We start from the raw sequence: 49,571 nt of genomic DNA on the forward strand, positions 1-49,571 counted from the left end.
CTATTGACAATAATAAGAATATTTCGTAAGTTATAAATAAGGAATTTTTCTTTATGTGTTCCTTTGTTGTTTCTTAGAGCGAGGCTACAAAAGATTCATGATTCAAATTATTTAAAATTGGAGGTATGAACTATGGTTCTTTCCCAAAGCTTATCTGAGATTGAAAATTTAATTGAATTAGACAAACTGCATTACTTACATCCAACTACTGTTCCTAAATTGTTTATCGAAAATGGCCCTAAAATCATATTTCATGAAGGAAAAGGTATTCGTGTTACAGACATTAAAGGTGAGACGTATATTGATGGCGCTTCCATGCTTTGGAACGTCAACCTAGGCCATGGAAATAGGGAAATTGCAGAGGCAGCTTATGATCAAATGTCTACGCTTGCATATAGTTCTTCATTCTATGGATACTCTAATGAAAAAGCTGTACGCTTGGCAGAAAAAGTAGTTTCTGTGGCCCCTGGAAATCTCACTGCAATCTTCTTTACATCCGGTGGTTCAGAATCAAATGATACAGCATTTAAACTGGCACGTTTTTATTGGAATTTAAAAAATCGTCCGACAAAGAAAAAAATCGTTTCGATTAGCCGTAGTTACCATGGCGCAACAGTTTCAGCTGGAACAGCAACAGGTATTGATGCATTTCATAGTTTTGCAGGTTCAAAAGACCCCGACATGGTGAGAGCAAAATCGCATTTAACTAATTGTGAGTTAGGTGATACAAGTGATCCAAACTATGAAGGCTGTATTCGTGACGTTATTGAAAAAGAAGGGGCAGAAACGATCGCAGCTATCATCCTTGAACCAATACAAGGGGCTGGGGGAGTACATGTTTCTCCAGATGGATACTTACAAGCAGTAAAATCCCTCTGTGAGGAAAACGATATTTTAATGATTTCTGATGAAGTTATTTGCGGATTTGGACGTACTGGAAAAATGTTTGGTGTAGATAATTGGGATGTAGCGCCTGATATTATGTGTGTGGCAAAAGGAATAACAAGCGGCTATGCTCAGTTAGGTGGTGTTTTAATTAATAAAGAAATACGAGATACGATCATTCAATATGATCAAATTTTAGGTCACGGGTTTACATACAGCGGTCATCCTACCGCTTGTGCCGTCGGCTTAAAAACGCTAGAAATTCTCGAACGTGATCACATTCTTGAAAACGTTAACAACATGGAAATAGAATTGAAGAAAGGCTTTGAATATTTAACGGATAAACATCGTTACTTTACAAAATCAAGAGCAAAAGGTTTGCTTGCTGGTTTTGAACTTCAACAAGATCGCGATGCTGATATACCGTTCTCCGAAACAGTCAGACCCGCCTCTTTTGTCGTAGATCAATGCTTCAAGCGTAAATTGATCCTAAGAGCAGCCGACTTTGAAAAGGGTAAGGATATTGTTGCAATTGCTCCGCCTCTTATCATTAATAAAGAAGAAGTTCAAGAAATGATCAATATTATTGATGATGCACTAACTGCTTTTGAAAAAACAATATCGTAAATATGTGAAGCCTCTGCATGTCAGAGAACTAAATACATTCTATGTTTAATTTCTCTGACATGTTTATTATTAGCATGGGAGGGTCATTATTAATGGGAAAGCAATTACTTAAATTAAGCAATAAAGTGAGTGAGTTTTTAAAGGGGAAAAAGAAATTATATATTAATGGGAAATTTGTAGAGTCCGTTTCATCTAAAACATTTGATACATTTAATCCTGCGACTGAAGAAATATTAGCCAGTGTGTATGAAGCTGAAGAATATGATATTGATATGGCAGTTAAAGCAGCAAGAGAAGCTTTTGCCGATGGTCCGTGGGCAAAAATGAATGCAGCCGAAAGAGCAAGGTTAATATATAAATTAGCAGATCTCATAGAAGAACATAAAGAGGAACTTGCACAGTTAGATACACTAGATAATGGGAAGCCGATAAATGAAACACGGACAGTAGATTTGCCGGGTACTATTGAACAGTTCCGTTATTTTGCGGGGTGGGCGACAAAGAATATGGGACAGACCATTCCTGTTTCCGGCCCTTTCTTAAACTATACTCGTCACGAACCGGTTGGAGTAGTTGGACAAATTATCCCTTGGAATTTCCCTATTAATATGATTTCCTGGAAAATCGCTCCTGCCTTAGCAGCTGGTTGTACTGTTGTTTTAAAGCCAGCGGAGCAGACTCCTTTATCTGCTCTTTTTTTTGCAGAGCTTGTTGAACAAGCAGGCTTTCCGCCTGGTGTAGTAAATATTGTTCCTGGATTTGGTTCAAAAGCAGGTAATGCCCTGGTTGAACATCCCGGTGTTGATAAAATTTCTTTTACAGGTTCTACAGCTGTTGGGAAACAAATTATGAAAAAAGCAGCTGACACAATGAAACGTTTAACACTAGAACTTGGTGGAAAGTCTCCTAATATTATTCTCCCAGATGCTGATCTTTCAAAAGCAATTCTAGGTGTGTTTAACGGAATCATGTATAATCAAGGGGAAGTTTGCAGTGCCGGTTCGAGAGTATATGTTCATAAAGACCAATTTAAAGAATTGGTTAACGGTATGGTTTCTCTTGCTAAAAATTTGAAGGTTGGAAATGGATTAGATGAAGAAACTGAAATGGGCCCTCTTGTATCTAAAAGCCAGCAAGATCGCGTATTTGAATATATTAGAATAGGTACAGAAGAAGGTGCAAAGCTAGTAGCTGGCGGGAAGAAGTCAAATCAAGGTTTTTTTATTGAACCAACTATTTTTGTCGATGTTGAAGAACACATGACAATTGCAAGAGATGAAATATTTGGCCCGGTTGTTGTCGTAATGTCTTATGATACGATCGAGGAAGTAATTGAAAGATCGAATAATTCCCCATATGGGCTAGGTGCTGGCATTTGGACAGAGAATATAAAAATCGCACATCAAGTGGCTAATCAATTAAAGTCCGGCAGTGTATGGATTAATTGCTATGACGCGATTGACCCGGCCTCTCCTTTTGGAGGGTACAAGCAGTCTGGATTTGGTCGAGATTTAAGTGCCTATGCTTTACAAAGTTACACAGAAGTCAAAAGTGTTTGGGTCAACCTTGAATAAAGAAGTTTTTTTGAATATGACTGAGAGTTTAATTTTATAATGTTAATCCCGGGTCACACGAATTTTTCAAAACATGGAAAAAGAGTACCTGCCTAAATCGAATAGGTGAAGTGCGAGCAAAACGATCTTTATCTATGATGCGATAATGACCTGTAAGATTATGATGAATTCGAACCTATCAACTGTTTTGAAGCGGTATTTCAGGCGGTTTGACATTGCTCCGATTCTAACTGTTATAGCGAAAAAGCCCTTTACGGTTATGATGTGTTTGTATAATGTAATGAAAAACGTAGTATTGGTATTGCTAGCCTGAATAACTGATGTTGGATGAACAACGCCCCATCTCATATACATGGTTTAAGCTGAGGAGAAATGCTTATGCAGGCAAAAATATTTTTCCAATGAGTCATAAAAAGCTGGTGAATTTGATTTGGAAAGGTCCTAATTCCCAGCTCTCTATCGAAAATGTAGAATAGGTTGGACTACAATAGGACGAATCATGTGAAAAAATAATCTGTCAAAAAAAGTTCCTGCTTGCAGGAACTTTTTTTATTCGAATATAGGTTATCGTTTTTCTATAATATAATCAGAAGTTCTATATTTTTATATAAGGAGCCCGATGATGAGAAATGATCGTAGAGAGGCTTTTATTCAATACTTGGCAACTAAAAATGATTGGTGTACTGCGGCAAGTTTGGCAAGTTATTTTAAAGTGTCCACAAGAACCATTAGAAAATATGTCAATGAAATTAACCGGGATCAAATGGTTATTACGTCTTCTGCGCAAGGGTATCAGCTAATAAGCAGAGATAAAGTGAAAACGGACAATCATTACACTTCTCCAATAGACCGTATAAAAGTGATCTTGAAAGAATTAATTCTTCACACAGAAGGGCTAAATATATTTGATTTAGGTGATAAGCTTTTTTTAAGTGTTTCATCAATCGAAAATGATATGGTTCAGGCTAATAAAATGATTAAGCCGTACAGCTTAAAAATCCGTCATAAGAAAGACACGCTTATTTTATTAGGTGAAGAGACGGATAAGCGGCGATTAATGAGCTTTATTATTTCACAAGAAACTTCCGAAGAATTTTTAAGTTTAAAGGCTGTTCAAGATTCTTTTCCGAATTACGATGTTTTTTCACTAAAAAATGAAATCGCTTCCATTCTTGAGGAATTTAATTTGTATGTAAACGATTATATTATGAATAATCTTCTTCTCCACCTTGTGATTACATTGGATCGAATCAAAAACAACAACTCCGTCATTCAGTCATCTGACCTTAATAAATTAAAAAGTAATTTTGAAACCGAAGCAGCTAATAAAATTGCGGATTTATTGGAAGTGAAATATGGTATTGCCTTTAATGAATCGGAGCGATACAATTTTATATTGCTTTTATCAAGTAAAACGACATTGCTGAATTATCAGTCATTAACATCCAGCTCCTTAAATCGCTACGTCGCTGAACATTACGTAAACCTGTCAAAGAAACTGTTAGAGAAAGTACACGAATGCTACTTTATTGAAATTGTTGATGATGAGTTTTTTGTCAAATTCACGCTCCATATACGCAATCTGCTTTTCCGGGCAAAGCATGGGCAAATGGTTAAGAATCCTTTAACCTATAAATTAAAGGATTCATACCCTCTAATTTATGAACTGGCTGTCTTTATCTCGAATCAAATTCAGCTGATGGAAAACATTCATATTAATGAAGATGAGATTTCTTATATTGCTTTTCATATTGGCTCCTATTTCGAACGAAGAAAAAATTTGGAAAAGAAAATTATATGTGCAGTAATTTGTCCAAACTACTATGATATGCGATTGCAACTCATTCAAAAACTCGAAAAGAAATTTCACAATTCTTTAGAGATTATAAAAGTTTTATCTGACTCAAGTGAGATTGTTTTACTCGAAAAAATAGATTTAATCATAAGCACATTACCACTAAAGGATGAACAAACCCCATCTGTATTCGTTCATCCTTATCTGACAGAAGAGGACTATGGCTACATCCAAATTCAATTAAACAAATTAAATAAACAAAAAAAGAATCGCAAAGTTAAACAATATCTTGATTTATATTTTGATGAAGATTTGTTTATGAAAAATGTTTATCTCGACAGCGATGAATCTTATATTGCATTCATGGCAAAACTTCTGTATGAAAAAGGCTATGTCTCTATAGATTATGGAAAGTCTGTGCTTGAGAGAGAGCGCATGTCCTCAACTGCTTTTAATAACAATGTAGCTGTCCCTCATTCCATGCATATGGATGCTGCAAAAACAGGCATTTGTATTATCATCTTGGATCGCCCTGTAAATTGGGGGAAAGAGAAAGTTCAAATCATTGTTATGATTTCAATTAATAAACAGCAGCGTGAATTATTCAGTCCTTTCTTCGAAGGGGTGATTAACATTTTATCCGAATGGAGAAATGTTCATGAGCTAATAAAAGCCAAAGACTATAATGATTTTATGGAAAAGATGATGAGACTTTTAAATGAAAACTAATGCAGCAGAAGCATATGGACGGGCTAGTGATAACCTGATAAGTAACCAGCTTGTATGATGCATTCGCTTATAGTAATAAAACTGCATTTTGAGTGAAAAATCCCAAATTCTCAGTGGTTTTAATGAGAATTTGGGATTTTCTTTTTCGGACATTCCTTACAATTCATTGGGAGAATGATAGGGTTGTTAAAAACTTCTTTTTGAGCTGGAGGCCGATCATCAAATGATTGTCGGAAGCCTATTGGGTGATATATCGACATTCTCGGTTGATGCTGTAAAGGTTAGGTATAGCATCTTGCACCACTAATGCTGGGATCATTGGTGTTTGCCGGCACTAGTTAGTAACAGGATGAACGTGGCGTGTCTCCATGTTGCCATTTTGAAAATTTGGACTGATATTTCTCATGTAAAACGCTTGAATGTTCGTTTTTGGTCGCAAATCGGATTTGTGCCGGGGACCGAAGCGCAAGTAAACCGCAGACGGCGTTTTTCAATCCGGGATACGTAGCTCCGTGAAATTCCGAGCTCTTTTGCGATTTCGTGCTGCGTTTTTTCTTTCTTCAAATCAAGGCCGAACCTGACATAGGGTTAAAGACGAACTGGGCGATGGCCGAATTGAATATGTACCATCTTTAAGTAATGCCTCGCCTTGGTATAAATTGTCCAAGATTACATCAATGATACCAATACGGCGGTAAGCGATGGCACTTGAAGCCAATCATCACCATACCTGGATTTATGCCCTTTTCGAAGGAAAAAAGATCCTTCTTCCATCGGCGATAAGCAATAACTAAAAACTAAACGTCTGAAGGAAGTGCTCATACCCCGACAGACAAATTCCATATCAGTTATTCATGCTATTAGATACACTCTATCGACTGTGAAATTGCTATAATGTGGTTAATTCTCATTCGCGTTTGGTGGATTCTCTCAACATCTTCTGGCAGATACTCACCCCTTTCATCACCATTTTTAAAGCTGTGTAACAAATCATAAACCTTGTAGTGACTAAAGGATCAATTCTTTTGGGTAGACAGGAAAGATATTTTCTTGATGGATATATTTAATAAATAAGGAAAGGAAGATCGTCTTAAACAGGTTTTTCTCAAGATCGTTCAGTTGAAGGTCATAGTATAGTCGAAGAAAGAATTCTTAGAGCTAACAAAAAAGAAAGGATGAGATTGATGAAGGAATATTTTTCAATTGGGGAAACAGCCCGTCTAAATAACATTTCCATTCAAACATTGCGCTATTATGATAAGATCGGAATTTTTAAGCCTCAATGTACAGACCGGGATAATGGCTATCGATATTACCATGTTAAACAGTTCTTTTATTTAGATATTATAAAATATCTCAAATCTATTAAAACGCCTTTGGAAGAAATTAAGCGCATGATCTCACATACATGTACCCCTGAACTGATGCAAACCTTTCTTGAGGAGCAAGAAAACGTGATTGAGCGTGAAATGGAAAGACTCGAACGTGCCAGGCAATTGCTTCAAAGAAGAAAGAATCAGCTTCATGAACAATTGGAGATACGAACTAAAAAAGAAGAAGGTCTGGTTTATGTTCGGCATATAGAAGGCCAAACCATTTTAAAAGCAGCGACACCTCAAGTGAATCCTCATGACCAATCAGATTTGTATTACCGAAAATTGGCTGAAGTTCTTGAAGAAAGAGGAGATATAGTCGATAACTATTATGGACTGATTTATGATTTAAAGCCTTATAAAGATTCCGGTGACATTTATTGCAACAGTGTTTTTACGACGATTTATGATGGAGTAAAGATAGATATAGGAGAACAAAATATTGGGATAGATACGATCCCATCCGGTGAATATGTGTGTATTTCATTTGATTGCTCTGCAACAAATTATTTTTCATACTATCAAAAACTGTACCATTTTATTGAATCTCACGGCATCCAAACGGATGGAAAAGTATATCAGGTTTCTTTTCCAAACAGCTATAATTCATTAAAAGAAGAAGACTTCCTCACAGAATTTAGAGTGCGGAAAAAATAACGAACCCCTTGACCCTATAGCTGCTATAGGGTTTATCATTTATCCATCGTTCTGATGAATATTAGAAAGGAAGGATGTATAAGATGACAGAAAATAAGACGCTTCGGTCACTTATGCCGAAATGGCAAGGTGGAAATAGACTGCTGGAAGCCCATTTATTAAACTCTAATCGAATGCTCCATTTGAAGAAGTACTTGGCGATTTAGATGCGAGCTTCTTAAATTCTAATAAAAAATGAATCTAAAACAAAAGGAGCGGTGAAGATGAGAGCACCGATAGATGAACCAATTTGGTACGCCTATCCCGGCATGGTAGCTATCGTTACGGCACAATATGAAGGCGAAAAAAACGCAATGGCTTCCGGGTGGCATACCTACATTGGATCTTCTCCCGGAATGTATGGGATATCGATAAACAAAGAGACATATTCTTACAAATTGATTGAGAAAAGTGGTGTTTTCGGTGTGAATTTTCTTCCAGGGAGATGTTCGGAAATCATTCAAGCATTAGGCACCCATAGCGGCAGAGATATCAATAAGTTTGAAGCATTTCATATTCAATACGAAGAAGGACTAAAAGCTGAGATACCGATTTTAACTGATGCGTATTTTGCTTATGAGTGTAAAGTACACAGTGTTTCCACTTTAGGCGATCAAGAGTGGATTGTGGGAGAAGTTTTACAGAGATATCAAGATAAAGAGCTGTTCTTAAAAAATGGAATGCCAAATTTAGAGAAGCTGGATATTCCACTTCATATTGGAGGGTCCAGCTATCGCATATTAAATAGTAAAGCAGAGGAACATCAACACGCATTTTTTCCCGAAACTGATTGAGACATTCATGTTCCTCCACATTTATTGTTACGTGGCATCCAGGCACATAAAGCCACTATGGCTTTGGTTCATCTCACACGATGTGTAAGAAGAGGAAACCAATTAATGAATGTATGGGCAGTGGATTCCGCTGGAAATCCATTGACTTTATATTAAGCAAGAAAGAGACCCAAAGACCGCAACGCTTCTTTAAGAAAGCTTTGCGGTCTTTTTATATTCCAAATTAGGAAAAAGCTCCTTCTCCTCCCGGTAAAACTCGGGAAACACCTTCATCAGCGCCCGCTTCTCTATCCGCGACACATAGCTCCGTGAAATCCCGAGCTCCTTCGCAATTTCCCGCTGCGTTTTTTCTTTCTTCAAATCAAGGCTGAAGCGGCCGGCGATGACTTTTTTTCTCTGCCGTCCAAGATGTCGATATATTTTTTGACTTTTTCAAGCTCCGTGCCTGAGTTGGATGGTGTCAATGACGTCTTCGTTTCCGGTCCTGAGAACATCGATGAGGCTGATTTAAATGCCACTCACAGGTTATCCGTTTTAGGTATTACTTTTACTAGGTTGAGGGACTGAACTAAAAAGATACCAAACAATATCTAAATAGTTCCTGTTTGATGATAAAATAAAAAGATGCAAACTGAAGGTAATGAATGATCAATTCTGTGTATAAAAAAATATATTTTTGTTTCATTTTTGTATAAAAAATTATATAATGAATCCATGAATGAAATCACTTGAGATAATGCGGGTAAATGAAAGTTAGGTGTTAAGTTTGACTGAAGCAAAACAGATTTTAAAAAATTATATACCATTTGCAAAAACGATAGGGGAAATGTTTGGTCCAAATTGTGAGGTTGTCATTCATGATTTGACAACCCCCGAGTCTTCCGTCATTTTCACAATCAACAATCATGTAACAGGAAGAGAGGTTGGCCAATCCTTTGATCACTTGGTGAAAAAGGTTCTTTTATCCGGTGAATTTAAAGAGGATTACTTAGCTGGATATGAAATCCAAGCAGATGATGGGAGAACAATAAAATCATCGACTACCCTCATTAGAGATGGCCAACAGCAGGTGATTGGGGCTTTTTGCATCAACTATGACATGAATGTAATGATTCAAATGAAAGAAATGTTAGATGCATTTATGCCTGGCACTGAAAAGAAAAATCAAATACAAACTCCGAATACGGCGGAGCAGGAAACCTCGATTCAGAATGTAGAAGAGATCACGAATCAGTTAATTGAACAAATTGTAGTGAACCGCAAACATTCCCTGATGAAACGCCGGGAAAAAATCGAGCTGATCAGATTTATGGATGAAAAGGGGATATTCCTCATGAAAGGTGCCATTGATAAAGTAGCAGAACAATTAGGCATTTCAAAGGTAACAGTCTACAGCTACTTAGATGAAGTGAAAAAAAGACAATCGGAGTGAGCGGAGTGGAGAGTATTTTTGAGGCAGGGAATTTAAAATCGAACGGTCATTATGCGTTAGCTGTGATTCATCAAAATACGGTCTATGTATCAGGGCAATTTGCCATTGATCCAATCACGCAGGAAAAGAAATTTGGCACCATTGAAGAAGAGACTTTACAGGCATTGTCAAATATAGAGTATATCTTAAAAAAAGCCGGCAGTCATAAAGGCAAAATTGTAAAGATGACCCTATATATACACGATATCAATCTATTAGACCGTGTTGACAATGTCTGTCAGGGTTTTTTTCACGATGATCGCCCAGCACGGTCAGTTGTTCCGACGAACGAGCTGCATTACGGTTTTCAGGTTGAAATTGAAGCAATCGCCGGTCTGTAATATATTTTTTTGCCTAAATTATATAAAAAAATATATAACATATAAAAAAATATATAATAGGAGGTCTGAAAATAATGGAACAGTATCAATGTCATTCCTGCCGTGCGAAATACAATGTGTCTGAACAGGTGTGGAAATGCCAGTGTGGCGGAGTGTTAGACCTTGTAAAAGAAAAAGTAGAATGGTCCGATTCAAAAGTGCTCAAGGATATTCCTTCTATGTGGAGATATATTGATGCTATGCCATTTGATCGCGACTCCGCCATATGGAGCGGTATCACGATGGGGGAGGGGTACACACCTTTAATCGTGTTAGACAGCGGGGAGCCGAATACTTTTGTGAAAGTAGACTATATGATGCCTACTTTGTCTTTTAAAGATCGCGGTGCTGCTGTATTAATGGCTAAGGCAAAGGAGCTGGGAGTGAAGCATGTAATAGCTGACAGCAGCGGAAATGCAGGGACATCTATTGCAGCTTACGCCAAGCGGGCTGACATCGCATGTGACATCTTTCTTCGGAAGGGTACATCGCCTAAGAAAATCGCGCAGGTGAAAGCGCATGGAGCCAACGTTCGCGAAATTGAAGGAACAAGAGAAGATGTGGCTGAAGCAGCGCAAAAGGCTGTGAATATAGAGGAAAAATTCTATGCCAGTCACGTTTTTAATCCATATTTCTATGAAGGAACAAAAACGTATGCCTTTGAAATTTGGGAACAAATGAATGGAGCGCCGGATACGCTTATTATTCCAGTTGGCAATGGTACGTTATTACTTGGGATTTACTATGGATTTAAAGAATTACTAGAGAACAAATGTATAGACAAAATGCCAAGGCTTGTTGCGATACAGGCAGAGAATTGTGCGCCGTTGGCAAAGGCATTTATCAACAATCAACAAGCTGCTGAACCCGTCGAAAACAGCGGAACACTTGCAGAGGGGATCGCGATTGCCAAACCGGCAAGATCTGCTCAAATATTAGAGGCCATCCGTGCCACAAACGGTCAAATCATTACAACCAATGAGGAAGAGATTCTAAAAGCTCGTACAGCATTAGCAAGTAAAGGCTTTTATGTTGAGCCAACAACAGCGGCTAACTATGCAGGATATTTAAAATACGATCATTCTTCTGATGAAAAAATCGTGATTCCATTATGTGGGGCTGGGATTAAATCTAATTAGGAACTAAGAGAGAAACCTTTCATATGGAATTGGGGGAGTTAACATGGAAAACAAGAAAATCATTTTACTGAGTACCGGCGGTACAATTGCAAGTAAGCCTGATCCTGATACAGGTCTATTAGAAGCAGGTGCTATGACAGGTGAAGAGCTTTCTGAAATGTGCCGACTGCCTTCTCATATAGAGATTGAAATCAAGTCAGTCTTTCAAATGTCAAGCAGTCATATGACTTTTCATCACCTCGACATTCTCAAGCAAAATATAGAGAGTTTCTTCCGGAATGAGGATGTTGCCGGAATTGTGATTTCGCATGGGACAGATACCCTTGAAGAGACTTCGTATTTCCTTGATCTGGTTATTTTTGATGATCGGCCGGTCGTGTTAACAGGGTCACAAAGAGGACCGACACTTGATGGTACAGATGCATTTGTAAACCTAAGACAAGCTTTTTTATTAGCGGCACATCCTGATGCGCGAGGCTTAGGGGTAACAGTGTTGTTTAATGAGAGGGTCTTTGCTGCTCGATATGTGAAAAAACAGCATGCGTCAAATGTTGATGGTTTTGTCTCACCGGGATTCGGTTATTTGGGAACGGCCGATCAAGATGAGATCGCAATTCATCAAAGATTAATCAAGCGTGAGACGTATCAGCTGATTCAACCATTGCCAAATGTAGAACTTATTAAGTGTTCACTTGGATCTGACGGAAAGTTTATAGATTATGCAGTTAAGTGCGGAAGTGCAGGAATCATTATTGAGGCGCCGGGAAGAGGCCATACGGCTCCAGCAATATTAGAAAGTGCAAAGAAAGCCGTAGAGAAAGGGATTACTGTCGTTCTGACAACAAGTACTGACGAAGGTGAAGTCAAGGGAGTATATGGATTCAAAGGAAGTGCTTCAACATATGCAGATGCCGGAATCATACTAGGCGGCAGCTATGACAGTAAGAAAGCAAGGATCAAACTCGCTGTTTTGCTGGCTGCTGACCAGAAGATAGATGAGGCAAGCTTTAAATATTAGGAATGATAGGAGGAGATTATTTTGAAGCCTGTACACACGAAATATTCAACACGTGATGGAGGCCATTACGTGCCAGCCATGGAACACAATGGTGTTCTCTATATTTCAGGGCAGTTGTCGATGAATCCGGAAACGGGGAAAATTCCGGCTGGGGGCATAAAAGAAGAAGCAAAACAGGCATTGGTAAATTTGGAGCTGGTCCTCAAGGAACGGGGATTAGCCAAGGAAGATGTGATATTATGCCGGCTTTATACCCCAGATGTAAAGTATTGGCCGGATATCAATGAGGTCTATGCTCATTTCTTCGGCAATCATAAACCGGCAAGAGTAGTTGTTCCATCAAATCATTTATATGCCGGGTGTCTGGTGGAAGTTGAAGCCATTGCAGCGATAAAGGAGGAGGCACAATGAATAATTTACAATTAGATACACCAGCTCTTTTAATCGATAAAGACGTGATGTTAAGCAATATGAAGGATATGCAAAATTACGCTAATGAACAGAAAGTAAACTTACGACCTCATACAAAAACACATAAAATGCCTAAATTAGCTAAGCTACAAGAAGAAATGGGGGGTACAGGAATCGCTGTAGCAAAAGTAGGAGAAGCTGAAGTGATGGCGAGAAACGGTTTAAAAGATATCTTTATCGCAAATGAAATTGTTGGGAAATCAAAGCTTGAACGTATTAGAAAACTCTCTGAAACGATTGATATCTCTTTTGGAATCGATAGTGCGTATCAAGTACGTGAAATTGAAGAAGTATTTGAAGGAGCCACAAGGAAAGCCCGAGTGTTAGTGGAAATTGAAGTAGGAGAACAACGCTCCGGGATTATTGAAGAAGATGATTTTCGTACTTTATTAGAATTAATCAAAACATGTAAAAATGTCGAGCTTAAAGGAATCTTCTCACATGACGGACATTCTTATAAAGCGAAAAGTATAGCACATTGTAAAGAACTCTATAAAGAAAGTGTAGAACGAACATTACATTTTGCCCGAATTGCGGAAGAAATGGATCTAAAGCCGAAAGTGGTTAGTATTGGCTCTACTCCTCCCTTCATGTTTAAGTTTGATATTCCAGAAGGGGTGACAGAAATTAGACCTGGCACTTACATTTTTATGGACGCCTCACAAGCAAATGTAATTGGTACGTATGATCGCTGTGCTGCTTCTGTACTCACAACAGTGATTAGTAAACCAACAAAAGAACGAGTCATTACAGATGTAGGGGCTAAGGGAATTACTGCCCAAACACGAAGCGAAGGGCTTACTGCAACCAAAGGGCTTGGCCGTATCAAAGAATACGAGGACGTTTATATTCATGGCGTATTCGACGAACATGCTATTATTTATCATGAAGAATTCAACAACAAAGTAAGCATTGGAGATAAGGTGCGAATTATTCCAAATCATATCTGTCCAGTATGTAACTTGCACGATAAAGCCTATCTAGTCGATAATGGAGAGGTTGTAGAAGAATTAAATATTGAAGCTAGAGGAAGACTTCAATAATTAAGGGGAGATGGCATGAGCCCGAATCATCACAAACTTTTTTACAAAGATCCCTATCTTAAAACGTTCGAAACGAAAATTTTGAAACAACAACAGGACAAAAAAGGTGATGTTTATATTACCCTAGAGGAAACAGCCTTTTATCCAACAGGCGGGGGCCAGCCTCATGATACAGGAACATTGAACGGAGTCAAAGTTTTAAACGTTGAAGAGATAGATGGAGAAATTCGTCATTATGTAGAAAGGCCTTTGCCGCATTTAAATGATCAGGTTGTTGGGGTTATTGATTGGGAACGGCGTTTTGATCACATGCAACAGCATACCGGGCAGCATATTTTGTCGGCGGCATTCGCGCAGTTGTATGATCTACATACAGTTGGATTCCATCTTGGAAATGATACGGTTACCATTGACCTAGATGTATCAGAATTAACAGAGGAAATGGCAGACAAAGCAGAGAAGCTTGCAAACGAGATCATAACGGAAAATAGGTCCATAGTCGCGAAGTGGGTAGAATATGATGACTTAGTAAATTATCCGATTCGTAAACTCCCATCTGTAAAAGAAAATATTCGTCTTGTCATAATTGATGAATTTGATTACAACGGATGCGGCGGAACACACCCGAGCGCTACAGGGGAAGTCGGAGCAATAAAAGTATTGAATTGGGAAAGACAGAGGAAAAAAATTCGTCTGTATTTTGTATGCGGTAATCGGGTCATAACCCAATTCGATCAAAAACAAAAAGCAATCGTTGAATTGACTGGATTACTTAATCGTCCTGAAGGGGAATTAAGCGAAGCTGTCAAACGGTTGCTTGAAAATGTAAAGAAGCTAGACAAAGCGCTTCTAGAATCTAATGAAAAAAATCTTCAGTATGAAGCCAATGAATTATTAGCAAAAAGCGCAATTCAAAATGATACTGTCATGGTGATAGAAACGTTTTCAGATCGATCGATTCAAGAACTTCAAAAGCTAGCAAAAATGATTGCTGATCAAGAAAAACGGGCTCTTATTTTTTTCTTGTCAGAGAACGATCATCGCTTCCAATTGGTTTGCGGGCGAGGAGAAGCAAATAACATGGACATGAAAGTCCTCATGCAAGAAAGTCTTTCCCTTATTGATGGAAAAGGTGGAGGAAATAAAATGTTCGCCCAAGGTGGAGGGACTGCTTCATTAACAAAAGAGGAATTTATGAAAAATGTTATGAACATTATAGCAACACAAGTAAACTCGAAAGAAAATTAAAGGGTAACTTCCACAGGCTTCTGTAACTGGATAACAAGCTCCCGCTTTATTGAGGGCTAGGTAGGAATGAATGAATGGAAGTCGGATTTTTAGACCGGCTTCTATGACATTATTTCCCCTTCGCCTCCTCCGCTTCTCCTTCTCCGCCCGGTAAAACTCATGAAATATCTTCATCAGCGCCCGCTTTTCAATCCGCGACACATAGCTCCTTTACATAGCCATCGCTGATCCAACAAGACGTAAATTACTACGTTTGTTGGCAGAAGGGGGAGTATTGTCATTCAAAGAGTTGATCATTCATTTTGACATGAGTCTACTGGGGTTTCAAAGCATTTGGCAATCATTAAAGATGCAGGCCTCATAATCAGAAGAAAGGTCCGGCAGGGAAACAGGATATTGGATGAATACTGCGCTATTGAGAGAAATTAAGGATAAAGTGATCGATTTGAAGGTAATTCTTTGGTGAAAAAAGCTCCCAGATTTAGAGAAACAAGGGTTTCTCTAAATCTGAGCAACCTGCATTGCAGGTTGCTTTTTATCATAATGTAATCCTCGCTTTCTCTTCCGCGCCAACAGGGAAGAAGCAAGCTACTTCCTGTCCAGGCACCCCGCGTTCCTCTAGGACGGGGATTTTCGTCTTGCAGAATTCCGTAGCTTTCGGGCAGCGGTTATGGAATACGCAGCCAGTTGGCGGATTGGCAGGGGAAGGCAGTTCGCCTTTCAATACGATGCGTTCCCGTACCCGTTCCTTGTCGGGATCTGGCAAAGGCACAGCGGATAGCAATGCATTGGTATAAGGATGCTGCGCATGTGTCTGGAATGTTTCACGATTGGATTTTTCCATTACTTTGCCAAGGTACATGACAGCGACGCGGTCGGCAATATGATTAATGACGGATAGATCGTGTGCAATTAATACGTAGGTCAGATCCAATTTCTTCTGAAGATCCTGAAATAAGTTGATCACTTGGGCTTGGACAGATACATCCAGTGCACTGACAGGCTCGTCACAGACAATCAGCTTTGGTTCCAAGGCAATGGCGCGGGCGATTCCGATCCGTTGACGCTGACCGCCGGAGAATTCATGCGGCAACCGGTTATAATGGTCGTCGGGATTCAATCCGACAAGCTCCATCAGCTCTTTTACCCGGGATTCCAGATTTTTTGTCTTTTTGTATGCCTTCAGCGGAGCAGCAATGCTTTCACCCACTTTCATGCGCGGATTCAGACTTGTATACGGATCCTGGAAAACCATTTGCATATTGCGGCGCAGCTCGTAAAGTTCCTTGGAAGATGCATCTGTATACGGTTTTCCGTTGAAAAGGAGATCGCCGGAAGTAGGCTTATGCAATCCGACGATGGTTCTGGCAAGTGTACTTTTCCCACAGCCGGATTCCCCTACAATCCCTAAAGTCTCTCCTTTATGGACGGTCAAATCGATACCATTCAAAGCCTTCACATGACCAGTCGTTTTCTGCAACACACCATTCTTGATCAGGAAATGGACGTGTAAATCCTTGATTTCCAATAATGCGGTCAAGATAGCAGCACTCCTTTCTGCTCTGCCACAGCTTGTTTTTCTTCATCGAATTGTGCCTTGCTGAGAACACAAGCAGCCCAGTGGCTGGTGCCGCGTTCAGTAAGCGCAAGATTGGTTTGAAGACAAGCGTCCCGTGCAAATGGGCATCGGGGATGGAAATTGCAGCCTTTGGGCGGATGAATCAGATTAGGCGGATTCCCCTCGATATGCAGCAGCCGTTCGGAACCAGCTGCATCCAGTCTTGGAATCGAGCGCAGCAGCGACCATGTATACGGCATGGCCGTATCATAAAAAATATTTGCTGTACTGCCGGACTCGACAATTTTTCCGGCATACATGACGAGGATCCGATCTGCCAGATTTGCCACGACTCCGAGGTCATGCGTAATCATGATGATGGCTGTCCCATAAGTCTTTTGTATCTTTTTCAATAGTTCAATGATCTGGGCCTGGATCGTTACATCCAAAGCTGTTGTCGGCTCGTCTGCGATGAGCAGCTTCGGTCTAGCGGCAAGTGCAATGGCAATCAGGACACGCTGACGCATCCCGCCGGAGAATTGATGTGGGTAATTCTCCATCCGGCGTTCCGGATCTGGAATTCCTACATCTGCCAGCAGCTCGATTGCTTTTTGGCGAGCTTCTTTTTTGGGAAGCTTTTGATGGGTTTGGACGGCTTCCATCAGCTGTCTGCCGATTTTGAAAACAGGATTAAGGCTGGACATCGGATCCTGGAAAATCATTGCGATTTCTTTCCCGCGCAGGTTGCGCAGTCGTTTTTTATCCATTGTCAGGATGTTTTCTCCACCGAAGAGAATTTCTCCTTTTGGGTAGGTTGCTGGCGGTTCCGGGTTCAGCTTTGTCAGTGAATGAGCAAGGATGCTTTTTCCGCTGCCCGATTCCCCGACAATGCCGATGGTCTGCCCAGCTTCCAGTCGGAAGGATACACCATCAACCGCTTTGACGAGACCGGCGGGTGTATCCAGGTGGACATGCAGATCCTTTACTTCTAGCATAATGTAACCTCCTCTAGGCAGCTGGTGCTGTTTGTTTTGTTTTGCGTTTCCGCTTTCTCTTGATGCTATGCGGATCGAAGGCATCCCGAAGTCCATCGCCAAGTATGTTCAGCGATAAGACGGTAATGACGATTGCGATACCAGGGAAAATCGAGAACCAGGGAGCGCTCGTGATATAAATCTTGGATTCCTGCAGCATATTTCCCCAAGTCGGCGTGGATGGGTTGACACCGACACCGAGAAAGCTGAGTGCAGCTTCTGCGAGTATTGCTTTGGCAAAAATGAATGTACTTTGCACAATGATAGGGGAGAGTACATTCGGCAATATATATTTGAATAAAATAACGATATTGCTAGTCCCCGTTGTCCGGGCTGCTTCGATGTATTGCGCGTTATTGATTTGCAGTACTGCGGAGCGGACCACGCGCGACATGACTGGGAAGAAAGCAGTCGTAAGGGCGATGACGATATTCGTGATGCTTCCGCCAAGTGCTGCTACAAGTGCCAATGCCAAAAGCAGTGCAGGAAAAGCGAGAAAGCCGTCCACAATTCGCATCAGGATAAAATCGGTTTTCCGGAAATATCCAGATGCAAGACCGATCAATGTACCGATGACTGGCGCAATGATGGCTACAATGACGCCGACAGCTAAAGACACCCGAGCAGCAACGACGACACGGGCGAAAATGTCACGACCAAAATCATCAGTTCCGAACCAATGAGCACCAGACGGTGCCAGCAGTCGCTGGTTGGCATCCATCGTCGTAGGGGAGACTAGCAGCCACCAATTGGCAGTAATGGTTGCCAGGGCAATCAATAGGAATATAGTCAATGCAATAATGTTCCTTTTCTTGGACATCATCGTTTATGTACCTCCTTGGCTTTAGTCATAGCGGATGCTTGGATCAAGGAATGCATACAAGAGATCGACGACGAAGTTGACGAAGACGTAGATGGCAGCGATGAACAGTACGACGCCTTGAATCACCGGATAATCCCGTCGGTGAATCGAGTCAATCAGCAGCTGTCCGATTCCTGGGATGGTGAACAGCGTTTCAATGATGACCGTCCCGCCAAGCAATCCTGCCACAGTGGCGCCAAGGACAGTCGTTGTCGGAATGAGCGCATTGGCAAACACATGCTTCATCAATACATCACGTTCACGGAGACCTTTTGCTCGAGCCGTTTTTGTATAATCCTGATTCACGGAATCAAGCATGCTGTCCCTGAGCATCCTTGCGATAATACCAATCTCTACAAGTGCCAGCACAAAAGAAGGCAGAAGCAAGTGATAGAGCCAGGGTCCAAAACCCTCGGCAAGTGGCATATAACCGGCGACCGGGAATATCCGGAATGTCACACCAAATGCCAGCACGAGCAAGATGGCAAGCCAGAATTCCGGTACCGACACACCGAGAAGGGATGCGTTTGTGAATAATGGATCCAGAATTGTCTTACGTAAAGAAACAATCAGGATCGCAGTCGGAATGGAGATGATCAAAATAAAGAGCAGGGATAAGACCATCAAACTGAAAGTAGGACCAAAATTGGCAAAAATCAGTTCCTTGACCGGCTGGGCTGAATAGACACTTGTTCCTAGGTCACCAGTGGTGACTTGTTTGAGCCAGTCGAAAAATTGAATATATAGGGGCTCATTCAGGCCAAGCTGATCTTCCAGCTGTACAATCGCTTCAGGCGATGCATCTTCACCAAGGATGATGAAGGCTGGATTGCCAGGTGTCAGGTGAATAAGCAGAAACACGATGATACTGACCACGAGCATGACAGGTATGACAGACAAGAGCCTGCGGATTGTATAGTTAAGCACAAGAATCACTCCTTTATTTAGAAATGGAGGAAAATCGCCTGCGTTACCGCTGGCGATTTTCTCGGGGCATCACTGGGTTTTCCATGTATTCCAGAAACGCGGACTATACCAATCTTCATAATCCTGCAACTTGGAAGTGCGTGCATCCAAAATGGAAAGGTTGCTTACTTTTTCAAAAGGAAGTTCATCGTAGATTGTCTTATTCAACTCAGCCAGTATTTCTTTTTGGGCAGCTTCATCTTCTGCCTCACCCCACTGCGTGACAAGCTCCTGCCAGCGTTCGCTGTTATACCAGCCGCTGCTGTTGGAATTCTGACTGACCATTCCGGCTTGGTTTGGCGAGAAGAACGGGGACCAGCCAACTACGACCATATCCCAGTTAGCAGCATCGCTCCATTTTTCCAGGTAGGTAGCCCATTCATAGGACTCAAGCTCGACATTGAAGCCTGCTGCTTCCAGCTGCTGTTCTGCAATTTCGGCGATTTTCTTATACTCTGCATTGTCATTCGAGAAGATGATTTTCACCGGCTGCCCATTATAAGAGCTTTCCTCCAGCAGCTTTTTCGCCTCATCCGGATCATAAGCCTTGAAATTATCGATATTTTTATCCGAGTAAAGAGCTGTTTGATCGGGCGTGAACAAGGCTCCATCCAGATTATAGAATTCACTGTTACCATAAGTAGCCTTGGCGATAGCCTCTTTATCAAGTGCCGCGTGAAGTGCTTCACGGACTTTGATATCGTCAAACGGTGCTTCGGATTTATCCGGGGTGATGACGGAATATCCATTGCTTGAGATAGCTGGTTCGACATTAGGTGTGGTATCGACTACATCATACAAATCAAGTGGAATGGACTGTACATAATCATATAGATCTGTCTTCAATCCATTGAGCATTACTTGTGGGTCTTTTACGATCTTGAAATGAATCGTATCCAGATAAGCTGTCTTTTTCCCAGTCAGACCGCCCCAGTCTTCCTCTTCGCGAGATTGATAATCATCGAATCTGGAAAGGACGATTTCGTTGCCGCGCTTCCAGGAATCGAATTTGAATGGACCTGTACCGATCAGCTGTTTATTTGTCAGCGGCTGTTCACCCGCAGCTTCCGCGATGTCGGCAGGAATGATGACAGCAGACGCTTTCGGAGCAGCCAGATCGGTTAGCAAAGCGGTATATGGGTCTTTCAGTTTAATGACCAATGTCAAGTCATCTTTTACTTCGACAGAATTTACATGTTTTGCTGTGATCTTACCTACGGAAGAGACCTTAAGCCAGCGTTCGATCGATGCTTTGGCATCCTCGGCAGTTACGTCCTGGCCGTTGTGGAATTTCAGTCCATCACGCAGGGTGATCGTGTATGTTTTTTTGTCATCGCTGACGGTATAGTTGTCAGCTACTAAAGGACGAGCCTGGTAATCCTTATCCAGGGCGAACAAACCTTCATAGATATGCCAGCCGATTTTTCTCGCAGCACTTTCGCCGGAATACATCCAGTCCAGTGTGTCGGGATCCGCTGTCATGGCAACATTCAAGTCGCCGCCTTTAACAGGTTCTCCATCGCTTGCACCGGAGCTGCTACTGGAATTGCCGGAGCAGCCGAACAGGGCGATTGTGGCCGTTAAGCCGAATAATATAAGTGCAATTTTCTTCTTCAAGACATTTCCTCCTTAGCTTCCCAATAGCGAGAATACGATTTTCGTGAATGCTTTCTCCGTGATGAGCAATGCCCGCTCATCAATGTCGAATTGTGGATGATGATGCGGATAGTGTGTGGCTGTATCCTCATTGCGGGAGCCGACTTTAAAAAAGCTGCCGGGTTTTTCCTGCAAGTAATAAGCGAAATCCTCTGCTCCCATCCCGGTTTCAAGTTCTATTAACTGTTCTTCACCGAATTGTTCAGAGAATAGCCGCTGCAAAAAAGCAGTTTCCTTTGGATGGTTATAAAGCGCAGGATAGCCGTGCAGGTAATCGATAGAATAAGTCGCATCGAAACCGCTCGTGATTCCAGAAACGATGGCTTCTATTTGCTGTCTGACTTGCTTGCGGATGTCGGCATTGAATGTCCGGACGGTGCCTTCCAGTTTGGCGGTATCCGGTATGACATTGAATGCGTTACCTGACTGGAAGACACCCAAAGTCACCACTGCTGATTCCACCGGGCTGACTCTTCGGCTGACAATCTTCTGCAAAGCATTTACGATATCACTGCCGATGACGATTGGATCGACAGCCTCTTGTGGTGCTGCGCCATGACCGCCTTTTCCTTGGATGGTGATCGCAAATTTATCCACTGCGGCCATTTTGAATCCTTCGCCAACGCCGATCTTCCCGACAGGGGCAGCAGAGTTAAGATGAGCACCATAAACATAATCGACACCGTCAAGTGCGCCATCTTCGATCATTGCCTTGGCACCGCCGGGCGGTACTTCCTCAGCAGGCTGGAACAGGAAGACAACTTTGCCTTTCAGGCTGTCTTTATGCTTGATCAATGCTTTGGCAGTCCCCAGCAAAGCAGCAGTATGGCCGTCATGTCCGCAGGCGTGCATCACGCCCGGTGTTTTGGATCGATAGGCTGTTTCTTTCTCATCCTCTATCGGCAGGGCATCGAAATCAGCTCTGAGGGCAATCGTAGATCCTGCTTCTTTCCCTGACAGCGATGCGACGATGCCATACCCGCCGATTTCTGTCTGGATATCTTCGTAGCCGAAGCTGCGCAGCTTATCGGCGATGAAACGGGCGGTTTTCGTCTCCTGAAAACTTAATTCAGGATGTTGATGCAGATATCGCCGCCATTCGACGACTTCTGCGAAATCATTTTCCAATTCTGCATGTACCTCTGCAAGTGTCTGCTTCATGGTCTCCATCATGTAGCCTCCTGTGTAATAATTTTGACATATCCAATGCAATTAGTCGGATTTTGCCTTTAAAAAAAGACCCCTTCCGAATAGAAGAGGGCCTTTTTTTAGCTTCCGCTCTTCTTATCTTCGGTGACAAACACCTGGAATTAGCACAGTACTGCGGCTTGCAGCCTGTTGCTTTGGCTTCGCAGGGCCATTCCCTCCACCAATCTTGATAAGAAATATTAGTTGTAAGGATAGACCGAAAAGTTCTGGGTGTCAATCCTATTTTTTAACTTAGACTACCCTCAGAAACTGCTGTAGCTAAACAATTCAACAGTAATAATTGTACTTGATAGAAAATTTGAAAAAATGACTTGACCGGATTTTCCTGTATGTTAACATATAAGTTATACAAAATTTACCATTTGGGATAATGATGCAAATGAGTATTTTCTGATCAGACGGAAATCATCAAAACGATGGGAGAAAAATATAACGTGGGATGGAGCGATAAGGCATATAGCACAATCTAGATGAGAAGAAATGGCTAAATAAATTCTTGGACGTACGCTATGATGACCTGATGAATCCGGCGGATCCCGACACCCGAGATGTGTGGAGAGAATCGGTTGCCCGTGTGGATGTGTTTCGCTCTATCTCAAGTCGAACAACTACAATCTAAACGGACCGATACATGTTCAATAAAAAGAATACGGTGATTTCGCCATCAAGTAGGCAGCGAGGGGAACGAAATCGGCTGCACCCTTTGGCTCTTGCATCCAGAATACACTGCTGTCCCGTATGGCCTGACCTGTTAAAAATAACCCCCTTTTGGCGGTGGTTAAGGTACATGAACCGATCTGAGCAAGCAAGTGTTTTTTACTGCAGCCATTTATTCTTGGCGTAAAATAGCATCGTTGGTGCTTCCCCTATAAAATTAAAAAATCATTAAACCTACTTGATTAATGGGTTTAGTTGGTTTAATATCAATTATTAATAAACATTGTGAAAGTTCTAAATTAAGGGACATCTGATTGGTCAACCAAAGGATGCAGAAATGATTGATTAATTCATTCATTTCTGCATCCTTTTTTGTTTATTAAATATGGTTATAAAAGATAGGTTGGTGGAAGAGTTGGAAATTGATTTCTATAAAAGAACTTCAAAATTGTTATGAAGAAATGGTGTAATTGGCATCATTGAAAGTGTCAAGCCAGGGAAAACTATCGCATTTCGAGCAGGTTTTGATGCATTGCCGATTCAAGATGAAAAAAGTGTCCTATAAATCAACAATCGAAGGGGTAATGCACGCTTGTGGCCGTAATGGTCATAATACATCAAGCTTACTAGGAGTAGCAAAAGTATTGAGCGATGACGGAGAGGAGAATGATTATGGGATTTCGATTTGATCATCTCGTACATTTTGTAAATAGTCCATTAAAAGCGATTGAAGAATACAACAAATTGGGGCTATACGCAGTAGAAGGAGGCAAACATGAATACCTTGGCACGTTTAACTCCCTTAGTTATTTCGATTTAAGCTACATAGAATTGATTGGTGTGTATGATTCACAATTAGTAGAGTCAGCTGCTGATATTAAATACAGCTTAAGGAAGACATTTCAAAATGAAAATTTTGTGGAAGGTTTATCAAGAATAGCTCTTGGATCAACTGATTTAGAGGCCGAGGCAGAGCGTTTTCGAAGTTTAGGCTTAGAAGTATATGGTCCTTCCCCATTCAGTAGAAGAAGACCTGATGGCAGCCTTGTTAGTTGGGAGCTGCTACATGTTGGGAAACCCGGTGAAAAGCTTGAATTACCATTTTTTATAGAATGGGGCGAAAAAGATGATGAGCGTAAACAAAATTTAATAAATCGATCTGTTATCGCTGAGCATCCAAAAGGGAACATTTCGTTATCATCAGTTGCATTTGCAGTCCCAGATTTCAAGGGTGCAATTGAAAAGTGGTCCAACTATTTAAACTTAAAAACTGAAGAACCATTTGTTGATGAATCGTTAAACGCCAACGGTCAACGATTAAAACTAGACGGTGGGGATATAGTATTTTACAGTCCAATTGGAGACGGGATAGTTTCACAAACTTTAAAAAATCGAGGAGAAAAGCCATTTTTAGTTGAATTTACAGATTCAGATCATGAAGGAGATTTTCAAGTAATGGGTTCTATATATAGATTTTCAAAAAAATAAGTAAAAAGGGGAATGCATATCAATGATTATAAAAAAAACAAAATTAGTCCTGGGATTTGTTCTATTAATGTCAGCATTACTTATATTCACGGGTTGCGGATCATCAAAAACAAGTTCAGATAGTAAAGACACAAAAGTCATAAAAATTGGTTATCAAAAAGGAAATACATTAAATATCCTAAAGGAAAGTGGATTTTTAGAAGAAGCGTTAGAGAAAGACGGTTACAAAGTAGAATGGAAACTATTCACACACGGGGGCACATTATTAGAAGGAATCTATTCTAAGTCTATTGATTTTGGTCACGCTGCTGATGGATCAGGGATTTTTGCTCAAGCATCTGGTAAACCTCTTGTTTATGCTGGGGCAGATGCTCCAAATCCTGAAGGTGTTGGTTTAATGGTTTTGAAAGACTCAGGGATTACATCCATTGAACAATTAAAGGGAAAGAAAATAGGCGTTTTAAAAGGGGGAAACCATCATTACTTAACAGTTCTTGCACTTGAATCAGTTGGTTTATCAGCTGATGATGTTCAATGGGTATTTCCAGAAGATGCTGCACAAGGCCGTTCTCTTTTTGAAACAAAAGAAGTAGATGCTCTTGCTTCCTATGATCCTTTCTTTGCTGGTATAGAAACAGAACTTGACACCATTACATTTACAGAGAATAAGGATTATGGCTATCCAAACCGTACATTCTATTATGCTACCCCCGATTTCTCAAAAAATCACCCGGATCTTGTTAAAACGATAATAGATGCGATAGATAAATCTGATCAATGGGCAAATGAAAATAAGGATGAAGTTACAACATTGTTATCCAAAGCATTAGGCATTAATGAGAAGATTATTGCCAAAGCGGTTGAACGTCGTACTTATGGAGCAACTCCAATTACACAAGAAATAATAGATGCTCAACAAAAGCAAGCTGACAAGTATTTTGAAATTGGGTTAATTCCTAAAAAACTTGATGTATCCAAAGATATGCCTATTCAATAATTAAAAATTGCTAAAAAGGAATGAAGCAAATGACACAAACTTGGTTAAACAAGTTCATACCTTGGATTATTCCAATTATACTATTGATCATTTGGGAGTTAGTCTCTTCACTAGAGCTTGTCTCGGCATCATTGTTTCCTTCTCCAGTAACAGTGTTAATGAGCGGATGGAATTTAACCGTTTCCGGTGAATTGTTCCAACATGTGCTGGCCAGTCTCTCACGTGCTGCGATTGGTATGTTAATTGGGGGATTAATTGGTTTTATTCTTGGAATATTAAATGGACTTTCCAATCTATCGTTTCGTTTAACAGATACAACAATACAAATGATAAGAAATATTCCTCACTTGGCTTTATTACCTCTTGTGATTGTGTGGTTAGGTATTGATGAAAGCGCAAAAATTTTTCTTGTTATATTAGGGGTTTTATTTCCCGTATATATTAACACTTATCATGGCATTCGAACTGTTGATCCGAGCTTCATCGAAATGGGGAAAATGTATAATCTAAAAGGTTGGAATTTATTTAAACATATTCTTTTCCCGGGAGCACTTCCTTCGATCTTTGTAGGCTTAAGATATGCCCTTGGTGTCATGTGGTTAACTTTAATTGTTGCAGAAACAATCCCAACAGAAGAGGGCATAGGATATTTGGCAACAAATGCTCGAGAATTTATGCAAACCGATATTATTATCTTAAGTATCGTAATATACGCCTTACTCGGTAAGGCAGCTGATATTATTGCTCAAATTGGTGAAAAGAAAGCTTTAAAATGGAATGCAAACTATAACAAACAACGATAAGAGAGGTGTAAAGATTGAGCGATTTACTAGAAAAAGATTTGAAAAAAAATAAACAGTCTCTCCATAATCATGCCATTCAAATTGATATTAAGAATGTAAGTAAATCTTTCGGTAACAAAGAAGTTTTAAAAGACATACAACTAACAATTGAAAAAGGTGAGTTTATAGCTATCATCGGAAAAAGCGGTAGTGGTAAAAGTACACTTTTAAGACTGGTAGCCGGATTAGAAACATTAACGAATGGGGAGCTGCTGTTTGATAAAGTTCCATCTAGTCAATCGACAGCCAATATAACAATGATGTATCAAGATTCTAGACTGTTACCTTGGAAAAAGGTAATTGAAAATGTAGGACTAGGCTTAAAAGGGAACTGGTCAGAAAAAGCAGAACGAGTTTTAGATGCAGTAGGCCTATTGTCCTTAAAAAATCAATGGCCATCCAATTTATCTGGCGGTCAAAAACAACGTGTAGCCCTTGCTCGAGCACTAATTCACAAACCATCCCTACTTATGCTTGATGAACCGCTTAGTGCGCTCGATGCTTTTACTAAATTAGAAATGCAAAATTTAGTCGAAAGTATTTGGGGAAGAATTGGATTCACTGCATTACTAGTTACGCATGATGTTAGAGAAGCAATTCGGTTAGCCGATAGAATTGTCCTAATAGAAGACAGGCAAATTGCAATGGATATAAAAGTAGATGCACCGAGACCACGCCATTTCTCTTCTCATAACCTGGCTTTGTTAGAAGAAAAAGTGCTTACTCGAATTATGAACGGAGAAACTCCGCCAAACGATATTGAAAGTAGAAAACTGTATCAATTTTAATAGGTTACTCAACCTTCGCCGTACGAAAATTGAGTTTTAATGAAATTTGCAAAACGGAATGTTCAATCAAACTTAATTTTAAAACTGCACCAGGTTAAATTTTCACATAACGATCCTGAAGTCGTAAAGTGGCTTGGCCGTAAACTTGATATTTAATGATCTGATCTATAAACGACTTCAAAAAGGCAAGCCTGCATGCTTGCCTTTTTTACTGTTGAAGATGAAACGACAGTGGATTTATTGATTTCCTAGTAATTAGATAATGATGGAAATGCGAACCATTCCTAAAATACTTGGCAAAAACCTAATGGAATCATATAATATATAAACTAAACTTTGCGATTAAGGTGTGAGAAATTTGTCTAAAAAGCAAGAAATAATATCAGCTGCAAGAGAGATTATTTATTCTAAGGGATTTCAAGCAACCTCTATAAAAGATATTCTTATGGCTGCAGAAATTGGAAAAGGCCAATTTTATCATTACTTCTCATCTAAATATGATTTAGGATTAGCAGTAGTGGAATCTATAGTCCATGAATATCAAACAGAGTTAATATCAAATATTCTTCAGTCCGATAATACTCCAGTAAATAAGTTAAATATGATGCTGGACAGAACCCTTACTTTTCATACTGAAGTGAAGAATAAATCAGGTTGTCCTATTGGAAACTTAGCCATTGAAATGAGTGAGCATGATGAAACGTTTCGTGTGAAAATTCAACATTTATTTGAATGTTGGATAGGGGCTATAGAGACTACATTAAATGAAATGGTTGAACAAGGCCTGTTAGATTCCTTTGATACTAAAAAAGATGCTCAAGCAATTGTAGCTATGATTGAAGGAGGAATTTTGTTAATGAAAAACCAACAAAACGTCAACTTTTTAAGTGACATTATAGAAGTAATCCGAAAACAATTTAATCTAGAATAGTCAACTGTTTTTTTTCTTGCAACATTCTTTTTCTTATGTTAAGTTCTTTTTGTACCGACTGGTAGGTATAATTCCGTACTGAAGGAGAGATAAACAATGGCAAAATTAAATGGTGTTGATATGAGTATTATTGAAGGTTTAGTGGAGCAATACAAAAAGAATCCGGCTGAAGGTACTGGAAGTTGGTCATCTTCTGTAAAATGGGATAATGGATTCCATGTTGAGGCAAAAGTAGGTGATCATGCTCCTATTCATGTTGATGAGCCAAAATGGATAGCAGGTTCCAATAAGGGAGCGAACCCAGTGGAATATTTATTAAGCGCACTAGGTTCTTGCTTGTCAGTGGGGTTTATTGCAAATGCTAGTGGAATAGGAATCAAGATAAACTCGTTAGAAGTAGAGGTTTCAGGACAACTAGATTTGAATGTCTTTTTAGGATTAAAAGAAGGAAATCCTGGTTTTGATGAAATCAATGCACATTTTAATATCGATAGTGATGCGGATGAACATCAGATTGAAGAACTTGTTGCACAGGCCATGAAACTTTCACCTGTAAAAAATACAATCCAAAGAAATGTTCATGTTCATGCATCTTTAAGTCACAATAAGAAGAAAGAATAATTATAAGAGTATTTTTCAATAGTTACTGTACCGAATAGTAGGTACAGTTAGGTGTGAAATAAAAAAGTTAGAGGGGGAAATTATGAATCAGAACGATAGTTTATACAAAAAATCACAAACAAAATGGGTAGTAGAGAAGTAAACTCTGTGATATTATTACGTAATATTCAAAATATAAAGACGAGTGAAACGAGGGGATGATGATGGAGAAAAAGCATTCATTAGGGTTTGAAACAATCGCTCTTCATGGAGGACAAGTACCTGACCCTACTACAAATTCTAGAGCAGTCCCTATTTATCAAACAAGCTCATATATTTTTAACGACACAGATCATGCTGCAGATTTGTTTTCTTTAAAAGAACCCGGAAATATTTATACACGTATCATGAATCCTACTCATGATGTTTTTGAGCAACGTGTTGCCCTAATGGAAGGCGGCGTAGGGGCATTAGCAACTTCATCGGGACAGTCAGCTATTACATATTCTATTTTGAACATAGCAGAAGCAGGAGATGAAATTATCGCTTCCAGCAGCCTGTATGGGGGGACCTATGCTTTATTTGCTCATACTTTGACAAAGCTTGGAATCAAATTTCACTTGGTTGATGTAGACGATCCAGCTCAATTTCAAGAAAAAATGAATGATAAAACAAAGGCTGTGTTTATAGAAACGATTGGAAATCCTCGAATTAATATTGCGGATATTCAAGCAATTGCCGATATTGCACATGCAAATAATGTTCCGCTTATCGTTGATAATACATTTGCCTCCCCGTATTTATGCAGGCCAATTGAGTATGGCGCAGATATTGTGGTTCATTCAGCTACCAAATTTATTGGCGGCCATGGAACCTCTATCGGCGGTGTTATTGTAGATTCTGGAAAATTTAATTGGGCTAACGGAAAATTTTCAGGTTTGTCAGAACCAGATCTAAGTTATCATGGGCTAGTTTATACAGATGCACTGGGATCGCTAGCTTATATTACAAAAGCACGCGTTACGTTGCTTAGAGACATTGGAGCTTCCGCTTCGCCATTCAATACATTTATGTTTCTTCAGGGATTAGAAACTCTTCCTCTACGGATGGAGCGCCATGTAGAAAATGGCCTTAAGGTTGCACAATTTTTAGAAAAACATCCCCATGTCTCATGGGTTAATTATCCAGGCCTTGCATCAAACCCTTATCACGAACTTGCTCAAAAGTATTTGCCAAAAGGAGCAGGATCCATTTTCACATTTGGTATTAAAGGCGGTGTGGAAGAAGGGAAGAAATTTATTAACAGCGTGAAGATTTTCAGTCATTTGGCGAATGTTGGCGATGCGAAATCACTGGTGATTCATCCTGCCAGCACGACCCATCAACAGCTGGATGAAGAAAGTCAGGTAAAAGCCGGTGTTACACCGGATATGATTCGTCTTTCTATTGGTATTGAAACGATTGATGATATTCTTTACGATTTAGACAACGCTCTCCAAGTCAGTCAGCAATAACATTACCTGCAGCTCATCGCAAAGTAAATTTAAAAAACGTCATTCTATCATTAGAGATATATAAAGGATAGTCGAAAGGCTATTCTTTTTTGTATTCATGGTTACATTAGCAGACATGCCGCCAATTTCAAGTCTTGAACCACATTTTTGGCTCTCCATTTTTTAACTAACCATAATTCACATAAACGTTTAGAAATGGTACAAAGTGAATATACGAGTGTAATGAGAATAAGCTTTCATAACCAATGATATGGATTCACCTATGTTGAGGGGGCCTAATGGAATGAAAAGAAGCCGGAGTTTTAGACCGGCTTCTATGACATCATTTCCCCTTCGCCTTCTTCCGCTTCTCCTTCTCCGCCCGGTAAAACTCATGAAACATCTTCATTAGCGCGCGCTTCTCAATCCGCGACACATAACTCCGCGAAATCCCGAGCTCTTTCGCGATTTCGCGCTGCGTTTTTTCTTTCTTCAAATCAAGACCGAAGCGGCCGACGATGACTTCTTTTTCTCTGCCGTCTAAGATGTCGATGTATTTTTTCACTTTTTCAAGCTCCATGTTGAGCTGGATGGTGTCGATGACGTCTTCGTTTTCTGATTTGAGGACGTCGATGAGGCTGATTTCGTTGACTCCCAGAGGTTATCCGTTTTTGTTTCGTTAAAGCGATAAAGAGTTTGACTGTTTTGTTCAGGGAGTTTAGAGTAATTTCATCAGTTTGAGTTCCTCAAAGTTTGATGCTTTACTTTGGGAAAATAGCTTTATGAAGAATTGACTTTAACATCAGGTTTTTCTTCTTCAGATCGTATGTTTTGAAGAATCTATTTTAAGTGTAATAACTTGTCAAGGGTGCTAATAAAGCCTCAACTTTTGAATTAGTTACCGTTCATGAACGAACAGCTACGGGAAAAGCCAGATTTTACTCAATGACTATTCCAACCAAGCTCGAGAGGAAGTCGCCAAAAGGGCCGTGACCATCAGTCTAAGGATACAATACAGCTGTGATAAACTCGTGGGACGGCATCTTTCGAAGCGTTGAAGTCTCTTTAAATATCAAGCTTAAATCTTTATAACACATGCATTGCATTGTTTGACCGCTTTTATGAAGGGGAAAAATGGTTCGGGGAATCCTTGTTTTTATTCCTAATATTTATGTGTTGCAACCTGATCCAGCTCGACTTTTTTGCTCGGATCAGAAAAATGATTGGTCAGGTACGTCATAGACGCCATCAGGAAACAGTAAGGCTAAGCGGTGCTTCTACGCGCCGATTCTTACACACACCTTTTAATTTTGCATTCAAGGCAAAATTAAAAGGCGTGAGCCTGGTACAATACCGGCTCACGCCAATCCAACTGCCTAAGAAATAACAATGCCGAACTTTAGTGTGGGAAGGTAGTATCTTTTTTAGTAGAAATACTATCAATCTACTCTATTCTTAAAATTATTCATTGGCAGGCGTATCAGTTAAAGTCCATCTAAAAAGATACTACCTTCCTACCTATGAAAAAAATTTAAAAAGTAATACATCGTATTATTTCATATAGTACGATGTATTACTTAATATAAGGGATGGTGAAAATGTTAAAAAAAATCTCATTTACTTTTACAACAATGCTTATACTCGCTATAGCAGTTTCATTAGGTTCGATAAAGACTTGGGCATCAGAATTAAACTTTTCTGTTGAGACAGTTATTCCTGAAAATCAGATTAATAAAAAACTAACGTATTTCGATTTACTGATGGAACCATCAAAAAAGCAAACTCTTGAAATTGTTTTAAGGTAATACAGCTAAAGATGTTATAATAGAACCTCAAATCGCTACTGCCACTACAAATTATAATGGTGTTGTCGAATATGGTCCAAGAGATGTTGAGGCGGATTCAACCCTGCTGTACAACATGAAAGATATTGTTAAGACGGAAGACAAAGTAACAGTTCCATCAAATGACACATATACATTGAAGCTTGAAGTTAATATGCCGGAAAAAGAATTTGACGGAGTATTAGCAGGCGGAATTACACTACAAGAAAGAGAAGATGAGTCAAGTGAAAATGGTACTGAATCCAGCGATGGTTCAGGGGTATCTATTGAAAACAAATTTGCTTATGTAGTAAGAATTGTTTTACAAAATGATAAAAACGAAGTAACACCAGAGTTAATATTAAATGATGTTTTTGCAGATCACATTAATAAGAGAAATGTAATTAAAGCAAATATTCAAAACATAATGCCAATGTATATGAATCAAATGTCTGTTGAAGCAAAAATTACAGAGAAAGGTAAATCAGAAGTTCTTTATGAAGCAACAAGTGAATCATTGCAAATGGCACCAAATTCAAATATGGATTATCCAATCCGTTTAGATAGTAAAGCACTTAAGGGTGGAGAGTATACTTTAGAGATGACAGTAAAATCTATGGGGAAAACTTGGCGATGGACTAAGGATTTTACTATAGATGATGAAATAGCTAAAGAATTAAATGTTGAAGATGTTACGATTCAAAATAAATATACATGGCTTTATATCTTTGCGGGAATTACCATATTGTTGTTAGCGATTCTTTTATGGTTCGTATTTCGGCGTAGAAAGAGAAGAAAAGAGGAGGAACAGGAGGAGAGCCATGCTTTAGAATCTATTGAAAAGGTAAAATCTCATGAATAGTAATTCTTTAAAAGAGAAACTGAAAGATTACCTTTTCAATATTCTCTTGAGTTGTTTGTTATTAATTGGAACATTTCTTCTGTTATCTCCATGGGTTAAAGAAGCTATAATTAAATTTTCTATAAATAATATCATGAATAATATCATGAATAATACTACAGCAGAAGAAATAAATTACAATCAAGAAAATGCAGAGGAATTCTCATGGGATCCAGCAATACAGACACCAAATCTCAAAACAATTTTATCTAATATTTCTAAGCTTAACCGTAAAGATGTCCTCGGTGTAATCTCAATAAGCGATGTAAATATCCTATTTCCAATATTGAATGGGACAAGCACCCAAAACCTTCTTGTTGGAGCCACTACCGTTAATATAGGTCAGAAAATGGGAGAAGGGAATTACATTTTAGCAGGTCATCATATTAGAGATGATACATTGTTATTTGGTCCGCTACTAAAAGTTGAAGAAGAAACACTTATTCAAATAACAGATAAAACAAACATATATACGTATCAAGTAGTCGATAAGAAAATTGTAAAAGAGACAGATTTAAGTATACTGCAAGAAACAACCATTCCGACTATTACACTATTTACTTGTAATGTTTCTGGAATCAAGACAGACAAAAGAGTTGTTATTAGAGGAGAATTGGTGGATACTAGTTCTTTCTCTGCTGATAATCAATATGTAAATATGTATAATGTACAAGAAGAAGAGAGAGTGACAGCTCATAACGATTCCTTAGTTTTTTGGTTAGTGTTATTAATTTGTCTGATATGTCTACTTGTTAGTGGAATGTATTTTTATAAAAATCAAAGAAAGAGTTAATGTAGAATTATTGATGCTTATTATTTCGAAATACAGGAAAATATCTATGGTGAAAGTAACTAGAGGTAATTTTCATTGGGAATTGTACTAGGTGCACCTAAAAGCTAATGATGAAATCATAATTGTTGTCAAACTTTTGCAACATAACATCTACCGATGTTCCTTCGTTAGAGAGTCATTGATATTGAATCCAACTATAAAAAGCACTGGGGGTTATGATAAGAAAATTCATAAAAAGCATCCTGTGGGGTGCTTTTTAATTGACAACAATTTTTTAATCCTAGTATGTTCGGAAATTGAGAATGAGGGTTATGCAAAGAACCGAACGGGGATAGCTGAAACCTATTATTACGCAGGAGGCGCTGACAAACCATTAGCTGCAAATATTTTGAATAACATGGCTAGCAACACGGGTCTCCAAAGTAATGGTATTTGCTTCGGTAATTTTTATGTCTTAAGGGAGAATCCCATAATTGCGGTATTAGGGGAACTTGGATATATCTCAAATCCGAATTGATTATAAGTCATAGGCTTATTAAATAAGGACAGCCAGTGGGGCTTGCTCAAGGATTATCAGAGTACTTTAGTTTCTTAATATGATCCCTATATTCCCACAGAACTATGCAGGATTTCATGTGTTTTTTATTCAATAAGAGGGGAGCATCACAAAGCGATCATATGAAGAGACTTTCTGACAAGCAAATTAATAATGCCTATTGAATAGCGAAGGAATTACTAGATGTTGACCATTATTTTATAATACAACTAGAAGCAGAATTCAAAAGTCGTTCGATCAACATAGATGTAATAAATAAGTAAAAAAATAATCAGGACTGCTCTTAAGAATTGTGTAATAAAAAGATAGGCTCACGACAAAGCGTCTGTCTTTGTGTGTTTTCATGTTCAGTCTATAGATGGTTACTGCTTTCTCAATCGTTCTCGGTTATTTACATTGGTGTGGTATAATTATGAAAGATATGAATAGGGCTAGTGGGTTGTGCCTACGAAAAATTAGTAACACAAGAACGGTACCTAAACCTTTAACCTGTTGTTAATGTCAAGAGCTTATACCGAGGAAAAGGAAGATGCTAATCCAATACTGACGATTTCGATTTTGGACTTGAACGAATTTTTTCAGATAGAATTGAGCACTACCTGTCATTCATAGAAGCTGAAAAATAGTAAATCTTTTATTGAGTAAAAGAGCCTTCATGATATCAAAATGAATGGCTATTGATACTGTATATAAAGTTTTGACATATAACGTGTCAGATAAAGAACGTAGACACTCATGAGAGACCTTAAAAGCTTGGTAATCAACTAGATTTGAAAGTATTTTCCTTTACTTGGTCAAGCATACGAATCTAAAGAGCCATTCTTTGATATCTATGAAGCTGAATGAATCAACGAAGAATATAAACTCTACATAGGAGCTTAATATGGGAAAAATTCATCTCGAAAAAAATGTGTATGAGGCTACGATGGAGCGTTTGGACTATATCTTTCAACGATTCGACCATGTTGTGGTGCCTTTTTCTGGCGGAAAAGATTCTGGTTTATTGCTAGAATTGGTGCATGTTTATTACGAACAACACCATCCCGATGTCCAAGTGTCCGTCTACCATATTGACTACGAAGGGAACTATCAACAAACGATTGAATATGTTGAACGCTGTATGGGCAAATACCCGGAATTTCATTATTACCATCTTTGTATGCCAATTTCTGCATCTTGCGGCGTTTCCATGTATCAATCTACATGGATGCCTTGGAACCCGGAGGAAAAAGAGATTTGGTTTCGAGAGATGCCGGAGAATGTGATCAACTTTGACAACCATCCGTTCGATTTTTTTGAGATAGGTATGTCGGACTATTCTTTTCAAACTAAATTTGGAAAGTGGATCCATAAAGAGAAGAGCAAAAAACGTACAGCTGTCCTGGTTGGCATACGTGCACAAGAAAGTCTGAATCGTTATCATGCCGTGACAAGAAATGACACCTTTACCATGTACGGAAAGTTGAAATATAGTAAGCGGATTGCAATGAACCTCTTTAACTTCTACCCGATTTATGATTGGAAAGTAGAAGATGTATGGATAGCTAATGGAAAATTCGGCTTTGATTACAATCACCTGTACGATCTTTATTATCAGGCAGGTGTTTCGTTGAACGATATGCGGGTAGCAAATCCCTTTCATGTTTGCGGGGTGAATGCGTTGAAGTTGTATCGTGCCATTGAACCGACCGCTTGGAGCCGTCTTGTGGAGCGAGTGAACGGCGCTAATTTTGCGGCGATCTACGGTGGAACAAAAGCCGTTGGTTATAAAGCGGTTTCTCTGCCGCCAGGACATACATGGAAAACCTACACCAATTTTCTCTTAAAGTCCCTGCCTAAAAATACACGAGACATATATCTGCGCAAATTTCAAGCTTCCATTCGCTATTGGGTAGAAGCAGGCGGCGCATTGCCTGTCTCGGTTGTTAAAGAATTAGAGAAAACGGACCTTGTTTTTGAAAACCTCGGTAAACCAAAAAACAAGAGAAAATATAAGAAGGAGTATCATGTCATTCGTTTCAAAGTATACCCCGATGAAGTGCATATAAAAGCTTTTCGATTGGTTCCTTCATATAAGCGCATGTGTATTTCTATTTTGAAAAATGACACTTCTTGTCATTACATGGGCTTTGGACAAACGAAAGATGAGTTGCAAAAGCAAAAGGAGGCCATGATACAATGGGGAAACCTTTTATAAGCCCAGTATACAAAATCTTACGAGTACCGATTAGGAAGATTCAAGCAAATTCCTACAATCCGAATTCCGTTGCCCCACCAGAAATGAAACTATTGGAGCGATCTATTTTAGAAGATGGCTATACGATGCCGATTGTTTGTTATTACTTGAAAGAAGAAGATCACTATGAAATCGTGGACGGTTTCCACCGTTATATGGTGATGAAGCGATGTGAAGAAATCGCACAACGTGAGGATTATTGCTTACCTGTTTCTGTCATTGACAAGCCTTTATCCGATCGGATGGCAAGTACGATCCGGCACAATCGAGCACGTGGTACGCACTCGATTGATATTATGGTAGATATTGTTCGAAAACTGACAGAAGCGGGGCTTAGTGATTCGTGGATCATGGAAAATATCGGGATGGACCAAGACGAACTTTTGCGATTAAAACAGATCAGCGGCATCGCATCTTTGTTTGCGGAAGATGAATTTTCAGAAGCGTGGGAAAGTGATGATATTATATGAATTAAACCTCTCGTGACTAAAATCACGAGAGGTTTAAGCCAGACCGTTGACAAAATGTTTTCAGCCGTACATGCAAGGGGGAATTCAATTAACATACGAGGTTTCAACTTAAAATCTAATGATAATTAACAGGATTCTAGTTGGTGATAGTAGGTATTGCATTATCAGTACCTTAGTTGAGCTGGATGGTGTCGATGACATCTTTGATTTCCGCTTTCAGGACATCGAAGCGAAATTTCATTGCCTCCTAGACGTTATTCCTTTTTATCAATTTAAAGTGATAAAATTTTAAGGAGTTAAGGTGGTTACAAAAAAAATTCAAGATAACAAATCCCATGAGGTATACATTTTAGCTTGACCTTTTGGCGGAATATTGAAAGCAAAATTGCTATTTTGGGAAAGCTCGAACCAATAACTCCGCTGTAGCAAGTGTATAGAATTTGTAAATGTTTGAACCCTTAAATCCTAAGAGGAATTTATAGTGTCCAAAAGAGCCTAGAGTTCTACTTTTCTTCATTTAAAATTGTAACGAGTTAAAACTCCACTCGCTCTCCCTAAGCTTCTAAATCCAAGCTTCTTTATAATCTTAACTCCATTTTCTTCTTTAAATAACAGCCAATTTTGCCACATTGACTTCTATGTTTCAAGTTCTATATTCAGTTGTATGGTATTAATTCCGTCCTTGTTTTCTGATTTGGGCAATTTATGAGAAAAATCTTGTTTACGGTAAATTCATTTAAATAATCTAGGACCATCCTCTTTATAAAATCTATATAAAATGTATTGAAAAGTACGTGTTATAAAAAAACACTATGTTGGGTACAAATCTTAGATTTAAATGATCCCTTGGAAAATGCATAAATAGAACTCATTTGGGAAGTATGGAAATAACGTGAAATATTAAGGAAGGTCCTGAGAAATGAAGTTAACAAAAATTCAACTGCCCCTTCAAACATTCAGCTTAATTGTGGGGTTTATGGTGTGGGTCATTATTTCATCATTAATGACATATATCAAACAGGATATAGCACTTTCGTCAACGCAATTATCATGGGTAACCGCAATTCCAGTAATATTAGGATCTGTTCTTAGGGTGCCGATTGGTTACTGGACGAATCGGTATGGAGCAAGGCGTGTTTTTCTCATAAGCCTTTTATTTTTGATAATTCCCGTCTATTATTTAAGCCTTGCTGATACATTTAATGACTTAGTCATCGCTGGGCTATTTTTAGGAGTCGGCGGAGCAATATTTTCGGTGGGAGTTACTTCTTTGCCAAAGTATTATCCAAAAGACCGGCATGGATTTGTCAATGGGGTGTACGGAGCTGGAAATATCGGAACAGCGCTGACTTCATTTGGTGCTCCTTTTCTTGCAAATCAAATGGGGTGGGAAGCGACTGTCAGGATTTTTCTGATTCCTCTGCTCATATTGGCTGTTCTAAATTTCTTATTGGGAGATAGACATGAGCCAAAAGTGAAAACAGCTTTAAAGGAGCAAATTCTTAGCGTTTACCGTGATGAGAAACTGTGGTTTCTCAGCCTTTTTTACTTTATAACGTTTGGCTCATTTGTGGCATTTACCGTATACCTTCCTAATTTTTTGGTTACTCAATTTAAACTAAGCGAAGTTGATGCAGGGTTGCGTACAGCAGGATTTATCACGATTTGTACGCTATTTCGCCCCCTTGGAGGGTGGCTGGGGGATAAGTTCAATCCATTTAAAGTTCTTATGATCGTATTTTCGGGATTAACTTTCTCAGGTGTATTACTCTCTTTTTCTCCAACGATTACATTGTATACCGTAGGAGTTTTAACAGTGGCGGTTTGTTCGGGAATTGGAAATGGAACTGCGTTTAAACTGGTACCTCTCTATTTTTCAAAACAAGGTGGCATTGTTAATGGAATTGTTTCAGCCATGGGAGGACTTGGGGGATTTTTTCCACCTCTAATTTTAACAGCGGTCAATCAGATGACAGGGAATTATGCAATTGGTTTTATGGCGTTATCCGAGTTTGCTTTGGCAGGCTTAATTATAGTTGTTTGGATGTTTTATTCTGACAGGCTTAGACTTGCGGACAACATTGTTGAAAATACTGGTCAAGGGGTAATGGTCACTAACACTAACGGCATTATTCAAAAAGTAAATCCTGCATTTAGTGCTGTAACCGGATATCAAGAAGAAGAAGCTGTCGGCCAAACTCCGCGGCTTTTAAGGTCTGGAAGACATGATCGAGATTTTTATGAAGAGATGTGGAAGAAACTCAAGGAAAACGGGTATTGGCAGGGCGAGATTTGGAATAAGCGTAAAAATGGAGAAGAATATCTCGAATGGTTGACAATCAGCGCCGTTGAAAATGATGCCGGTGAAGTCATGTATTATGTAGCAATTTTTAGCGATATTTCTCAAAAAACGTAAAACAGAATGGGCTTCGCAAAACAATCGAAAGGGAGTATAGTCATGAAGAAAAAAATATCCCCATTGCTCAAAAAGATGACTTTTTTTGGACGCACCGCTGATTTAAACAATCATAGTACGTTATCCAATGCAGACCGCGAGTCTGAAAGATACTATCGCAGAAGGTGGCAGCATGATAAGGTGGTTCGCACCACTCATGGCGTGAACTGCACCGGTTCCTGCAGCTGGAAAGTTCATGTGAAAGACGGAATTATCACATGGGAAACACAACAAACAGACTATCCGACTACCGGTCCGAACATGCCTGAATATGAGCCGAGAGGATGCCCGCGCGGTGCGAGTTTCTCATGGTATACATACAGCCCGATACGAGTTCGTTTTCCATATGTGAGAAGCGCTTTGTTAAAAGTGTGGAAGGAAGCCATGCAAAAAACGAACGATCCGGTCGAGGCATGGGAAGTGATTGCTGAGAATCCCGACTTGCAAAAAGCTTATAAACAAGCGCGCGGTAAAGGAGGATTCGTCCGGGCAAACTGGGATGAAGTAAATATGATGATTGCCGCTCAATTAATTTTTACGATTAAAAAATACGGCCCCGACCGCATTGTAGGTTTTTCGCCGATCCCGGCAATGTCCATGGTCAGTTATGCGGGCGGGTCGAGGTTTTTGAATTTAATCGGCGCGCCGCTGCTCAGTTTTTACGACTGGTATGCCGATCTCCCGCCTGCATCACCGCAAGTTTGGGGCGAACAGACGGATGTTCCTGAAAGCTCTGATTGGTACAACTCCAGCTACTTACTGGTATGGGGTTCTAATTTGCCGCAAACGAGGACGCCTGATGCTCATTTCTATGTTGAAGCAAGGTATAACGGGACTAAAGTAGTTTCTATCAGCCCTGATTATGCTGAGTTTGTTAAATTTGCCGATCATTGGTTAAACGTTAGTCCAGGTATGGATTCAGCGTTGGCGATGGCGATGACCCATGTTGTTCTCAAAGAATTTTATGTCGACCAAAAAACGCCTTATTTCGAAGATTACGTCAAGAAATATACTGATTTGCCTTTTCTTATTACATTAAAAAAGCATGGCAACCACTATAAAACAGACCGGTTTTTGCGTGCAAGTGACCTGGGGATGAATGTAAACAAGGCTGAATGGAAAACGATTGTATTTGATAAAAACTCCAATCAGTATGCTGTACCTAATGGAACCATCGGTCATCGCTGGTCGGAAGGAGGGGAGTGGAATTTACACCTGAAAGATACTGAAAATCAGCTCGGAGATCTTGAACCTGCACTCTCCTTTTTAGGGATTGAAGATGAAACCGTATTGCTGCAGTTTCCTTACTTTGGTCAAGAACAGAAGCAAATTATCGCACGAGGAGTACCAGTTAAGGAAATTCAACAAAATGGCGAGTCTGTTTATGTCACAACCGTCTTTGATCTCATGCTCGCGCAAACAGGCGTGAATCGCGGATTGCCCGGTGATTATCCAAAAGATTATGATGACCCGAAACCATACACACCGGCATGGCAAGAACAAATTACCGGTGTGGATCGTAAATTAGCTGCTCAAATTGCAAGAGAATTCGCCCAAAATGCGGTTGATAGCAAGGGACGGTCGATGATTATCATGGGATCAGGCATTAACCATTGGTATCATTCTGATACCATTTACAGGGCGATTCTCAATCTGGTTTTGTTAACAGGCTCACAGGGCGTAAACGGGGGAGGATGGGCGCATTACGTCGGTCAGGAAAAAGTACGCCCCCTTGAAGGATGGCAAACTGTGGCGATGGCACGTGACTGGGGAGGTCCGCCGCGTTTACAAAATGGAACATCTTTCTTTTACTTCGTGACAGAGCAATGGCGTTATGAAGATCAAAAATCCGCAGATTTAATTTCACCGTTAGTCGAAAAGCCCAGATATCATCATCTGGGAGATTATAATGTACTCGCTGCAAGATTAGGGTGGCTGCCTTCCTATCCGCAGTTTAATAAAAACTCGATTACGTTGTACGAAGAGGCAAAGGCAGCTAATAATGGTGAAGCTGTGAAGTATGTCGTTGATCAAATGAAAAATGGTCAAATGAAATTCTCAATTGAAGAGCCGGGTAATCCTGTTAATTTTCCGAAAACGTTATTTGTATGGAGGGCGAATTTAATCGGAATTTCTGCAAAGGGACATGAATATTTTCTGAAACACCTGCTCGGTACACATTCAAGCATTTTAGGCGAACAAGATCAATCCCTGCATACAGAAGAGGTAGATCCAGCATCTGTTGCAGAAGAAGGAAAACTTGATTTGCTTATTAATATGGATTTTCGAATGTCAGGTACGGGATTGTATTCGGATATTGTCTTGCCGGCTGCAACCTGGTATGAAAAGTATGATATCAGCTCAACTGATATGCATCCTTTTATTCACCCTTTCAATCCTGCGATTACACCGCCATGGGAGAGCCGGTCTGATTGGGATACGTTTAAAAAGCTGGCTAAAACGTTTCAATCTTTAGCTGAAAAATATCTGCCGGAGACAGTAAAGGACATTGTCACTGCACCGCTCCTTCACGATACTACAGATGAGACATCACAGGCGTTAGGATTGATTCCTGATTGGAAAAAGAATGAAATCGAACCTGTTCCTGGAGAGAACTTCCCGCGTATTCATGTCGTCGAAAGGGAGTATACGAAAGTATACGATAAATTCATTGCGCTTGGGCCAAATATACGGGAAAAAATCGGTGCAAAGGGACTGAGCTGGGATGCTAAAGAGGAGTATGACGAATTAAAAGATATTTTAGGTACGGCTAAAACGACTAAAGAATATAAAGATTGCCCCGACATCTCAGCAGACCGAAACGCTGCGGAGGCCATTCTGACGCTATCCAGCACTACAAATGGTTCGCTCGCGATGAAAGCATGGGATACATTGGAAAAGAAAACGGGGCAAAAGTTAAAGGACCTGGCCATTGAACGGGCTGAAGAGCACATTTCATTTGACGAGATTACAGCCCAACCGAGAAAGGTTTTATCCTCTCCGGTCTATAGCGGGACGGAGACAGGCAATCGTCGTTACTCGCCTTTTACGACAAATATAGAACGGCTTATTCCATTCCGAACTTTGACCGGCAGACAGCATTTTTTCTTAGACCATGAAATCATGCGGGAATTTGGAGAAGATCTGCCGACATTTAAAGCGCCTTTAAGAAAAGCTGCTTTCTATAATAAAGATGGTCAGCCGGCATCAACAACACAGGAAATAAAACTGCGCTATTTAACGCCTCATTTTAAATGGTCTTACCACAGCACATACTATGACACATTGCCGATGCTTACGCTGTTCAGGGGCGGACCGCATGTATGGATGAATAATAAAGATGCGGAAACTGTGGGCATACGTGATAATGACTGGCTGGAAATGTACAACCGCAACGGAGTTGTCGTCGCCAGGGCTGTCGTCAGTCATCGATTACCGAGAGGCGTGGCGTTTATGTATCATGTGCAGGACAGAACGATTAATGTTCCCGGTTCCAAAATAACGAAAGAACGCGGGGGAACTTTTAATAGCCCCACTAGGATTCACGTTAAGCCGACACAAATGATAGGGGGATACGCGCAACTAAGCTATGGATTTAATTATTACGGCCCGACCGGAAACCAAAGAGATGAACAAGTCGTTATTCGTAAATTAGAGCGAAACGAGGTAGATTGGCTTGAAGATTAAAGCGCAATTCGGAATGGTGATGAACCTTGATAAATGCATTGGCTGCCACACATGCAGTGTGACCTGCAATAATACATGGACGAATCGTACCGGTGCCGAATATATGTGGTGGAACAACGTCGAAACAAAACCGGGTGTTGGCTACCCGAGGGAATGGGAAAACCAAGAAACCCAGCGCGGAGGTTGGGAGTTGAAGAACGGAAAGATCGAACTGAAAGCCGGAGGCCGTGCCAAAAAGCTGCTCAATATCTTTTACAACCCCGATTTGACACGTATCGATGATTATTATGAGCCGTGGACCTATGATTACGAGAATTTAATCAAAAGTCCTCAGAAAAAGCATCAGCCAGTGGCAAGGCCTATCTCGCAGCTTACCGGCGAATACATCGATTTGAAATGGGGGCCGAACTGGGAGGACGATCTTGCAGGTGTTTATGAAACGGCTAAAAAGGACCCGAATATGCACAATGTGGATGAACAGGTCATCCAAGAATATGAACAAGCGTTTATGATGTATTTGCCGAGGATTTGTGAACACTGCATCAATCCGTCATGTCTCTCTTCCTGTCCGTCCGGGGCCATTTACAAACGCGATGAAGACGGCATCGTTCTTGTTGATGAGGATGCATGCCGCAGCTGGCGTTTTTGCATGTCAGGCTGTCCGTATAAAAAAGTTTATTTTAACTGGAAGACGAATAAAGCCGAAAAGTGTACGTTTTGTTTTCCGCGTATTGAAAACGGCCAACCAACGGTTTGTTCTGAAACCTGTGTCGGCCGCTTGCGTTATATCGGCATCGTCCTTTATGACGCAGATAAAATAGAAGAGGCGGCATCTGTTGAAAATCCACAAGATTTATATGAATCACACTTGGGTATTTTTTTAGATCCAAATGATCCGGATGTCGTGAGACAGGCAAAAAAAGACGGAATTCCGGAAGATTGGATAGAAGCAGCCCAAGCGTCTCCCGTGTATAATCTTGCCGTGAAACATAAGGTGGCATTACCTCTGCATCCGGAATACAGGACCTTGCCAATGGTGTGGTACATCCCGCCTTTAAGCCCAATTACCAATACGTTCGGCGGTCAAATTGATATGCTGGATCCCAGAATCATTTTCCCGACGATCAAGCAATTCAGAATTCCCATCCAATACCTTGCAAATTTGATGTCAGCTGGGGATACGAAAGTAATTGAACGGGTATTAAAGAAAATGGTTGCCATGAGGAGTTATATGAGAAGCGTTAACCTGAAGCAATCATTTGATAAAGCCGTTCTTAAAGATGCCGAGTTAACGGAAGAAACTGCCGTAGAATTGTATGAATTATCTGCAATAGCGAAATACAATGATCGTTATGTTATTCCAAAATCACACCGGGAAGAAGCAGGCAATATGTATTCGGGACAAGGATCTTCGGGGTACGAATTTATGGAGGGCTGCTCAGGCTGCAGTTTAGGCACTGAAAAATATGAAGATTTATACGCCTTCAGTGAAGAATATTGGAGTGATCTAAATGGAAATGCAATGGATGGAAGAAGATAGATTGGTGTTTAAACTTTGTTCATTATTCTTGAGATATCCAGATAAAGAATGGACTGAATCGGAAGAAGTAAATCAAATTGTGGATGAAATGACGGACAAAGGGATGAAACACTGCCTCCGGCAGTTTCTGACCTATGTGAATGAAACCTCTTATAAAGAGTTGTGCGAGAACTATGTGAGGTGGTTCGACTTTAGCGAACCAAAAACCCTTTATTTAACTCATGCAAGGTTTGGAGAGAACAGAGAGCGCGGCTTGGCTTTTGTAAAACTAAAAATGGAGTTTGCAAAAGCCGGGTTTTACATTAAAAATGATGAATTGCCTGATTATTTACCGCTTATCTTAGAGTTTGCATCAATTGCGGAAAAAGACTTTGTTCAAAAGGTGTTTTTAATCCACAAAAAAGCAATTGATCAATTACTGACAGAACTCGAAAAAGAGGATAATCCGTATGGTTTTTTATTAAAAGCTTGTTTAGCAGACATTGCAGCATATTTGCCGTCTAATGAAAAAGACGCGGATCACCATGCGGGATAAATCGAATTGGAGGGATTGTTATGACAAAATTAGATTATTTCTTATGGGTAATCATCCCCTATTTATCGTTAACGATTTTTGTTGTCGGCCATATTCATCGTTATAATACAGATCAATTCGGTTGGTCGGCCCAATCAAGCGAATTTATCCAAAAAGATCAATTATTGAAGTCGGGGAGCACACTGTTTCACTACGGCGTAATTTTTGTTTTCTTTGGACATGTGGCAGGGGTGCTGATTCCTAAAGGGCTTTATGATGTGATCGGAATAACTGAACATATGTATCACTTTGGCGCTGTATGGTTCGGGGGAGCCGCCGGGGTGATGATGGTTGTTGGAGGAGCATTATTGACAGTACGGCGGCTTAGAAGCAAAAGGGTAAGGAGAAACAGCCCAAAGAAAGACCTTTATGTTTTGCTTTTAATCGGAGTTGTGACCGTTGTTGGTTTTACGAATACTGTGGCTTATACAGCGACAGGGGGAGAGTTTGACTACCGGGCAACGATAGGTCCGTGGTTCAGGGGAATTTTGAGCTTTCAGCCTTCTCCATATTTGGTGATGAACGCACCGCTCGGGTTTCAACTTCATATTTTGGCGGCGTTTGTTTTATTTGCAGTTTGGCCTTATACGAGGTTGGTTCATGTGTGGAGTCTGCCTTTAGAATATTTGTCTAGAAAGTACATCGTATACAGAAAAATGAATCCGAAAAAAGCCCTTAAATATATAGAACGGAAAAATTAAACTGCTCTGAATACAAAAAGCCACTTCGGTAAGACCCTAGAGTGGCTCATTTAATTATCATTGACTATAACGCGCTTCATTAATGATGATCCAACAAATAGCTTTCCTCATCCCGATTGTGTATTTGTACCAGAACGTTAATCGCTTTAAAACGGTCGATCACATCATCATTTACTCCTTGTTTATCCAGCTTTTCTTTTATATCGCCTACCAGTATCCTAAGCAAATCATGATCACGTTTAAGCATGCTCAGTGTATGAGAGATATCTGGGTTTTCTTCAAGTTTTCTCTTGTACAAACCCTCTTCTTCCGAGTCTGCGTGTGCAATTGTGCGGGTTTCCCAATGATCCAGAAGGGCTTTAGCTGCAATCAAGGCGTGCTTTTCGTGTTTTTCACCATAAACCCGTTCCAATACTTCCATCAAATCCCTTCCTTCGGTTACGGCTCCATCGTGGATGGATCTATGGGCATCTAATTTATTTAAAGATGGACCTGACAATAAAGAAATCCTCCTTTTTTAATCAAATTTGTATAATATGGGTGTTTGTATACATTATGAACAGATTTTATAATCTTAAAACAAGTTCAGCATGTTTTATTTTTCAATAGAATATAATTTAGGAATATGGATAGGAACTGTAAGGGGGAATAGACCTGAAAAGTAATCAAATCAACGACAAGTACGAGCGTCCACTTCAAGATTTGCGTATTTCCATTATGGATAAATGCAATTTTCGCTGTTCTTATTGTATGCCTGCGGAAGCCTTTGGAGAAGACTATTCATTTATGCCTCAGAATGAGCTTCTGACTTATGATGAAATTGAAAGACTTGTTATCCAATTTACCGAGTTAGGTGTAAGAAAAATTCGTTTAACTGGGGGAGAACCTCTTTTAAGAAAAGATATTCACCTTCTGATTGAAAGGCTGTCAAAAATAAATAATATTGACGACATAGCAATGACTACAAATGGATTATTATTGGTTAAACAAGCTCATGCGTTAAAGGAAGCCGGACTAATGCGTGTAAATATAAGCCTTGATGCATTGAATGAACATACCATTCAATCGATGAACGGTCGTAATATTAAATCGGAGAGGATTTTAAGCGGAATTGATGCCGCCCTTGATGCAAGACTTTTTGTTAAGGTAAATATGGTTGTGATAAAGGGCGTCAATGAAAATGAGGTATTAAAAATGGCCGCTTACTGTAAAAATAGGCGGATAACCTTAAGGTTTATTGAATTTATGGATGTCGGCCAAACCAATGATTGGGATTTTTCTAAAGTGGTAACAAAAAAGGAGTTATTAGATATAGTTTCATCTGTTTGGCCACTTGAAGAGCTTCAAAAAGATAAATTAGGTGAAGTTGCTTCGAGGTATAAATATAAGGGGACAAATATAGAAATTGGATTTATTTCATCTGTTTCAGAGCCGTTTTGCAATAATTGTACAAGAGCTCGTATATCAGCGGATGGAAAACTTTATACATGCTTGTTTGCTGAAAGTGGTTATGACTTACGAGGTATGATAAGATCTGGTGCTACAGATGAAGAAATTAAAAATAAAATTTCGGAAGTTTGGAAAAAAAGAACCGATAAATATTCGGAATTACGAACTGCTGAAACTGCAAAACACAGAAAGAAAATTGAGATGTCCTACATCGGAGGTTGAGATAATTCTATGGAAGTGATAATAGATACTTGCCTATTTATGAAGCAAAGTTAGACGACCGCCTTTTTTATTTTTTCTCCGAACATGAGATAATCATTTCAATATTGTATAGAAATGGTAAGTGCAAATTATGCTTGTTTTGTTGCAATAAATCTAGACAAAAAAATTAGATCGGATTTTAAAACCCGATCTAATTTTGATAACCTTTTTTCTTCCCGGTAAAACTCATGATACATTTTCAAAGTCCTTATCGTCGATGATTTTTCTCTGCAAGATTGATCGGAGGAACCGTCACTTCGTATATTGTTCAATTTGTTTCAGCTATGGAAGGTGAAGGTAACGAGTTTCTTGTTTCTCTTGCGAGAACGGGATTTCTCCCAGTGCCTTCTGTGACGATACAGGTTACTTATTTTGACAATCAGTTTAATTTTCTCGGATACGAGTTATTTGCCATTGTGCCGTCAAGCAGAATACCGTCAGCCGAAAATGGGACATGGCTTGAAGTCTATCAAACAACTTCGCCGGCTCCCCTCGGCACCACCCAGGCATTCATTTGATTAACAACATTCCACAGGCGGGAACTGCAAACGTGCTTGTGGATGATGTTGCTCTATTGAGTGTTGAGGGTGGAGGAGCTCCGACAGGTCCAACAGGACCGACAGGCGCAACAGGAGCCATCGGACCACAAAACGAGTTATTCTTTACTAATACACCTGGTCCAATAACAGTATATAATCCACCAACTGTTCCATTAAATACAGAAGTAATAGTTGCCACAGTAGCAAACGCGCCTGTAACCAGCGGGCAAGATATTCTAATTAATTATGCTCTTGCTCTAGAAACTGTAGCTACAGCAAACAACAATGTAATTTTTCAGGTAAGGCTTTATCGAGATGGAACTTTACTACAAACTCAAATATTTAATAGAAGTGCCCAACAAGCTGGAACACAAAGATTCCCGTTATCTGACACTTATGTTGATACTATACCAGCCGCTACAACACTGACTTATACTGTTAGAGTAGCTGTTACAACAGCTTCAAGCATCACTTCTGCAACAGCATTCAATAGAAATTTAAATTTAACCCGTTATCCTTAAAATAATGGGGGGAACTCGATTAGAGTATCCCCCTCACCATATAAAAATTAATTTAGATTAGCTAACATTTTTGTTGACACCTGCTGGAGTGAAATTCACCTATACTGTTTATATGTGGTGGTTGGTCCAAACTTTACTTTTACAACAGGGCTTAAAAGAGGTTGGAGTGGGGGACGCTTTTAAAGCATCCCCCACTTACCTTTTTGTGGATTAGGATCGACATAGTCTAAATATACAATGAATGATTTTTACTTCCCCTTCGCCTTCTTCCTTTTCTCCTTCTCCGCCCGATAAAACTCATGAAACATCTTCATCAGCGCGCGTTTCTCAATCCGAGATACATAGCTCCGCGAAATCCCAAGCTCCTTCGCAATCTCCCGCTGCGTCTTTTCTTTCTTCAAATCAAGACCGAAGCGGCCGACGATGACTTCTTTTTCTCTGCCGTCTAAGATGTCGATGTATTTTTTCACTTTTTCAAGCTCCATGTTGAGCTGGATGGTGTCGATGACGTCTTCGTTTTCTGATTTGAGGACATCAATCAAACTGATTTCATTGACTCCTAGATGTTATCCGTTTTTGTTTCATTAAAGCGTTAAAGAATTTAACTGTTTTGCTAAGGTTAATCATCAACATTGTTTTATTTAGGTAGTATATGTTAGTCATTTAAAAGGGGAAACTCTTTTCTTTCTAAATTACCTCGAATAAAAGAAGAAAGCACAACGCGCAGGTACTTATTAGGTG

40 protein-coding genes, 6 pseudogenes and 1 riboswitch are annotated in these 49,571 nt (G+C 39.8%); of the genes and pseudogenes, 35 read left to right on the forward strand and 11 right to left on the reverse strand.

What is annotated here, in order from left to right; translation table 11 throughout:
- Positions 1–132: 132 nt before the first annotated feature.
- The 3 genes from BTA31_RS20250 (at position 133) to BTA31_RS20260 (ending at position 5,610) form a co-directional block, all read left to right on the forward strand.
- A complete protein-coding gene (locus BTA31_RS20250) occupies positions 133–1,512 on the forward strand; it encodes an aminotransferase family protein (RefSeq protein WP_076793676.1) in 1,380 nt (459 codons plus the stop codon).
- 92 nt (positions 1,513–1,604) lie between these two features.
- Complete coding sequence (locus BTA31_RS20255) at positions 1,605–3,086, forward strand: aldehyde dehydrogenase family protein (protein ID WP_076793678.1); 1,482 nt, start codon at positions 1,605–1,607, stop codon at positions 3,084–3,086.
- Positions 3,087–3,708: 622 nt separating this feature from the next.
- The gene (locus BTA31_RS20260; RefSeq protein ID WP_076793681.1) at positions 3,709–5,610 is read left to right on the forward strand and encodes a BglG family transcription antiterminator; all 1,902 of its coding nucleotides are present in this window, start codon (positions 3,709–3,711) and stop codon (positions 5,608–5,610) included.
- Between the two features lie 402 nt (positions 5,611–6,012).
- Here the strand turns inward: BTA31_RS20260 and BTA31_RS23435 are convergent.
- Positions 6,013–6,189 (reverse strand): annotated as a pseudogene (locus BTA31_RS23435) (sigma factor-like helix-turn-helix DNA-binding protein); the annotation flags it as partial.
- 605 nt (positions 6,190–6,794) lie between these two features.
- On the opposite strand from BTA31_RS23435, the gene BTA31_RS20270 reads away from it, so the two are divergent.
- Both BTA31_RS20270 and BTA31_RS20275 read left to right on the forward strand, forming a co-directional pair.
- The gene (locus BTA31_RS20270) at positions 6,795–7,640 is read left to right on the forward strand and encodes a MerR family transcriptional regulator (RefSeq protein ID WP_076793683.1); all 846 of its coding nucleotides are present in this window, start codon (positions 6,795–6,797) and stop codon (positions 7,638–7,640) included.
- Positions 7,641–7,903: 263 nt separating this feature from the next.
- Positions 7,904–8,473 carry a flavin reductase family protein gene (locus tag BTA31_RS20275; RefSeq protein ID WP_043928362.1) on the forward strand — a complete coding sequence of 190 codons (570 nt, stop codon included), beginning with the start codon at positions 7,904–7,906 and terminating at the stop codon, positions 8,471–8,473.
- A 189-nt stretch (positions 8,474–8,662) separates the two neighbouring features.
- Here BTA31_RS20275 and BTA31_RS20280 read toward each other — a convergent pair.
- Positions 8,663–8,980 (reverse strand): annotated as a pseudogene (locus BTA31_RS20280) (sigma factor-like helix-turn-helix DNA-binding protein); the annotation flags it as partial.
- Positions 8,981–9,239: 259 nt separating this feature from the next.
- On the opposite strand from BTA31_RS20280, the gene BTA31_RS20285 reads away from it, so the two are divergent.
- From BTA31_RS20285 to BTA31_RS20315, 7 genes are all read left to right on the forward strand, one after another.
- Positions 9,240–9,905, forward strand: coding sequence for a helix-turn-helix transcriptional regulator (locus tag BTA31_RS20285; RefSeq protein ID WP_076793685.1), 666 nt, complete (start codon positions 9,240–9,242; stop codon positions 9,903–9,905).
- Positions 9,906–9,910: 5 nt separating this feature from the next.
- Positions 9,911–10,285, forward strand: coding sequence for a RidA family protein (locus BTA31_RS20290; protein ID WP_076793688.1), 375 nt, complete (start codon positions 9,911–9,913; stop codon positions 10,283–10,285).
- 74 nt (positions 10,286–10,359) lie between these two features.
- Positions 10,360–11,463, forward strand: a complete 1,104-nt coding sequence (gene thrC / locus BTA31_RS20295) for a threonine synthase (RefSeq protein WP_076793690.1) — start codon at positions 10,360–10,362, stop codon at positions 11,461–11,463.
- A 43-nt stretch (positions 11,464–11,506) separates the two neighbouring features.
- Positions 11,507–12,481 (forward strand): asparaginase, encoded by a 975-nt coding sequence (locus BTA31_RS20300; protein WP_076793693.1) that lies wholly within the window; start codon positions 11,507–11,509, stop codon positions 12,479–12,481.
- A gap of 21 nt (positions 12,482–12,502) precedes the next feature.
- Entirely contained in the window at positions 12,503–12,892 is a 390-nt protein-coding gene (locus BTA31_RS20305; RefSeq protein WP_076793696.1) for a RidA family protein, read from the forward strand.
- Positions 12,889–13,995, forward strand: a complete 1,107-nt coding sequence (locus BTA31_RS20310; RefSeq protein ID WP_076793699.1) for a D-TA family PLP-dependent enzyme — start codon at positions 12,889–12,891, stop codon at positions 13,993–13,995. The genes BTA31_RS20305 and BTA31_RS20310 overlap by 4 nt, the downstream gene beginning before the upstream one ends.
- 15 nt (positions 13,996–14,010) lie before the next feature.
- On the forward strand, positions 14,011–15,243 hold the full coding sequence (locus BTA31_RS20315; protein WP_076793702.1) for an alanyl-tRNA editing protein: 1,233 nt from the start codon (positions 14,011–14,013) through the stop codon (positions 15,241–15,243).
- A 538-nt stretch (positions 15,244–15,781) separates the two neighbouring features.
- Here BTA31_RS20315 and BTA31_RS20325 read toward each other — a convergent pair.
- The 6 genes from BTA31_RS20325 to BTA31_RS20350 all read right to left on the reverse strand — a co-directional run bounded on the left by BTA31_RS20325 (position 15,782) and on the right by BTA31_RS20350 (position 22,489).
- Complete coding sequence (locus BTA31_RS20325) at positions 15,782–16,786, reverse strand: ABC transporter ATP-binding protein (RefSeq protein WP_076793705.1); 1,005 nt, start codon at positions 16,784–16,786, stop codon at positions 15,782–15,784.
- Positions 16,780–17,796 carry an ABC transporter ATP-binding protein gene (locus BTA31_RS20330; RefSeq protein WP_076793708.1) on the reverse strand — a complete coding sequence of 339 codons (1,017 nt, stop codon included), beginning with the start codon at positions 17,794–17,796 and terminating at the stop codon, positions 16,780–16,782. The genes BTA31_RS20325 and BTA31_RS20330 overlap by 7 nt, the downstream gene beginning before the upstream one ends.
- Before the next feature lie 13 nt (positions 17,797–17,809).
- Entirely contained in the window at positions 17,810–18,658 is an 849-nt protein-coding gene (locus tag BTA31_RS20335; protein ID WP_076793711.1) for an ABC transporter permease, read from the reverse strand.
- 21 nt (positions 18,659–18,679) lie between these two features.
- Positions 18,680–19,624 carry an ABC transporter permease gene (locus tag BTA31_RS20340; protein ID WP_083698351.1) on the reverse strand — a complete coding sequence of 315 codons (945 nt, stop codon included), beginning with the start codon at positions 19,622–19,624 and terminating at the stop codon, positions 18,680–18,682.
- A gap of 69 nt (positions 19,625–19,693) precedes the next feature.
- Positions 19,694–21,280, reverse strand: a complete 1,587-nt coding sequence (locus tag BTA31_RS20345; RefSeq protein ID WP_076793715.1) for an ABC transporter substrate-binding protein — start codon at positions 21,278–21,280, stop codon at positions 19,694–19,696.
- Between the two features lie 12 nt (positions 21,281–21,292).
- Positions 21,293–22,489, reverse strand: a complete 1,197-nt coding sequence (locus BTA31_RS20350) for a M20 metallopeptidase family protein (protein WP_083698352.1) — start codon at positions 22,487–22,489, stop codon at positions 21,293–21,295.
- A 111-nt stretch (positions 22,490–22,600) separates the two neighbouring features.
- Positions 22,601–22,704, reverse strand: a riboswitch (SAM riboswitch).
- A 290-nt stretch (positions 22,705–22,994) separates the two neighbouring features.
- Here BTA31_RS20350 and BTA31_RS20355 point away from each other — a divergent pair.
- The 9 genes and pseudogenes from BTA31_RS20355 to BTA31_RS20395 all read left to right on the forward strand — a co-directional run.
- Positions 22,995–23,170 (forward strand): annotated as a pseudogene (locus BTA31_RS20355) (chitosanase); the annotation flags it as partial.
- Between the two features lie 478 nt (positions 23,171–23,648).
- Positions 23,649–23,850 (forward strand): annotated as a pseudogene (locus tag BTA31_RS23445) (M20/M25/M40 family metallo-hydrolase); the annotation flags it as partial.
- A 7-nt stretch (positions 23,851–23,857) separates the two neighbouring features.
- Complete coding sequence (locus BTA31_RS20365) at positions 23,858–24,673, forward strand: VOC family protein (RefSeq protein ID WP_076793721.1); 816 nt, start codon at positions 23,858–23,860, stop codon at positions 24,671–24,673.
- A 22-nt stretch (positions 24,674–24,695) separates the two neighbouring features.
- Positions 24,696–25,670 carry an aliphatic sulfonate ABC transporter substrate-binding protein gene (locus BTA31_RS20370; RefSeq protein ID WP_076793723.1) on the forward strand — a complete coding sequence of 325 codons (975 nt, stop codon included), beginning with the start codon at positions 24,696–24,698 and terminating at the stop codon, positions 25,668–25,670.
- Positions 25,671–25,699: 29 nt separating this feature from the next.
- The gene (locus BTA31_RS20375) at positions 25,700–26,473 is read left to right on the forward strand and encodes an ABC transporter permease subunit (RefSeq protein ID WP_076793726.1); all 774 of its coding nucleotides are present in this window, start codon (positions 25,700–25,702) and stop codon (positions 26,471–26,473) included.
- Between the two features lie 14 nt (positions 26,474–26,487).
- Positions 26,488–27,300 (forward strand): ATP-binding cassette domain-containing protein, encoded by an 813-nt coding sequence (locus BTA31_RS20380; RefSeq protein ID WP_083698353.1) that lies wholly within the window; start codon positions 26,488–26,490, stop codon positions 27,298–27,300.
- 358 nt (positions 27,301–27,658) lie between these two features.
- Positions 27,659–28,231, forward strand: coding sequence for a TetR/AcrR family transcriptional regulator (locus tag BTA31_RS20385; protein ID WP_043928354.1), 573 nt, complete (start codon positions 27,659–27,661; stop codon positions 28,229–28,231).
- A 96-nt stretch (positions 28,232–28,327) separates the two neighbouring features.
- Entirely contained in the window at positions 28,328–28,852 is a 525-nt protein-coding gene (locus BTA31_RS20390) for an OsmC family protein (protein ID WP_076793729.1), read from the forward strand.
- Between the two features lie 203 nt (positions 28,853–29,055).
- Complete coding sequence (locus BTA31_RS20395) at positions 29,056–30,345, forward strand: homocysteine synthase (protein WP_076793732.1); 1,290 nt, start codon at positions 29,056–29,058, stop codon at positions 30,343–30,345.
- Positions 30,346–30,667: 322 nt separating this feature from the next.
- Here BTA31_RS20395 and BTA31_RS20400 read toward each other — a convergent pair.
- Positions 30,668–30,973, reverse strand: a pseudogene (locus BTA31_RS20400) (sigma-70 family RNA polymerase sigma factor); the annotation flags it as partial.
- Between the two features lie 949 nt (positions 30,974–31,922).
- On the opposite strand from BTA31_RS20400, the gene BTA31_RS23600 reads away from it, so the two are divergent.
- From BTA31_RS23600 to narI, 11 genes are all read left to right on the forward strand, one after another.
- On the forward strand, positions 31,923–32,129 hold the full coding sequence (locus BTA31_RS23600) for a WxL protein peptidoglycan domain-containing protein (RefSeq protein WP_275667513.1): 207 nt from the start codon (positions 31,923–31,925) through the stop codon (positions 32,127–32,129).
- Between the two features lie 31 nt (positions 32,130–32,160).
- Positions 32,161–33,009 carry a DUF3324 domain-containing protein gene (locus BTA31_RS23455; RefSeq protein WP_275667516.1) on the forward strand — a complete coding sequence of 283 codons (849 nt, stop codon included), beginning with the start codon at positions 32,161–32,163 and terminating at the stop codon, positions 33,007–33,009.
- Positions 33,002–33,841, forward strand: a complete 840-nt coding sequence (locus BTA31_RS20410) for a class A sortase (protein WP_076793735.1) — start codon at positions 33,002–33,004, stop codon at positions 33,839–33,841. Before BTA31_RS23455 ends, BTA31_RS20410 begins: the two co-directional genes overlap by 8 nt.
- Before the next feature lie 184 nt (positions 33,842–34,025).
- A complete protein-coding gene (locus BTA31_RS20415) occupies positions 34,026–34,358 on the forward strand; it encodes an N-acetylmuramoyl-L-alanine amidase family protein (protein ID WP_158039138.1) in 333 nt (110 codons plus the stop codon).
- 922 nt (positions 34,359–35,280) lie between these two features.
- Positions 35,281–36,594, forward strand: coding sequence for a DUF3440 domain-containing protein (locus tag BTA31_RS20420; RefSeq protein ID WP_076793741.1), 1,314 nt, complete (start codon positions 35,281–35,283; stop codon positions 36,592–36,594).
- The gene (locus BTA31_RS20425; RefSeq protein WP_076793743.1) at positions 36,576–37,103 is read left to right on the forward strand and encodes an IbrB-like domain-containing protein; all 528 of its coding nucleotides are present in this window, start codon (positions 36,576–36,578) and stop codon (positions 37,101–37,103) included. Before BTA31_RS20420 ends, BTA31_RS20425 begins: the two co-directional genes overlap by 19 nt.
- Positions 37,104–38,022: 919 nt before the next feature.
- The gene (locus BTA31_RS20430) at positions 38,023–39,519 is read left to right on the forward strand and encodes an MFS transporter (protein ID WP_076793746.1); all 1,497 of its coding nucleotides are present in this window, start codon (positions 38,023–38,025) and stop codon (positions 39,517–39,519) included.
- 42 nt (positions 39,520–39,561) lie between these two features.
- Positions 39,562–43,245 (forward strand): nitrate reductase subunit alpha, encoded by a 3,684-nt coding sequence (locus BTA31_RS20435; protein WP_076793749.1) that lies wholly within the window; start codon positions 39,562–39,564, stop codon positions 43,243–43,245.
- Positions 43,235–44,785, forward strand: coding sequence for a nitrate reductase subunit beta (narH, locus tag BTA31_RS20440; RefSeq protein ID WP_076793751.1), 1,551 nt, complete (start codon positions 43,235–43,237; stop codon positions 44,783–44,785). The genes BTA31_RS20435 and narH overlap by 11 nt, the downstream gene beginning before the upstream one ends.
- Positions 44,757–45,320, forward strand: coding sequence for a nitrate reductase molybdenum cofactor assembly chaperone (gene narJ, locus BTA31_RS20445; RefSeq protein WP_083698354.1), 564 nt, complete (start codon positions 44,757–44,759; stop codon positions 45,318–45,320). The genes narH and narJ overlap by 29 nt, the downstream gene beginning before the upstream one ends.
- Before the next feature lie 20 nt (positions 45,321–45,340).
- Entirely contained in the window at positions 45,341–46,060 is a 720-nt protein-coding gene (narI, locus tag BTA31_RS20450; RefSeq protein WP_076793753.1) for a respiratory nitrate reductase subunit gamma, read from the forward strand.
- A 79-nt stretch (positions 46,061–46,139) separates the two neighbouring features.
- Here narI and BTA31_RS20455 read toward each other — a convergent pair whose 3' ends face one another.
- Positions 46,140–46,481, reverse strand: coding sequence for a hemerythrin domain-containing protein (locus BTA31_RS20455; RefSeq protein WP_239693250.1), 342 nt, complete (start codon positions 46,479–46,481; stop codon positions 46,140–46,142).
- 233 nt (positions 46,482–46,714) lie between these two features.
- Here BTA31_RS20455 and moaA point away from each other — a divergent pair, with 233 nt between their 5' ends.
- The 3 genes from moaA to BTA31_RS23465 all read left to right on the forward strand — a co-directional run bounded on the left by moaA (position 46,715) and on the right by BTA31_RS23465 (position 48,830).
- Positions 46,715–47,731, forward strand: a complete 1,017-nt coding sequence (gene moaA / locus BTA31_RS20460; RefSeq protein WP_076793758.1) for a GTP 3',8-cyclase MoaA — start codon at positions 46,715–46,717, stop codon at positions 47,729–47,731.
- Between the two features lie 275 nt (positions 47,732–48,006).
- On the forward strand, positions 48,007–48,288 hold the full coding sequence (locus BTA31_RS23460; protein WP_338152979.1) for an NTTRR-F1 domain: 282 nt from the start codon (positions 48,007–48,009) through the stop codon (positions 48,286–48,288).
- 32 nt (positions 48,289–48,320) lie between these two features.
- Positions 48,321–48,830, forward strand: a complete 510-nt coding sequence (locus tag BTA31_RS23465) for a hypothetical protein (protein WP_239693251.1) — start codon at positions 48,321–48,323, stop codon at positions 48,828–48,830.
- 248 nt (positions 48,831–49,078) lie between these two features.
- On the opposite strand, the pseudogene BTA31_RS20470 reads toward BTA31_RS23465, so the two are convergent.
- Positions 49,079–49,384 (reverse strand): annotated as a pseudogene (locus BTA31_RS20470) (sigma-70 family RNA polymerase sigma factor); the annotation flags it as partial.
- Between the last annotated feature and the right edge of the window lie 187 nt (positions 49,385–49,571).

The sequence above is a fragment of the Bacillus haynesii genome (genome assembly GCF_001969855.1).
Taxonomy (GTDB): Bacteria; Bacillota; Bacilli; order Bacillales; family Bacillaceae; genus Bacillus; species Bacillus haynesii.

What these genes read in the sequence shown, in the direction of transcription:
- BTA31_RS20250 (WP_076793676.1), top strand. Translation starts at nt 133, where the DNA reads ATGGTTCTTTCCCAAAGCTTATCTGAGATTGAAAATTTAATTGAATTA.
- BTA31_RS20255 (WP_076793678.1), top strand. Translation starts at nt 1,605, where the DNA reads ATGGGAAAGCAATTACTTAAATTAAGCAATAAAGTGAGTGAGTTTTTA.
- BTA31_RS20260 (WP_076793681.1), top strand. Translation starts at nt 3,709, where the DNA reads ATGAGAAATGATCGTAGAGAGGCTTTTATTCAATACTTGGCAACTAAA.
- BTA31_RS20270 (WP_076793683.1), top strand. Translation starts at nt 6,795, where the DNA reads ATGAAGGAATATTTTTCAATTGGGGAAACAGCCCGTCTAAATAACATT.
- BTA31_RS20275 (WP_043928362.1), top strand. Translation starts at nt 7,904, where the DNA reads ATGAGAGCACCGATAGATGAACCAATTTGGTACGCCTATCCCGGCATG.
- thrC (WP_076793690.1), top strand. Translation starts at nt 10,360, where the DNA reads ATGGAACAGTATCAATGTCATTCCTGCCGTGCGAAATACAATGTGTCT.
- BTA31_RS20300 (WP_076793693.1), top strand. Translation starts at nt 11,507, where the DNA reads ATGGAAAACAAGAAAATCATTTTACTGAGTACCGGCGGTACAATTGCA.
- BTA31_RS20310 (WP_076793699.1), top strand. Translation starts at nt 12,889, where the DNA reads ATGAATAATTTACAATTAGATACACCAGCTCTTTTAATCGATAAAGAC.
- BTA31_RS20315 (WP_076793702.1), top strand. Translation starts at nt 14,011, where the DNA reads ATGAGCCCGAATCATCACAAACTTTTTTACAAAGATCCCTATCTTAAA.
- BTA31_RS20330 (WP_076793708.1), bottom strand. Translation starts at nt 17,796, where the DNA reads ATGCTAGAAGTAAAGGATCTGCATGTCCACCTGGATACACCCGCCGGT.
- BTA31_RS20335 (WP_076793711.1), bottom strand. Translation starts at nt 18,658, where the DNA reads ATGATGTCCAAGAAAAGGAACATTATTGCATTGACTATATTCCTATTG.
- BTA31_RS20350 (WP_083698352.1), bottom strand. Translation starts at nt 22,489, where the DNA reads ATGGAGACCATGAAGCAGACACTTGCAGAGGTACATGCAGAATTGGAA.
- BTA31_RS20365 (WP_076793721.1), top strand. Translation starts at nt 23,858, where the DNA reads ATGGGATTTCGATTTGATCATCTCGTACATTTTGTAAATAGTCCATTA.
- BTA31_RS20370 (WP_076793723.1), top strand. Translation starts at nt 24,696, where the DNA reads ATGATTATAAAAAAAACAAAATTAGTCCTGGGATTTGTTCTATTAATG.
- BTA31_RS20375 (WP_076793726.1), top strand. Translation starts at nt 25,700, where the DNA reads ATGACACAAACTTGGTTAAACAAGTTCATACCTTGGATTATTCCAATT.
- BTA31_RS20390 (WP_076793729.1), top strand. Translation starts at nt 28,328, where the DNA reads ATGGCAAAATTAAATGGTGTTGATATGAGTATTATTGAAGGTTTAGTG.
- BTA31_RS20395 (WP_076793732.1), top strand. Translation starts at nt 29,056, where the DNA reads ATGGAGAAAAAGCATTCATTAGGGTTTGAAACAATCGCTCTTCATGGA.
- BTA31_RS23600 (WP_275667513.1), top strand. Translation starts at nt 31,923, where the DNA reads ATGTTAAAAAAAATCTCATTTACTTTTACAACAATGCTTATACTCGCT.
- BTA31_RS20410 (WP_076793735.1), top strand. Translation starts at nt 33,002, where the DNA reads ATGAATAGTAATTCTTTAAAAGAGAAACTGAAAGATTACCTTTTCAAT.
- BTA31_RS20420 (WP_076793741.1), top strand. Translation starts at nt 35,281, where the DNA reads ATGGGAAAAATTCATCTCGAAAAAAATGTGTATGAGGCTACGATGGAG.
- BTA31_RS20425 (WP_076793743.1), top strand. Translation starts at nt 36,576, where the DNA reads ATGGGGAAACCTTTTATAAGCCCAGTATACAAAATCTTACGAGTACCG.
- BTA31_RS20430 (WP_076793746.1), top strand. Translation starts at nt 38,023, where the DNA reads ATGAAGTTAACAAAAATTCAACTGCCCCTTCAAACATTCAGCTTAATT.
- BTA31_RS20435 (WP_076793749.1), top strand. Translation starts at nt 39,562, where the DNA reads ATGAAGAAAAAAATATCCCCATTGCTCAAAAAGATGACTTTTTTTGGA.
- narJ (WP_083698354.1), top strand. Translation starts at nt 44,757, where the DNA reads ATGGAAATGCAATGGATGGAAGAAGATAGATTGGTGTTTAAACTTTGT.
- narI (WP_076793753.1), top strand. Translation starts at nt 45,341, where the DNA reads ATGACAAAATTAGATTATTTCTTATGGGTAATCATCCCCTATTTATCG.
- BTA31_RS20455 (WP_239693250.1), bottom strand. Translation starts at nt 46,481, where the DNA reads ATGGAAGTATTGGAACGGGTTTATGGTGAAAAACACGAAAAGCACGCC.